The 55,464-nt window shown below is 57.4% G+C and carries 59 protein-coding genes and 5 pseudogenes (2 of these 64 running past the window's edge); 23 read left to right on the top strand and 41 right to left on the bottom strand.

Annotated features, from left to right (window positions below):
* Positions 1–145, bottom strand: the 5' portion of a protein-coding gene (locus CU100_RS18015) for a MarR family winged helix-turn-helix transcriptional regulator (RefSeq protein ID WP_106717916.1). It extends 317 nt beyond the left edge of the window; the window shows 145 of its 462 coding nt (coding positions 1–145); it begins with the start codon at positions 143–145; the stop codon falls past the left edge of the window.
* Positions 146–557: 412 nt separating this feature from the next.
* Between CU100_RS18015 and CU100_RS18005 the strand changes: the two genes are divergently transcribed.
* The 6 genes from CU100_RS18005 to CU100_RS27335 all read left to right on the top strand — a co-directional run bounded on the left by CU100_RS18005 (position 558) and on the right by CU100_RS27335 (position 5,217).
* Entirely contained in the window at positions 558–1,028 is a 471-nt protein-coding gene (locus tag CU100_RS18005; RefSeq protein WP_106717914.1) for a DUF2147 domain-containing protein, read from the top strand.
* The gene (locus CU100_RS18000; RefSeq protein ID WP_245419103.1) at positions 1,025–1,921 is read left to right on the top strand and encodes a DUF2306 domain-containing protein; all 897 of its coding nucleotides are present in this window, start codon (positions 1,025–1,027) and stop codon (positions 1,919–1,921) included. Before CU100_RS18005 ends, CU100_RS18000 begins: the two co-directional genes overlap by 4 nt.
* A 201-nt stretch (positions 1,922–2,122) precedes the next feature.
* Complete coding sequence (locus CU100_RS17995) at positions 2,123–3,070, top strand: SDR family oxidoreductase (RefSeq protein WP_106717913.1); 948 nt, start codon at positions 2,123–2,125, stop codon at positions 3,068–3,070.
* Between the two features lie 187 nt (positions 3,071–3,257).
* Positions 3,258–4,172 (top strand): SDR family oxidoreductase, encoded by a 915-nt coding sequence (locus CU100_RS17990; protein WP_106717912.1) that lies wholly within the window; start codon positions 3,258–3,260, stop codon positions 4,170–4,172.
* 260 nt (positions 4,173–4,432) lie between these two features.
* Complete coding sequence (locus tag CU100_RS27340; protein WP_245419102.1) at positions 4,433–4,924, top strand: alpha/beta hydrolase; 492 nt, start codon at positions 4,433–4,435, stop codon at positions 4,922–4,924.
* Entirely contained in the window at positions 4,864–5,217 is a 354-nt protein-coding gene (locus CU100_RS27335) for a hypothetical protein (protein WP_245419101.1), read from the top strand. The genes CU100_RS27340 and CU100_RS27335 overlap by 61 nt, the downstream gene beginning before the upstream one ends.
* A gap of 204 nt (positions 5,218–5,421) precedes the next feature.
* Here CU100_RS27335 and CU100_RS17980 read toward each other — a convergent pair whose 3' ends face one another.
* From CU100_RS17980 to CU100_RS17970, 3 genes are all read right to left on the bottom strand, one after another.
* Positions 5,422–5,946, bottom strand: coding sequence for a DUF1097 domain-containing protein (locus CU100_RS17980; RefSeq protein ID WP_245419100.1), 525 nt, complete (start codon positions 5,944–5,946; stop codon positions 5,422–5,424).
* 109 nt (positions 5,947–6,055) lie between these two features.
* The gene (locus tag CU100_RS17975; protein WP_106717911.1) at positions 6,056–6,811 is read right to left on the bottom strand and encodes an SDR family oxidoreductase; all 756 of its coding nucleotides are present in this window, start codon (positions 6,809–6,811) and stop codon (positions 6,056–6,058) included.
* A 39-nt stretch (positions 6,812–6,850) separates the two neighbouring features.
* On the bottom strand, positions 6,851–7,735 hold the full coding sequence (locus CU100_RS17970) for an NmrA family NAD(P)-binding protein (RefSeq protein WP_106717910.1): 885 nt from the start codon (positions 7,733–7,735) through the stop codon (positions 6,851–6,853).
* Between the two features lie 174 nt (positions 7,736–7,909).
* Here CU100_RS17970 and CU100_RS17965 point away from each other — a divergent pair, with 174 nt between their 5' ends.
* Positions 7,910–8,965, top strand: a complete 1,056-nt coding sequence (locus CU100_RS17965; RefSeq protein WP_106717909.1) for an AraC family transcriptional regulator — start codon at positions 7,910–7,912, stop codon at positions 8,963–8,965.
* A 4-nt stretch (positions 8,966–8,969) separates the two neighbouring features.
* On the opposite strand, the gene CU100_RS17960 is transcribed toward CU100_RS17965, so the two are convergent.
* The 6 genes from CU100_RS17960 to CU100_RS17935 form a co-directional block, all read right to left on the bottom strand.
* Positions 8,970–11,177 (bottom strand): xanthine dehydrogenase family protein molybdopterin-binding subunit, encoded by a 2,208-nt coding sequence (locus CU100_RS17960; RefSeq protein WP_106717908.1) that lies wholly within the window; start codon positions 11,175–11,177, stop codon positions 8,970–8,972.
* Between the two features lie 33 nt (positions 11,178–11,210).
* A complete protein-coding gene (locus CU100_RS17955) occupies positions 11,211–11,903 on the bottom strand; it encodes an Isoquinoline 1-oxidoreductase subunit (RefSeq protein WP_106717907.1) in 693 nt (230 codons plus the stop codon).
* Entirely contained in the window at positions 11,900–12,367 is a 468-nt protein-coding gene (locus tag CU100_RS17950; RefSeq protein ID WP_106717906.1) for a (2Fe-2S)-binding protein, read from the bottom strand. Before CU100_RS17950 ends, CU100_RS17955 begins: the two co-directional genes overlap by 4 nt.
* 424 nt (positions 12,368–12,791) lie before the next feature.
* Positions 12,792–15,011, bottom strand: a complete 2,220-nt coding sequence (locus tag CU100_RS17945) for a xanthine dehydrogenase family protein molybdopterin-binding subunit (RefSeq protein ID WP_106717905.1) — start codon at positions 15,009–15,011, stop codon at positions 12,792–12,794.
* A gap of 3 nt (positions 15,012–15,014) precedes the next feature.
* Entirely contained in the window at positions 15,015–15,467 is a 453-nt protein-coding gene (locus tag CU100_RS17940) for a (2Fe-2S)-binding protein (RefSeq protein ID WP_106717904.1), read from the bottom strand.
* A gap of 12 nt (positions 15,468–15,479) precedes the next feature.
* The gene (locus CU100_RS17935) at positions 15,480–15,911 is read right to left on the bottom strand and encodes a c-type cytochrome (RefSeq protein ID WP_245419098.1); all 432 of its coding nucleotides are present in this window, start codon (positions 15,909–15,911) and stop codon (positions 15,480–15,482) included.
* Positions 15,912–16,699: 788 nt separating this feature from the next.
* On the opposite strand from CU100_RS17935, the pseudogene CU100_RS17930 reads away from it, so the two are divergent.
* Positions 16,700–17,444, top strand: a pseudogene (locus CU100_RS17930) (transposase); the annotation flags it as partial.
* A gap of 543 nt (positions 17,445–17,987) precedes the next feature.
* Positions 17,988–18,389: an EF-hand domain-containing protein gene (locus CU100_RS17925; RefSeq protein ID WP_106717902.1), complete on the top strand. Its 402-nt coding sequence runs from the start codon at positions 17,988–17,990 to the stop codon at positions 18,387–18,389.
* 45 nt (positions 18,390–18,434) lie between these two features.
* Here the strand turns inward: CU100_RS17925 and CU100_RS17920 are convergent, their stop codons facing one another.
* A complete protein-coding gene (locus tag CU100_RS17920) occupies positions 18,435–18,617 on the bottom strand; it encodes a hypothetical protein (protein WP_106717901.1) in 183 nt (60 codons plus the stop codon).
* Between the two features lie 429 nt (positions 18,618–19,046).
* On the opposite strand from CU100_RS17920, the gene CU100_RS17915 reads away from it, so the two are divergent.
* Positions 19,047–19,697, top strand: a complete 651-nt coding sequence (locus tag CU100_RS17915) for a BON domain-containing protein (protein ID WP_106717900.1) — start codon at positions 19,047–19,049, stop codon at positions 19,695–19,697.
* 53 nt (positions 19,698–19,750) lie between these two features.
* Here the strand turns inward: CU100_RS17915 and CU100_RS17910 are convergent, their stop codons facing one another.
* The 16 genes and pseudogenes from CU100_RS17910 to CU100_RS17835 all read right to left on the bottom strand — a co-directional run bounded on the left by CU100_RS17910 (position 19,751) and on the right by CU100_RS17835 (position 34,064).
* A complete protein-coding gene (locus CU100_RS17910; protein ID WP_106717899.1) occupies positions 19,751–21,337 on the bottom strand; it encodes an MBL fold metallo-hydrolase in 1,587 nt (528 codons plus the stop codon).
* A 141-nt stretch (positions 21,338–21,478) separates the two neighbouring features.
* A pseudogene (locus CU100_RS17905) lies at positions 21,479–22,213 on the bottom strand (YoaK family protein); the annotation flags it as partial.
* Positions 22,214–22,247: 34 nt separating this feature from the next.
* Positions 22,248–22,898, bottom strand: a complete 651-nt coding sequence (locus CU100_RS17900; protein WP_106717898.1) for a helix-turn-helix domain-containing protein — start codon at positions 22,896–22,898, stop codon at positions 22,248–22,250.
* 81 nt (positions 22,899–22,979) lie between these two features.
* The gene (locus CU100_RS17895) at positions 22,980–23,345 is read right to left on the bottom strand and encodes a response regulator transcription factor (protein WP_106717897.1); all 366 of its coding nucleotides are present in this window, start codon (positions 23,343–23,345) and stop codon (positions 22,980–22,982) included.
* A 122-nt stretch (positions 23,346–23,467) separates the two neighbouring features.
* Complete coding sequence (gene fixJ, locus CU100_RS17890; protein WP_106718050.1) at positions 23,468–24,082, bottom strand: response regulator FixJ; 615 nt, start codon at positions 24,080–24,082, stop codon at positions 23,468–23,470.
* Positions 24,078–25,595 carry a PAS domain-containing sensor histidine kinase gene (locus CU100_RS17885; protein ID WP_106717896.1) on the bottom strand — a complete coding sequence of 506 codons (1,518 nt, stop codon included), beginning with the start codon at positions 25,593–25,595 and terminating at the stop codon, positions 24,078–24,080. The genes fixJ and CU100_RS17885 overlap by 5 nt, the downstream gene beginning before the upstream one ends.
* 232 nt (positions 25,596–25,827) lie before the next feature.
* On the bottom strand, positions 25,828–26,211 hold the full coding sequence (locus CU100_RS17880; protein WP_106717895.1) for an SPW repeat domain-containing protein: 384 nt from the start codon (positions 26,209–26,211) through the stop codon (positions 25,828–25,830).
* 232 nt (positions 26,212–26,443) lie between these two features.
* Positions 26,444–26,596, bottom strand: a complete 153-nt coding sequence (ccoS, locus tag CU100_RS17875; protein ID WP_106717894.1) for a cbb3-type cytochrome oxidase assembly protein CcoS — start codon at positions 26,594–26,596, stop codon at positions 26,444–26,446.
* Positions 26,593–28,866, bottom strand: coding sequence for a cation-translocating P-type ATPase (locus CU100_RS17870; RefSeq protein WP_106717893.1), 2,274 nt, complete (start codon positions 28,864–28,866; stop codon positions 26,593–26,595). Before CU100_RS17870 ends, ccoS begins: the two co-directional genes overlap by 4 nt.
* Before the next feature lie 4 nt (positions 28,867–28,870).
* Complete coding sequence (locus CU100_RS17865; protein WP_106717892.1) at positions 28,871–29,659, bottom strand: DUF2189 domain-containing protein; 789 nt, start codon at positions 29,657–29,659, stop codon at positions 28,871–28,873.
* Positions 29,660–29,700: 41 nt separating this feature from the next.
* A complete protein-coding gene (locus tag CU100_RS17860; RefSeq protein ID WP_106717891.1) occupies positions 29,701–29,889 on the bottom strand; it encodes a hypothetical protein in 189 nt (62 codons plus the stop codon).
* On the bottom strand, positions 29,886–30,791 hold the full coding sequence (gene ccoP, locus CU100_RS17855; protein WP_106717890.1) for a cytochrome-c oxidase, cbb3-type subunit III: 906 nt from the start codon (positions 30,789–30,791) through the stop codon (positions 29,886–29,888). The genes CU100_RS17860 and ccoP overlap by 4 nt, the downstream gene beginning before the upstream one ends.
* Complete coding sequence (locus CU100_RS17850) at positions 30,782–30,955, bottom strand: cbb3-type cytochrome c oxidase subunit 3 (protein WP_106717889.1); 174 nt, start codon at positions 30,953–30,955, stop codon at positions 30,782–30,784. Before CU100_RS17850 ends, ccoP begins: the two co-directional genes overlap by 10 nt.
* Before the next feature lies 1 nt (position 30,956).
* Positions 30,957–31,688 carry a cytochrome-c oxidase, cbb3-type subunit II gene (gene ccoO, locus CU100_RS17845; protein WP_106717888.1) on the bottom strand — a complete coding sequence of 244 codons (732 nt, stop codon included), beginning with the start codon at positions 31,686–31,688 and terminating at the stop codon, positions 30,957–30,959.
* Between the two features lie 3 nt (positions 31,689–31,691).
* Positions 31,692–33,347 carry a cytochrome-c oxidase, cbb3-type subunit I gene (gene ccoN / locus CU100_RS17840; protein ID WP_210204108.1) on the bottom strand — a complete coding sequence of 552 codons (1,656 nt, stop codon included), beginning with the start codon at positions 33,345–33,347 and terminating at the stop codon, positions 31,692–31,694.
* Between the two features lie 135 nt (positions 33,348–33,482).
* Positions 33,483–34,064, bottom strand: coding sequence for a cation transporting ATPase C-terminal domain-containing protein (locus CU100_RS17835; RefSeq protein ID WP_245419096.1), 582 nt, complete (start codon positions 34,062–34,064; stop codon positions 33,483–33,485).
* A gap of 50 nt (positions 34,065–34,114) precedes the next feature.
* Between CU100_RS17835 and CU100_RS17830 the strand changes: the two are divergent.
* A pseudogene (locus CU100_RS17830) lies at positions 34,115–34,402 on the top strand (N-acetyltransferase family protein); the annotation flags it as partial.
* Positions 34,403–34,417: 15 nt separating this feature from the next.
* Here CU100_RS17830 and CU100_RS17825 read toward each other — a convergent pair.
* Positions 34,418–35,236, bottom strand: coding sequence for a universal stress protein (locus CU100_RS17825; protein WP_106717885.1), 819 nt, complete (start codon positions 35,234–35,236; stop codon positions 34,418–34,420).
* Positions 35,237–35,281: 45 nt separating this feature from the next.
* Positions 35,282–35,668, bottom strand: a complete 387-nt coding sequence (locus CU100_RS17820; RefSeq protein WP_106717884.1) for a hypothetical protein — start codon at positions 35,666–35,668, stop codon at positions 35,282–35,284.
* A gap of 134 nt (positions 35,669–35,802) precedes the next feature.
* Between CU100_RS17820 and CU100_RS17815 the strand changes: the two genes are divergently transcribed.
* Together CU100_RS17815 and CU100_RS17810 are read left to right on the top strand one after the other, a co-directional pair.
* Positions 35,803–36,633, top strand: a complete 831-nt coding sequence (locus CU100_RS17815; RefSeq protein ID WP_106717883.1) for a universal stress protein — start codon at positions 35,803–35,805, stop codon at positions 36,631–36,633.
* A 23-nt stretch (positions 36,634–36,656) separates the two neighbouring features.
* On the top strand, positions 36,657–39,218 hold the full coding sequence (locus tag CU100_RS17810; RefSeq protein WP_245419094.1) for a cation-translocating P-type ATPase: 2,562 nt from the start codon (positions 36,657–36,659) through the stop codon (positions 39,216–39,218).
* 54 nt (positions 39,219–39,272) lie between these two features.
* Here the strand turns inward: CU100_RS17810 and CU100_RS17805 are convergent, their stop codons facing one another.
* Both CU100_RS17805 and CU100_RS17800 read right to left on the bottom strand, forming a co-directional pair.
* Positions 39,273–39,458 carry a hypothetical protein gene (locus tag CU100_RS17805; protein WP_106717882.1) on the bottom strand — a complete coding sequence of 62 codons (186 nt, stop codon included), beginning with the start codon at positions 39,456–39,458 and terminating at the stop codon, positions 39,273–39,275.
* A gap of 5 nt (positions 39,459–39,463) precedes the next feature.
* Positions 39,464–40,021 (bottom strand): flavodoxin domain-containing protein, encoded by a 558-nt coding sequence (locus CU100_RS17800; protein ID WP_183635532.1) that lies wholly within the window; start codon positions 40,019–40,021, stop codon positions 39,464–39,466.
* 139 nt (positions 40,022–40,160) lie between these two features.
* Between CU100_RS17800 and CU100_RS27740 the strand changes: the two genes are divergently transcribed.
* Complete coding sequence (locus tag CU100_RS27740; protein ID WP_106718047.1) at positions 40,161–40,454, top strand: BON domain-containing protein; 294 nt, start codon at positions 40,161–40,163, stop codon at positions 40,452–40,454.
* Positions 40,455–40,694: 240 nt separating this feature from the next.
* Here the strand turns inward: CU100_RS27740 and CU100_RS17790 are convergent, their stop codons facing one another.
* Positions 40,695–40,913 (bottom strand): hypothetical protein, encoded by a 219-nt coding sequence (locus tag CU100_RS17790; RefSeq protein WP_106717880.1) that lies wholly within the window; start codon positions 40,911–40,913, stop codon positions 40,695–40,697.
* Between the two features lie 169 nt (positions 40,914–41,082).
* Between CU100_RS17790 and CU100_RS17785 the strand changes: the two genes are divergently transcribed.
* Both CU100_RS17785 and CU100_RS17780 read left to right on the top strand, forming a co-directional pair.
* Positions 41,083–41,919, top strand: a complete 837-nt coding sequence (locus tag CU100_RS17785; protein ID WP_106717879.1) for a universal stress protein — start codon at positions 41,083–41,085, stop codon at positions 41,917–41,919.
* Positions 41,920–41,959: 40 nt separating this feature from the next.
* Positions 41,960–42,406 carry a pyridoxamine 5'-phosphate oxidase family protein gene (locus CU100_RS17780; protein WP_106717878.1) on the top strand — a complete coding sequence of 149 codons (447 nt, stop codon included), beginning with the start codon at positions 41,960–41,962 and terminating at the stop codon, positions 42,404–42,406.
* Positions 42,407–42,431: 25 nt separating this feature from the next.
* Here the strand turns inward: CU100_RS17780 and CU100_RS17775 are convergent, their stop codons facing one another.
* The 3 genes from CU100_RS17775 to CU100_RS17765 form a co-directional block, all read right to left on the bottom strand.
* The gene (locus CU100_RS17775; protein ID WP_106717877.1) at positions 42,432–42,899 is read right to left on the bottom strand and encodes a YeeE/YedE family protein; all 468 of its coding nucleotides are present in this window, start codon (positions 42,897–42,899) and stop codon (positions 42,432–42,434) included.
* Positions 42,896–43,306, bottom strand: a complete 411-nt coding sequence (locus tag CU100_RS17770; protein WP_106718046.1) for a YeeE/YedE family protein — start codon at positions 43,304–43,306, stop codon at positions 42,896–42,898. The genes CU100_RS17775 and CU100_RS17770 overlap by 4 nt, the downstream gene beginning before the upstream one ends.
* A 90-nt stretch (positions 43,307–43,396) precedes the next feature.
* A complete protein-coding gene (locus tag CU100_RS17765; protein ID WP_106717876.1) occupies positions 43,397–43,630 on the bottom strand; it encodes a hypothetical protein in 234 nt (77 codons plus the stop codon).
* A 207-nt stretch (positions 43,631–43,837) separates the two neighbouring features.
* On the opposite strand from CU100_RS17765, the gene CU100_RS17760 reads away from it, so the two are divergent.
* From CU100_RS17760 to CU100_RS17750, 3 genes are all read left to right on the top strand, one after another.
* Positions 43,838–44,308 (top strand): hypothetical protein, encoded by a 471-nt coding sequence (locus CU100_RS17760; protein WP_106717875.1) that lies wholly within the window; start codon positions 43,838–43,840, stop codon positions 44,306–44,308.
* A 68-nt stretch (positions 44,309–44,376) separates the two neighbouring features.
* Complete coding sequence (locus tag CU100_RS17755) at positions 44,377–46,809, top strand: phosphoketolase family protein (RefSeq protein WP_106718045.1); 2,433 nt, start codon at positions 44,377–44,379, stop codon at positions 46,807–46,809.
* On the top strand, positions 46,752–48,068 hold the full coding sequence (locus CU100_RS17750; RefSeq protein ID WP_245419093.1) for an acetate/propionate family kinase: 1,317 nt from the start codon (positions 46,752–46,754) through the stop codon (positions 48,066–48,068). The genes CU100_RS17755 and CU100_RS17750 overlap by 58 nt, the downstream gene beginning before the upstream one ends.
* A 141-nt stretch (positions 48,069–48,209) precedes the next feature.
* Here CU100_RS17750 and CU100_RS17745 read toward each other — a convergent pair whose 3' ends face one another.
* Together CU100_RS17745 and CU100_RS26980 are read right to left on the bottom strand one after the other, a co-directional pair.
* Entirely contained in the window at positions 48,210–49,043 is an 834-nt protein-coding gene (locus CU100_RS17745) for a universal stress protein (RefSeq protein ID WP_106717874.1), read from the bottom strand.
* Between the two features lie 250 nt (positions 49,044–49,293).
* Entirely contained in the window at positions 49,294–49,437 is a 144-nt protein-coding gene (locus tag CU100_RS26980) for a hypothetical protein (RefSeq protein ID WP_170113880.1), read from the bottom strand.
* On the opposite strand from CU100_RS26980, the gene CU100_RS26975 reads away from it, so the two are divergent.
* On the top strand, positions 49,376–49,828 hold the full coding sequence (locus CU100_RS26975; RefSeq protein ID WP_170113839.1) for a hypothetical protein: 453 nt from the start codon (positions 49,376–49,378) through the stop codon (positions 49,826–49,828). The two genes, CU100_RS26980 and CU100_RS26975, sit on opposite strands and share 62 nt — an antisense overlap.
* Here the strand turns inward: CU100_RS26975 and CU100_RS17735 are convergent.
* A complete protein-coding gene (locus tag CU100_RS17735) occupies positions 49,765–50,157 on the bottom strand; it encodes a c-type cytochrome (RefSeq protein ID WP_146141867.1) in 393 nt (130 codons plus the stop codon). The two genes, CU100_RS26975 and CU100_RS17735, sit on opposite strands and share 64 nt — an antisense overlap.
* 3 nt (positions 50,158–50,160) lie before the next feature.
* Positions 50,161–51,727 (bottom strand): annotated as a pseudogene (locus CU100_RS17730) (bifunctional aminoglycoside phosphotransferase/ATP-binding protein).
* Positions 51,728–51,923: 196 nt separating this feature from the next.
* On the opposite strand from CU100_RS17730, the gene CU100_RS17725 reads away from it, so the two are divergent.
* The 3 genes and pseudogenes from CU100_RS17725 to CU100_RS17715 form a co-directional block, all read left to right on the top strand.
* The gene (locus CU100_RS17725; protein WP_106717872.1) at positions 51,924–52,772 is read left to right on the top strand and encodes a universal stress protein; all 849 of its coding nucleotides are present in this window, start codon (positions 51,924–51,926) and stop codon (positions 52,770–52,772) included.
* A gap of 93 nt (positions 52,773–52,865) precedes the next feature.
* Positions 52,866–53,516: a BON domain-containing protein gene (locus CU100_RS17720; RefSeq protein ID WP_106718042.1), complete on the top strand. Its 651-nt coding sequence runs from the start codon at positions 52,866–52,868 to the stop codon at positions 53,514–53,516.
* Positions 53,517–53,581: 65 nt separating this feature from the next.
* A pseudogene (locus CU100_RS17715) lies at positions 53,582–54,560 on the top strand (zinc-dependent alcohol dehydrogenase family protein); the annotation flags it as partial.
* Positions 54,561–54,678: 118 nt separating this feature from the next.
* Here CU100_RS17715 and CU100_RS17710 read toward each other — a convergent pair.
* On the bottom strand, positions 54,679–54,969 hold the full coding sequence (locus CU100_RS17710) for a DUF1330 domain-containing protein (protein ID WP_106718041.1): 291 nt from the start codon (positions 54,967–54,969) through the stop codon (positions 54,679–54,681).
* Between the two features lie 54 nt (positions 54,970–55,023).
* Positions 55,024–55,464, bottom strand: partial view of a zinc-dependent alcohol dehydrogenase family protein gene (locus tag CU100_RS17705; RefSeq protein ID WP_245419092.1) — the final stretch only. Its footprint extends 570 nt past the window's final position; 441 of the gene's 1,011 nt are visible here — the last part of the coding sequence; the start codon falls outside the window, past its right edge; the stop codon is at positions 55,024–55,026.

The raw sequence follows: 55,464 nt of genomic DNA, 5'->3' as shown, positions 1-55,464 counted from the left end.
CGAGTTGATAGAGCACGTACCACTGCACGGACCCGAGATCGTAAGGACGCAGGGCAGAGTCCATGACCGCCCGGCCGGCGAAGTAACACCGCTTTGTCCAGGCTCCGATAAGGTCGCGATCCGTATCTTTCTGCTCCCGACCCATCAATACACGCTCCAATCTCGCTAGCTACCTAGCAAAATATGTGAGGTACCAAACGAATGTCAAGGGGATCTGCTTTGCTCTGATCACTTGCAGGAGGGAGAGGAGGCAGCATCGGCGGATCGAACGAAGGCCGGTTTCCTCGCCTCTTCACGAACTGCTGCGCGAACTGGGATGAGCCATCCTCCCTTTGCTCAACTGCAGGATCAGGCAGGAAATTTGAGCTTCTGGGCATTCGGCGCCGCGCCGCGAGCGTGTAGCTTCACTGGCGCAATGTCCCGGCAGCTGTCCGGCCGGTTCCAAGACCGGGCTCCTTTTGAGGAGAGCCGCAGGATCATTGGCATCCACGGAAGTCTGGGGCGACACGACTCTCATGTCGACGTCCGCTCCAAATCGGCAAAAAAGGAAGTATAGAATGGTGAAATCGCTAATGGGGCCCTTGCTGGCCGCGGCGCTCTCGGCAGGAATGACAGGTCTCCCCGTTGGAGATGCTTTCGCACAAGCCTCTTCGCCGGACCAGATTGTCGGCGTATGGCAATCCGAGGACGGCAACATCAAACTCGAGATGTTCGACGCCGGAGAAACCTATGCGGCCCGCGTCCTCTACGGAAAGCTTCTGATGGAGGCCGACGGCAAGACCTTCAAGAAGGACACCCTCAATCCGGATCCGAACCTTAGGAGCCGCTCACTAGAGCGCGCTGTTCTCGTGACCAACCTCAAGTGGGATGCCGCTGACCGTCGGTGGGAAGGCGGAAATTTTTACAGTGGGGCAACCGGTCAGACCCACTCCGCTCGAGCAACGCTGGTGAGCGGAAAGCTGGAGCTTCGCGCGTATATGGGCACCGCCATACTCGGTCGGACCATGGTGCTTCGCCGCGCGCAATGAAACGCGAAGGAAGGCCCGCCGAGCCAAGCGGCGGCTCGCATGGCGCTGCACTGCGCTGGAGCGCTCGGCTTCTCGTCGCCGCAAGCTGGATCAGCGGCGCCATCTTCGCCATCTACATCATCGCGTTCTTCGGCGGCGTGATCGTGGCCGGCGCCGGTGAGCGATGGAACGAGTTGTTTCCCGATTTGTACGATGGCGAGGCATTGCTTTCGACGGCAGCCATCGGCTCGCATTTCATGGCTGGGGGCGTGCTCCTGCTGCTTGGGCCTGTTCAGTTGATCGGAAGCGTGCGCCGCAGCGTTCCCGCCCTCCATCGTTGGCTCGGCCGAATCTACGTCCTTTCGGCCGGCTTGGCCGGGCTGGCTGGTCTTGGCTTCATATGGGGAAGAGGTACGATCGGCGGCCCGCTAATGGATACCGGCATTGGCATCTACGGCGCGCTGATGGTGCTATGCGCAGCCATGGCCTATGCCCGAGCCCGCGCCGACAAATACGATCAGCATCGCGCCTGGGCGATCAGGTTGTTCGCGCTGACGGTCGGCTCCTGGCTCTACCGGATGGAATATGGCGCCTGGGTTCCTGCTATCAGGTGGCATTGGGACGGGCAGCGGTTTTACCGGCTGGTTCGACGCGATCATGATGTTCTTTTTCTATGTCCCCAATATCGTCGTCGCCGAACTCTTAATCCGGGCGCGCCGCCGGGATTTCGGCGAGGTTGCCAGCTTTGGAGCAGCAACGGTGCTTCTGGCTGCAAGCGCCATCATCATCTTCGCGACCTGGAGCTTCACTGCTCGCAGTTGGGGGCCGGGATTGATCAGCGGTATCACGGAGATGTCGCTATAGGCCGTCCACCAACCGATACTGGGGTGGCAGACGAGCCCCGCTTTGCGTGAACCTGAGCGCCACCAGAACCCGGGGCGTACTTGGCCTTCAATAGCCTGCCGTAGGGATGCAGGATCAGGCATGATTTTTGCGGGTTCCGGCATGGAGGGTCTGCCGTGCCCCGGGCATGCTGGCAATGAAGAAGAAAGGCAGGCTTGGAGACCATCATTAGTCAAAGGCTCCGCCCAGCGTTAGACAAGGCAGAACGATTGATGTCAAAGTGGACATTCGGGAACATTCCAACACAGCGCGGCCGCTCAGCGATCGTCACCGGCACCGGCGGGCTGGGTTTCGAGACCGCGCTGGCACTGGTGCGAGCCGGCGCTGATGTTGTGATCGCCGGGCGCAATCCCGACAAGGGCGCTAAAGCGGTCGATGCGATCAGAGAGACTGTCCCTGGCGCGCAGGTGCGGTTCGGCAAGCTGGATCTCGCAAATCTCGCTTCGATCGCGGAATTTGCCGCGCAGCTCGTACAGGAGCAAGACAGCGTCGAGCTCCTGGTGAATAACGCGGGCGTCATGAGAACGCCGGAGCGTCGCGAGACCAGCGACGGTTTCGAGCTACAATTGGGCACGAACTATCTAGGTCATTTCGCTCTCACTGCGCATCTGCTGCCGCTCCTGATGAGGGGGCAGAAGCCTCGCGTCGTGACCCTGGGTAGCATTGCGGCACGGTGGGGAGCGATTGACTTCGACGATCTTCAAGCCGCGCGCGGCTACAGGCCGATAAAGGTTTACTGCCAGTCGAAGCTGGCCTGCGTCATGTTCGCCTTCGAACTGAACCGGCGCAGCCAGGCAGCCGGATGGGGCATCGAGAGCCTCGCGGCTCACCCCGGCATCTCACGCACCGACCTGATTGCGAACGGACCGGGCTGGTCGAGCGTACCGGGGTTCGCGCGCCGCTATCTATGGTTTCTTTACCAGCCCGTGTGGAAGGGCGCCTTGCCCACGCTGTTTGCGGCGACAGACCCGGCCGCGCGCGACGGCGCTTACTACGGACCGGACAGGCTCGGCGGGACGCGCGGCTATCCGACCGAGGAGACGCCTCCGGGCCAAGCGCTGGACGCAGCGGTGGCAGCTCGCCTCTGGCAGACCTCGCTGGAACTGACCAACGTGGACTTCCAGATAGGAGGCTCGCGGACCTTGATGTCGTCACCATAGGCGCGGCAGGATCGGCATTCGCCCTCCTTCGCTCATCGATTTAATGTAGGAATAGGCAGGTTTCTTACCGGTTCAGGCATGGCGTTTCGTAGCCCACGTCCTTCTATGGGGGAGGGTTAACAGCGGGCGCACTGCGACAAGCGTCACAAGAGATCTCGCAGAACTTTCGAGAAGGCATGGATCCCATATGACCAAGTGGACGAGCAAGAACATTCCATCGCAACATGGCCGTACAGCGGTTGTCACCGGAACCGGAGGATTGGGCTACGAGGACGCGCTGGCCTTGGCCCGAGCAGGTGCAAGTGTCGTGATCGCCGGGCGCAATCCCCAGAAGGGGGCTGAAGCCGTGGCGGCGATCAGACAAGCCGTGCCGGGCGGGCAAGTGCGGTTTGGTAAGGTGGATCTCGCCAGCCTCGCATCGATCGCCGATTTTGCCACACAGCTTGCACGGGAGCTAGACGGCCTCGATCTCCTGATCAACAATGCCGGCGTCATGACGCCGCCGGAGCGTCGCCAGACTAGCGACGGATTCGAATTGCAGTTCGGCACCAACTATCTCAGCCATTTCGCCCTGACCGGACATTTGCTGCCATTGCTGAAGAAGGGACGAAATGCGCGTGTCGTCACCCTCGGCAGCGTGGCGGCGCGGAGTGGAGCGATCAATTTCGATGACCTTCAAGCTCAGCGCGGATACAAGCCGGGGCCGGTCTACAGCCAGTCGAAACTCGCCTGCGTGATGTTCGCCTTCGAGCTGAGTCGGCGCAGCAAGGCGGCCGGCTGGGGCGTGGAAAGCCTGGCGGCGCACCCCGGCGTCTCACGCACCGACCTGCTTCCGAATGGAGCGGGCGAGTGGAGCGCGGCTGGGATGGCGCGCCGTTTCCTGCCGTTTCTGTTTCAACCCGTGTGGCAGGGGGCATTACCCACGCTGTATGCCGCGACCGATCCGGCAGCGCGCGACGGCGCTTATTACGGGCCTGACAGGCTGGGCGGGACGCGTGGTTATCCGACCGAGGAGAAGCCTCCTCGCCAAGCTCTGGATACCGCTGTTGCGGCTCGTCTTTGGGATATTTCCGGGGAATTGACCAACGTGAAGTTCGCGTGAAACGTCATGAGGTAAGGTTCCTTATGTGACGGAGGCAAGTGACATGGTCGATCCAAATCCGCGTTTTTCAAGGCGAGATGTCCTGGTCGCCGCCGGCGCAACCGCCTCACAGCGGTGCCGAAACGTGCTGCAAGCGCCCTTGATGAAATGATGAGGACAGGTAACTTGAAACGCATCTCGTTCAAAAACAAAAATATCGACATCGCAGGGAATCTGCATCTGCCGGACGGCTTTGATGAAACCAAGTCATATCCGCGATCGTGCTGACGACGCCAGGCAGCGGCGTCAAGGAGCAGATCGGCGCCGTCTACGCCGAGAAGATGGCCGACCGCGGTTTCGTCGCTTTGACCTTCGATCCATCCTACCAAGGCGAGAGCGGCGGAGAACCTCGTCATCTGGACGACCCGGCTGCGCGCGTCGAGGATATTCATTGCGCCGTTGACTATCTGATGACGCTTCCGTTCATCGATGAGGCCCGCGTTGGTCTATTGTCGATCTGCGCTGGTGGCGGCTATGGAATAACCGCCGCTCTAACTGAACGCCGTTTCAGGGCGATCGGGACCGTGGTCGCCAGCAACATCGGCGCGGCCTTCCGCGCGATGCAGCCGGGCGGCGATGTTCTTGGGACGTTGGAGGCAGTGGGGAAGCAGCGGACCGCCGAAGCACGCGGCGCCGATTTGAGGCTTGATCCGTGGATCCTGACAGTCTTGCGGAGGCAAAAGAGCAGGGCGCTACCGACCCGGACCTTCTGAAAGCGGTCTATTGCTATCGGGAGTCGCCCTATCGCCATCCCAATTCATCAATCCGACTGCTCTTCAGGAGCAATGCCTACCTCATCGGCTTCGACGCTTTCAACCTCGTACCCGAGCTGCTGACGCAACCGCTTCAGGTGATCGTGGCCGGCGGTCGCGGCGCGACAGGTCAGTATGAGGACGGCGAGCGCCTGTTCATCCTTTCACCGGCCACTGAGAAGTATTCTTCGTCGTTGAAGTGCAGGCCATTACGATATGCACTATGTCCCCGACTATGTGGATCAGGCCATTGAACGGCTGGCGCCCTTCTATTCGAAGCATCTCGGCGCGTAGGATGGAGTGTCCCGTTGTCCGGTAACGCAACAGCATCAATCCAACATCCTCACGAGATAGGGGCTGAGGCGCTTCAACGTCATGCACATGATTGCGGCTGAGCACAAGAGTATCGTCCTCAGCCGCATCTTGCCACGGCTTTTGCAAACCGATGCAACTGGACGCTACTCGGCGAAGCGCCTGTTGAGAGCTTGGCAAGTGTAGCCGGCAAGTCCACCGATTCCGGTCGCGATGGCCAGATGCATGAACGACGCGACGGCAAAATCGAGTTCGGCCGCGAAGTACGTTACCATTCCGAGGAACCACGAAAGCATGTTGCCGAGAACGCTGTGTGTTCGCAGGCCGACGATGACGATCGCAACGAGGAACACGACAGCCGGAAGAGCCAGCTGGTCGAGCGAAGGGATCAGGGCACCGGTCAGGATGTGGGACAAGGCACCTATCGCGATGCCGAGCCAGAGGCACAGCATCGCCGCCGAGCTGTTCTTCGGTGATGTCGGCCGTGTGAACCACGCGATGAATCCCGCGAACATCACCCAGACCTCCAGGCTGAGCGCTGCGCTGAGCCAGGCGGCAAAGGCCGCGACGACGGAAGCGATGACTGTCCACAGGATGAATTTGCCGCGGTGCAGGCGGTGATCGGCCTGCGGCCGCCTTTGGGGCGCTTTTTGAACGTGTACACTGCTCATCTCGAAGTCTCCTTTCGTTGGCCTCCAGAGGAGGTTTTAGGTAAGGACCGGGCACACCGAGCTACGCTCCCGGCGTTTCGCTCCGACCGTGCGACGATAAACGGGACGCCTAAGCCTGGTTCAGATTGGCGTATATGTCCGGATAGATGCCGCGCCGTTCCGCCATGCGCAGACCCTTGACCCGCTCGACCAGGATTTCGCCATCGGCCGGTGTGGGCTCTCCGAGAAGCCTGACAACTTCGGCTATGTAGTCGGCCAGCGGCATGGCAACGGGATCGTTCGCCTGCTGAGGCCCCGCGAGTTCGGTCTGCACATAGGGCGGTGGAAGCTCGATGACTTCGATCGGTTTATGCCGCAACTGATGACGCAGGAACTGCAGCCAGGAATGGAGAAACGCCTTGCTCGCGCAATAGGTGGGGTAGTTGAAGCGCGGTACGAAGGCGAGACCCGATGTTGTGGTGATGATGGTCGAGTTTGGCTGCCTCGCGAGTGTCGGCAGCAGGGCCGCCGTCAGCCGTAGGACGCCCAGAATATTGGTCTCGATGATGGAGAGCGATGTGTCGATGTCGATCGCGTCGCGATCCCACGCCTCGAGACGGGAAATGCCGGCATTGTTCACAAGAACGTCGAGGTCGGGAAAAAGGGATTGAACGTCTTCGGCCAGACGAGTGATCGCCTCGGGGGCCTGCATATCCACCTGCAGCCCATGCATCCCCGGATGCGCTTCGGTGATCTCGTCAAGAAGCGCTTGGCGCCGTCCCGCGATGATGACGTGGTTGCCGCCCCGATGGAACGCTTCGGCGAGCCCGCGCCCAATGCCGCTCGACCCGCCGGTGATGAGAATGGTGCGACCAGTCAGATGCATGCTTTGATACTCCTGTTGTTGAGGTATTTGAGTTCGGGCTCAAGTGTTGATGGCGGGCTTGAGCGTATCCTCGCACCACTGCCGGAAGCCGGTCGGCGTTGCATTTTCCGGCATCCTCGACACTGCCAAATCGAGGCCGTTAGCCTTTGCCCAGGCCATGTCCGACATGCCCTGGGCCATGGCATCGGAGAAGCCGAACTGTATGAAGCGAGCCTTGTAGGCGTCGAAGCTGATCTGCTGGTAGGTGACCACCTTGCCGAGCACATCGGATATAATCGCGGCCATGTCGTTGAACGAAATGTCCTCGGGCCCGAGAACCGGCACCTCGCCCTGGTCAGTCCAATTGTCGTCGAGCAGCCAGCGTGCCGCGACCGCTGCGATGTCGCGCGTTGCAACGCACGGTAGCTTGAGGTCGCCCGAGATGGGCATGAAGAACTTGTCCAGATCCCTGATCGCGCTCGCTTGCCGGGCGATGTTGTCCATGAAGGACGGGTTAGCCAAACCACGGAATGCGACGCCCGTGCCGGCAATCAAGTCGTCCGTAGCCAGCGATCCGGAGACGAAACCCGCCTTGTCGGCGAGCGGCGAGCCGCGCCCGAGTGCCGTGATCGCAACGACGCGCTTGACGCTTTGCTCCATCAAAGCCGCTGCTGCGGGACGGGTGAAATCGACGTAGGCCGCCTTGACGGAAACGGCCTTCGGGTCGGGAGGCACCAGCCAGAATACGGCGTCGGCGCCGCTGAACGCTTCATTGACGATGCCAGGATCCCCGTGCGAACCTTGGACGACCTCGACGCTATCTCGCACCTCTTCGGTAAGATGGGATGGATCGCGTGCGATCACCCGAATTGGTGCGCCTGATTGGAGAAGTTTCTGCACGACTTGACGGCCAGTATCGCCAGTGGGGGCGGTTACAACGATCATGTTTTACTCCGGTGTTCAAAGGCCAAAGCGCGGTCGGCGGCCGCGCCCACCGAGTTGGCAAGGCAGACATGGCGCCGCCAGCATTTATGTCTGGGCTTAAGACGTAGGCGGTTGCTTTAGGACGTTCTATGCTGCATAATCCGCTTTACCTTCGCAATCGTCCGAGATGAGTCCATGGATCCCCTATCTGACGTCCTTTCGCTTCTAAAACCTCATGCCTATGTGTCTTCCGGCTTCGACGCTGGCGGTGACTGGGCTGTCCAGTTCGGCGATCAGCACAAGCTCATCAAATGTTATGCGGTCGTGTCGGGTGGCTGCTGGCTCACCGTCGAGGGTGTCAGCGATGCGGTGCGCCTGGAGGCTGGCGATTGCTTCGTGCTGCCGACGGGTCGCCCCTTCCGGCTTGGCAGCGACATCGATGGGCCTGCGGTCGGGGCCGGGGAGATATTCCCGGCGGCGCGAAGGGGTGGTGTGGTCACGCTCAACGGCGGCGGCGGATTGTTTCTTGTCGGAAGCCGCTTTGGCGTGAAGGGCAATCACGCCGATATGCTGCTGGGCCTGCTTCCGCCGATCGTCCACATTCACGAGCAACCCGAGCGGGCAGCCCTGCGCTGGTCGGTCGAGCAAATGATGAAGGAGCTGCGAGAAGAGCAGCCCGGCAACGCCCTCGTGGCGCAGCACTTGGCCCATCTGATGCTGGTGCAGGCTCTGCGTGTGCATCTGGACACGGGTGGCGGCGACCGTGTCGGCTGGTTCTTCTCTCTGGCGGATAAACAACTTGGCGCCGCGATCAAGGCTATCCATGCCGAACCCGCATATCCATGGGCCCTACAAGAGCTTGGTGAGATTGCCGGCATGTCACGTTCAACATTTGCGCTCAGGTTCAAGGAGCGCGTGGGCGAGCCTCCGATGCAGTACGTGGCAAGGTGGCGAATGCTGCTTGCCTGCGACAGGCTGGAGAATTCAAGCGATCCCGTCTCGACGGTTGCCGCTTCGCTCGGCTATGAATCGGAAAGTGCGTTTAGCACGGCCTTCAAACGCGTCATGGGATGCTCGCCTCGCCAATACGGGCGCTTTCGGAAGGCGGAGCCGGAGGCGATTTCCGTTGCCGCAAGCTCGCTGTCCCATGAGCGGCGCCCAGATTCCGAGAATGGTAGCCGTCGCGTTCAGCACAATGTTGTTGCGGTGGCAATGGGCGGGCGACCTGCGCCGGACCCAGGACCTGCATGACTCGCTAACCGTTAAATTGCGCGGACACGTCCGTATTGCTGCGCGCGTTTCCGTCGAGGAACGGCAGGCGTGATGTTGGCTGCCCAGTCAATGCCAGAATTGCGTTTGCGACCGCCGGTGCAATTGGTGCTACCCCCGGCTCGCCCATTCCGGTTGGCCTGCTCGTGGAGGCGATAATGTGGGTTTCGACGACGGGCATCTCGTTCATACGCAAAACGAGGTACCGATCGAAATTGGTTTCCTGAACGATACCGTCCTTTAGCGTGATCGCGCCATAAAGAGCAGCAGACAGACCGAAGCCGATGCTCCCCTCCATTTGCGCTGCGATCTGGTCGTGCGCGATGGCGATACCGCAATCGACGACGGCCACGACGCGGCGCACGAGGGGCCGGCCGTCGACCAAACGCACCTCGGCGACCTGGCCAACGATCGTGCCGAAGGCTTCGTGAATAGCGAGGCCCCGCGCCCAGCCGGTTTCGAGCGGCGTGCCCCATCCTGCCTTCAGGCAAAGCTCGTCAAGTACTGCCAGCCGTCGCTTATCCTCCACTTTTTCGTAGAACACACGTCGGTACGCTGCCGGGTCGAGGCCGGCCCGCCGGGCAAGTTGATCGATGATATGCTCCATCACCAGGGCGGTATAGGAATGACCGACCGAGCGCCATAAGCCGACCACGACCGGAAAGGTCGGTGTGAAGATCTTGCCATCGACGGTCGAAGCGGTCGAGAAATAGGGCGAGTGGGTGATCCCTTCGGTCGCCAGAGAGTTCGGCCCAACGGGAAGAAGCGATTGGCAGACGCTGTGGATGCGCCAGCGCGTCGGAAATCCGTCCCGACCCAATTGAACCCACACACGGTGATGCGACATCGGCCGGAAATAGCCGGATGCTATCTCGTCCTCGCGGCTCCACATCAGCTTGACAGGGCGGCCATCGGTCCGCTTGGCGATCCGCACACATTCGACGAGATAGTCAGAGCTCAGAACGCCGCGGCGGCCGAACGACCCGCCGGCAGGCACCACTTCGATGTCGACCTTGCCGGGAATGGTGCGGGCGGCAAACGCCGCATAGACCTGATCAACCGTCGCCAGATGCGCGCCCGATGTGATCGACACGTCCCAGCCGTTCACCTGGGCAACACAGTCGAGTGTCTCCATGGGCGCATGCGCGAGATAGGGAAAGTCGAAGGCGAAATCCGCTACATCATCATCGAACGGGACCTCAGAGTCGTCGCCCTTGGAATCGAACTCGGCCGGTTCCACATCGCTGCGTCCTGCCGCGATATCGTGATAGTAGCGGACGAGTTCGTGCGTGGAGCGCGTTTCGGCTTCGCTGTCGTCCCATTCGATGCGAAGCGCATCGCGCCCCTTCCATGCGGCAAAAGTCGTTTCGGCGACCACGGCAACGCCGGTTTCGGTCGCGAAGACATCGACGACGCCCTTCACCTTGCGCGCGTCGGATGCATCGAACCGCGCCAGCGTGCCGCCGAAGCGGGGGCTATGCGCGACCATCGCGACCAGCATGTCCGGGCGCTGGATGTCCTGCGTGTAGACCTGGGCGCCCGTGCTCTTCGAAAGGCTATCCTTGCGCCGCACCTTGTCGGTCCCGATCAGCCGATAGTCCGCCGGCTGTTTAAGCATGGGCGAGTCCGGCGGCGGCTGGCGCGAAGCGTCGGCGAGGAGTTCCGGGAAGGTGGCAGTGCGACGTGAGTCGAGGTGTGACACAATGCCGTTGCGGATATCGATCGAGCCGCTCGGAACGCCCCACCGGAGAGCGGCCGCGGCCACGAACATGGCACGTGCCGCGGCACCGGCATTGCGCATCAGGTCCCAATTGGATGCAATGCCGTTCGACGCTCCTGTCATCTGCGGGCCGTAGGCGCGAAAATTGCTGCGCGAATCGACGACGCGCACTCTGTCCCAATCCGCGTCGAGCTCCTCGGCGACGATCGCGGCGAGACCGGCATGGATGCCCTGACCCAGTTCCTGCTGCTTGTTAACGACTGTTATCCAGCCGTCATCGGTAATACGGATGAAGGGTCCGAAAGCGCTGGGCCGCGGATCATCACCGCCGCCTTGCAGGATCGCGCCGGCGACCTGCATCGGGTTGGTTGCGATGTAGCCGACGACCAGTGCGCCGCCGATCAGCGATCCACCCAGGATCAACCGGCGGCGCGTCATCCGGAAGCGCGATTTCTTTTCGGGCAAATCGATCATGGGTATCCTCTTATCAGGGTTGGCGGGGCTTGCTCATGGCGGGCAGGCTGCACCGGTTTCCAGCCAGGCTTTGATCAGCGCTCCGAACTCCGCCTGAGCGCCGGGCACAGGCCGCCGGTTTGCGCCCGGATGCCATGCCCAGCCGACCAGTTCGTCCTCTGTCATGTGACGGAGCAGTTCTTCTCGTGTCATGTGCGAGCGTGTGGGATCCAGAAGTTGCCTGCAGATATCGCCGAGCGTCTTGCCCTGCCAGGCCATTTCGATCGGCGCGAGCATCCACGTTGGATTGCCGGGCACGCCGGATGGCTCGAAATTCGTGTCCCCGTGGCAGGTTGAGCAGCGCAGTGTCGAAGCACCGCCGCCGTCCAGGCCGCGCGTGACCCATGGCACGTGGGCGCGCATGGCATCAGTCTGTGTCGGCCGATCCGTTTGCGGATGACAATTCATACAGCGTGGATGCTGGATCACGCGACCCGCTTCCTCGAACAGCGCGACCGAACGTTCGTTCAGATCGGCTATCGCAGCGAAATCAGACGCCAGGCGCAGGCGTTCGACCTCGGCAGGTTGCAGCTTAATTTCGATAGACTGTGTCTGCGGCATGGTTCTAGGGTACAGCGCGTAGGCAAGGCCGCCCGCACCCACCACCACGATCAGTCCAAGTACAGACAAGACGCCAACCTTAAGTCGGCGACGCCAGTTTCCGAAGGCGGATGCACGCCAGCTCATGTCGGTGTACCCAACTTCGATGCGGCATCGTGGATGGCGGCGCGGATGCGATTGTAAGTGGCGCATCGACAGAGGTTGCCGCTCATGGCCAGATCGATATCGCGGTCGGTAGGTTTCTCGACGGTGCGAAGCAACGCGATCGCGCTCATGACCTGCCCCGATTGACAGAAGCCACATTGCGGGACGTCGTGCGCGACCCAGGCGTCCTGGATCGCCCTCACGTCGGCGCCTTCTACAGCCTCTATCGTGGTGATCCGGGCGGACGAAGCCCTCTCGAGCGAGAGTGTACATGAACGCATCGGCTTGCCATCGACATGCACCGTGCATGCGCCACATTGCGCTGCACCGCAGCCATACTTCGTGCCGGACAGCTTCAACGTATCGCGAAGCACCCAGAGGAGGGGAGTTTGTCCGTCATCTTCGACGTGGTGAACTTGGCCATTAACGGAGATCGCATACGACATGAACAACTCTCGGGATTTCAGCTATTTCACCTGAGAGGCTATTCTTTTCCGGCTCAGACGAACACACGCGATCCTTTAAATAAATTGCCCATTCCTACAAATGGATGATTGGCCGTCTTGATGGGACGAAGGAATCGCCGCACCTTCAATTCGATAAAGTGGGAGAGTCGCTTTCACCGGAAGCCTTCTGCCGTAGTGTGGACAAGGGGCGGGTGGTCGGCGCATGGCCCACGATGCCGTAATCGAGCAGCAAGGTAATGCGCATTATAGGTCAAAGCAGCTTCAAGCGGTGGGAATGCCACCGACACAAGGTGATCATGGCCTGCAGGTAAGGCGGCGCAGAGATTAAAAAAGGGCCTCCACATGGCTGCGATGTCGCGCGGCTATGTGGGATGGGCTAATCCACCGCGTGGCCCGAAGAAGGTCAGGCTTCGAGCGCTGCCTTAACTCGGTCTGGAGTGAACGGATAGTGCCGAAGTCGCACACCCCCTGTGAGGTGCGCGACGGCGTTGGCGATTGCCGGACCCGTGGGAGGGAGGCCAGCCTGACCAATGCCGCCAAACGGACTCCCGGGCGTCGGCACCACGGCGACCTCGATCTCAGGCGCCTCGGACATGCGGATCACCCGATACGTGTCGAAATTTGACTCCTGAACCTCGCCATTGACGACGTTGATTTGCTCGAAGAGGGCATGGCCGGTACCGTTGGTGATTCCAGTCATCATCATGGCCTCGATATGGAGGGGCTGGATCGCCACGCCGGGATCGATCGCGCACCAGACCTTGTGCACTCGGATTTCGCCAGTGTCGCGGTTGAGCGAAACCTCGGCGACCTGGGCGCAATGCGAGCCGAAGGCATCGGAGTAAGCCAAGCCGAGCCCCCTACCGTCCCGGGCGCGATCCCACTCAGCCATCCGGGCAACGGTCTCGATCACTTTGCGCGCGCGCGGCTGGTCCTTGAGAAGTTCCAGCCGCAACGCGGCGGGATCGATGCCTCTGGCGGCTGCAATCTCGTCGATGACACATTCGATCGCAAACCGCGTATAGCCGACCCCCACCGCGAACCAGAATCCGATGGCGAGACCCTTGTCCTGCCGCAGGTATTCGATCTGGTGGGCCGGCACGGCGTAATTGAATTTTGCGCCTTCGGTCACGACGTCGTCGTGACCGCCTGCCTCCGCGAAGACGGGCGGCAATGTGCGTGCAAAGATCGAGTCCGCCACGATGCGATGCCGCCAGCCGACGATGTTCCCCTCGGCATCGAGTCCGACCTTAACGTGCTGTGCCTCGAGTGGCCGGAACGTGTCGTGCCGGACGTCATCTTCCCGGCTCCAGATGACCTTAACCGGCCGGCCCTCCACGGCCTTGGCCAGCGACACCGCATCGACGATGAAATCTGCCTCCGCCTTGCGCCCGAAGCCGCCGCCGAGCAGGGTTGTGTTGACCTTGACCTTGTCGGGCGCAGTGCGCACCACCTCTGCCGCGAAACCCTGTGTGCCCGTCGGACCCTGGGTCGGCGCCCAGATCTCCACCCTGTCGCCGGTGACAAGCGCCGTGGCGTTCATCGGCTCCATGGTCGCGTGGGCGACATGGTCGCTCATGTAGTCGACCTCGATTACCCTCGCGGCCCCGGCGATCGCAGCCTCAGCGTCACCATTGGTGTGCGCAGGAACACCTTGCTGGCCAAGGTCGCGGCCGACGGCGCGATACTCGTCGAGCAGTCGCTGGCTTGTATAATTTCTGACCCGTGATGTGGTGCTCCAGGTCACCTTGAGCAGATCTTTAGCACGCTTCGTAGCTTCGACCGTTTCGCCGATAATGCCGACGCCGTAGGGCAGCGGGACGATATGGGTGATGCCGGGCACGTTTCGCGCTTCGGCGTCGTCGATGATCTCAGGCCGTTCGTCCTGAACCGGCGCCCGCAGAACCGCTCCAAAGAGCATGTTCGGAAGCTGGACGTCGATACCGAAGACTGCGGTTCCATTGACCTTGGAGGGCACGTCGATGCGCCGGATTGTCCTGCTTCCGATATAGCGCCACCTGTCGCTTGGCTTTAGATCAGCCTCAGTCGCCTGCGGCATTGGATCCGGAAGCACTGCCCTGACAGCGATCTCACCGTAGTCGAGCGAGCGGCCCGAGGGTGGATGCACGACCTTATGGGGCTCCGTCTCGAGCTCCTTCACTGGCACGTTCAGCATGCCGGCCGCGCCGGCCAGAAGGACCAGGCGGGTCTGGGCGCCGGTCAGGCGGAGCAGTGCATTGTAGCCGCGCGTAGACTCGCTGCCGCCAGTGAGTTGTATGCCATAGAAACCGGGATTACCGTAGGTCTCGGCATCGGAGGGCGCCTGCACGACCCGCACACGGTTCCAATCGGCATCTAGCTCCTCGGCGACGAGGAGCGGCAGTGTCGTTGTGATGCCCTGGCCCATCTCGACCGCAGGCGCGATGATGCTGACGGTGCCGTCCGCCGCGATCGTGACCCAGGCGTTCGGACGGAAGTCACCTTGGGCGGAGGGGGCCATGTCTGCACCGTATGCAAGGCCGGGCGATCTCCCGAACGCGACTGCTATGCCTAAGCCGCCGACAGTGACGAGGAAGCTGCGGCGCGACAGTGCGCGGCTCTGAGGCTGCAAGATGTGGGTCATGGCTCAGCCCTCCTGTGCGGCGCGTTGGATCGCGCTGATGATGCGGACATAGGTCCCGCAACGACAAATGTTGCCGTCCATGTGAGCGATGATCTGCTCGCGGGTGGGGGCGGGAGTGTGTTCGAGGAGTGCTGCCGCCTGCATGATCTGGCCGGACTGACAGTAGCCGCATTGCGGCACCTGCTCGACAATCCAGGCCTTCTGCAGTGGATGGCTGGCGTCCGGCGACAGACCTTCAATGGTGGTCACTTCTCGGCCCGCAACGTCTTCCAGGAAGGTCTGGCAGGAGCGTGTCGGCTCGCCGTCGATATGGACGGTGCAGGCGCCGCATTGCGCGATACCGCAACCGAATTTAGTGCCGGTGAGCTTCAGATGCTCGCGGATAACCCAAAGGAGTGGCGTGTCGGCTTCGGCGGCGACATCAACCGCATGCCCGTTGATCGTAAAGGCTGTCATGAAAGCTTCTCCTCAGTCTGGCGATTGGCGTTCGAGGTATTCGATGATTGCGATCCGTTGTGTTGCGTCTGGGATGCTGACGGTCATCCGTGTCCCGCGTATCATTTGGCGCGGCGCGGCAAGGAACGTGTTGAGTGACTGGCGATCCCAGGTGATGCCGGAAGATCGCATCGCGTCGGAATAGTTCGCGCCCTCGACGCTTCCGGCCACCCGGCCGACGACGCCAAGGAGACGGGGGCCCATTTTGTTTTGTCCCTGCTCGATGTTGTGACAGGCGGCGCAACGTTGCAGGAACAAGCGCTGTCCATCTGCCTCCTGAGCGACGGCCGAAAACGAAAAGAACAGCCCAGCAATGACCATAAGGATAGTAAACCTAGCTTCCGCCTGTCCTTTGATGCGATCGCCTGCAGGCGCGGCTGTGGCATGGATCGTGGTGCAAATCACTTGTATCGCCTCCATTGTCAGGTGAACGATAGAGACGCCGGTGGAAACGATCTATGCTTGGAAATCCGCGATAGCCTTTCGATCGTCCGGAATTGATGCTGGAGATCACCGATAGATGCGCTTGTTGCTATAGCCGTGCTGGCGCAATTATTCCGCCTGGTGTGCGGAATGACGTCTCCCGAAATTTCTCGCCTGAGCCTTGGCCGGCTTGCCGCGATGAACGTCTTATACTGCTCCCCTCAGCGCGCCCGCTAAGCGGGTTTAGGCAGCGCAGGCGTCGTCGTCAGCCAGTAGCTGCCCTCGCGGTGATTGCTAAAGAGATAATGTCGGCATACCGCCTCAGCCTGCCGCTACACAGGAAAACTGCGACCGGGCACCTGTCGGCAGATGAGGAAAAGTTTAGAGTTATGTAAAGCCAGATAGAGGATACGTTCCGCACGATGTGTGCTGCAAGACAGCACGATGCGGTTGGCCGTTCTCGACAATGGCAGCTTTTAGGTAATCGCCAAACAGACCCTAATGACCGAAATGGGGCGCGAAGCCGTCGTCGTTTGGCATGCCCCTCCATTACCGTTTTGCCGAAAGGACCGCATAGCGGAAAGTGCAACCTTGGGAAGTGAGCGACTCCGTAGCCCATATCTTGTCGAGGCGTTATCATAGGCGAATTGGTGTAAGGTGGGCTTGGACATGCATTGTAGACAATAAAGCCACAATCCAAATTGCTCGAAATTCGCGTGCTATCGGCATTTTCAAAGGAAGGTTTATCGGTGGGAATCGATTTTGTACAAAAGCGAGCTTTCGTAGACCGGTTGCTCAAGTTTGCTTTACCCTACACGCGCCGAACAGCACGGATGGATGAGATTGTCGGCTTGATTGGCCACAGCATAGGCGGTCGCCCGGGTGAGTGCTTGATGCATCGGCTCGGTATGCCGGTCAGCGACGACACGATCTTGCGACAATTGAAGCGCGAGGCTCTGGCCTGCAGACAAGCCGACAATATCCGAGTTGTGGGCATTGATGATTGGAGCTGGCGGCACGCCACGCGTTACGGCACTATCATGGTCGATCTCGAGCGACGATCGGTTGTCGATGTTCTGGACGACCGCAGCGTTGAGAGCGCAAAAGCATGGTTGCAAGAACGCCCTGCTATCGAGGTCATCAGCCGATGATCGCTGCGGCCTGTATGCTCAGGCCGCCAGAGAGGGTGCTCCGCAGGCTCGGCAGGTGGCTGATCGGTTTCATCTGGTCCAAAATCTTAGCGCAGCGATCAAAGAACAAATGAGCTTTTACGGCCACGCTCATGTTAGGCCGATTTTGTCAGAAGATGCTATTGTTAGCACCACGGCACAGCGCCGCCGCGCCCGCATGGCGGACAGGCAGTCCCGTCAAGACATCATCGAGATGCTTCACGCACTGCGCCAGCAGGGTCTCTCTTATAGTGAGATTTCGAGGCGAACCGGATATCAACGCCGCAGTATCGCGAATTGGCTTACTTCCAATGCACCCCGGGACAGGCACACTCCCACTTTGGACGGAAGACTTGAGGCTGGTCCTGGCGTTTCGGCCCGTCTCCGTATTGACCTGGACACTGCAATTGCCTTGAAAAACTTTCTTCATACCCAGATCGAAATGCAAAAAGCTCCAAAAGAAATGCCAAGCTAGAATCTTATCTGCGGACTCCAACGTCGCACCAGACCCGGCATCTCTTGTTTGTTCATAATCTGAGTTGATGGATGATCGCACGGTTCGCGGAGCAGTTTTGGTGTGGAAGCAAGGGCTCTGGCGGGCTGGCGACTCCTATCCTCAGCCGCATCGGTTTGCGCCAGATCAATGATCATCGATCCTAGATATGGCTTGTTGAGTTAGTTTAGATGGCACAGCCTTGCCTCCGCGGCTGCTCGCTTCTTCAATCAATTCACCGCCATTGATCTAAAGCAAATCGACACATGGTTTTTAGCCTATGGTGGTATGAAACCTATGGCGGCACTGCCGCCGCCGTGAGATCGCGATATACAAGGGCAATGAGAGCCAGTGACGTCGAACGGATCTCAGGAAGCTGGAGCAAGGAGAGGAATTATGACGTTCAATACGTTGCCACGCACGGTCTTGCTAGCCGCCGTCGTTGCGGCCGGCGTATTAAATGCGGCCACTGCGCAAACGGCTGATCCACATCATACCGATACGACCTCACAGGCGGCCCCCTCGCCCGGGTCCGATGATATGGGCAGTCAAGGCCAGAACGAACAGCCAGCTCAGCCCGGAATGATGGGCCGCAATATGATGCAGTCCGGCATGCCGATGATGGGTAAGCGCGGCCATATGATGAAGATCATGTTCGCTGTCGCTGACGTTGATGGCGACGGTGCACTTTCCTTTGAAGAAGTGACGACCATCCATAAGCGAATCTTCGACAAAGTGGACGCCGATAAGGATGGCAAAGTGACGCCCGAGGAAGTCCAGGCGTTCATGCGGCCGTAGGCATTGAGTGGTTCGGCCGATTGACAATTAAAGGCCTGGTCTCGCCTACGGCGCGTCGACGCTGTGGAGCACCTCTATCAACCTGTCAGCGAAATTCTCGCGCAGGTCGAGGTTACCGACGATCGGTGCTGACATTGCGGGAGTTATCAGGGAGATCACCGCGAAAAGGCCGTTAGTCTCGGCCGGAAAGACTGCGCGGTGAGCTTGCGCCAGAAATTCTGTCCCCATGTTTTTTTGAGGGAAGTCAGAACGCAGCAACCAACTCCAGCGCGCGCTGGGCGAACGTGGGCGTTCGAGCCGCGATAAGGAAGTTGTGCACGCTCTTGCGTCGGCGCGCTCGCGTTGACAACCGCCTATTCTGTTGCAGCAGATCAGAGAGAAGACACCACCCCCCACGCAAGTGCAGACTGCTGCAGGCAAAATCCATGTATGGGCTTGGCATTGTCTGGATATGCAAAATATCGGCGGGTTCTCCGACATCCATTGAAGCAAACAATCTGCCGCTTTGAAATGAGGATGCCATGGCCATCACACTCGATTTTGTTCAAGCGCGAATGCCCTGCGAGTACATGCTTTGACCTCGGTCAATGCACCTAGGTGCGAAGCGATACATGTTCTTGAACAATTGGCTTCGGTCGCAGGAAAAGGAAAGCATTCATGAACGACATGGTTTTGCGACAAAACATTCTCGACGAACTCGAATTCGAACCGAGCCTCAACGCTGTAAACATCGGCGTCTCTGTCGAAAATGGAGTCGTCACATTGACCGGCCATGTGCCGACCTACATGGAAAAGAACACCGCCGCCGACGTCGTGTGCCGCGTCAAGGGGGTTCGTGGGATTGCGCAGGATATGGAGGTGCGTCCTGTCGGTAGTCATCGTACAGCTGATGATGAGATCGCCAAGCGTGCCTTGAATATTCTCAGCTGGAGCGCCGCTATTCCCGATGGTGCCGTTCAGGTTCAGGTCGATAAGGGATGGGTGGTACTCACTGGCACGGTCGAATGGAACTATCAGAAGATCGCCGCCACGGACGCCGTGCGAGCGCTGGCGGGTGTGTTCGACGTTGCCAACAATATTCAGGTCAAACCGCATGTGTCGTCATTCGACGTGAAGAAGCGGATTGAGGATGCGTTGAAGAGAAGTTCCCGGATTGAGCCATCCGACATTCGAGTAACGGTCGACGATTCTGGCAAGGTAGTTCTCGAAGGGCACGTGAAGGTTTGGGCGGAGCGAAGCACCGCGGCGGGGGCAGCATGGTCGGCACCGGGCGTGAAAGCGGTTGAGAATTTGCTCACCATTGCCTGATTATCCGAGGTCCGGCAGCCACAAGGGCCGCCGGCTACAATTCTTCACTTTCCTCAAACGGGTTCCAGCGCCTTCCTAAGGCGACGAATTACACTTGCTCTTCCCCGCTCGTCCGCCTGGTTGCCAACCGCCTGGTTGATGTCCAGCAACAAGCGCGAAAGTTCGTTGTGCCAGTCGAGATGCGCTACGTCCGTCGACGGCAAACGGCGTGGACGGCCGGTTTCGACACGACGGGCTCCGTCCTTGGTCAATTCAAATGCTTCATCCAGAATGGGAGCTGTAATTCCTGTCGGTGAGAGCGTCGAAAGACGCGTTTTCATGGCGTTGAGCCCGCTTTCTTCACCATGCGTGAGAAAAATCGCATGCGTTATTGGAAAGCGTTTGTGCACCCAGCTTTGGAGTTCCGGCGCGTCCGCATGGCCCGAATAGAGGTCGAGCTGACGAATTTGTGCCTTGACCTCTATCTCCTCGCCTTGAATTCTTACACGACTGGCTCGGTCAAGCAGTATCCGTCCTAACGTGCCCTGGGCCTGGAAGCCGACAAGCAGCAACGTAGCTTCCCTACGCCACAGGTTGGCCTTGAGGTGATGGCGGATGCGCCCCGCATCACACATGCCACTTGCCGCTATGACGACGAAATTGCCGCTTATCTTATTGATTGCCCTGCTCTGTTCCACTGTCTGCGTGAAATGAACATTGGCAGCAGAAAGGGCCTCAAGGAGAACTTCGCCGTTGTCGATCTCCGCCGCATGGCGCCCAAAAATTTCGGACGCCCGCGTCGCCAAGGGCGAGTCGACGAAAATCGACGTCGTCGGAACGCTTCCGTCTTTCATCAACAAGAACAAGTCCACAAGCAATTCCTGGGTGCGTTCCACCGCGAAGGAAGGGATGATGAGCGGCCCCCCGGCCTCGGCTGCACGCCGCACCTCGTCGTGCAAACATTGTCGGCGTTGCTTCTCTGAAACATCACCGCGATCCCGATCGCCATAGGTGGATTCGCATATAAGGTAATCCAGCTCGACGGGCCCCTCTGGTTCGAAATGCAGGAGCTTGTGGTGCGGCCCGATGTCTCCGGAAAAAAGAAGACGGAGTGAACGGCTTTCACCTCTTTCGATTTCGATCTCGACAGAAGCGGATCCCAAAAGATGGCCGGCGTTCCAGAAGCGAGCTTTGATGCCATCGGCCACCAGAACCCATTGCAAATATTGTTCAGGTCGAAACAACAGCATGCAGGCTGCCGCATCTTCCCGCGTGTAGATTGGAGCAACCATTTCCCTACCGCGCCTTGCGTTGCGGCGGTTAAGCTGCTCGACTTCCATTTCCTGAATATGCGCAGAATCCGGCAACATCACTGAACATAGATCGACCGTCGCCACCGTTGCCAAAAAATGTCTTGCGAAGCCCTGCTTGACGAGCTTCGGCAACAGGCCGCTGTGGTCTATGTGAGCATGTGTAAGAACGACGGCGTCTATTGCCGTAGGGTCAAAAGGGAATGGCTCATAGTTGAGCGCGCGCTCAGATTTCGAACCTTGAAACATCCCGCAGTCGATCAGAATGCGCGTCCCTTCTGTTTTAATTTCAAAACAGGAGCCTGTCACTCCGTGCGCCGCTCCATGGAAGTGCAGTCTGGGATCTAGCATTGCGTTAGCTTCCATCTGGGTTGGGCGAGCAATCGAGGCCTGAATTGGTCAGACTTTCTATCCAATAATCCTGAAGCGTATTGATCCGGGTCAAACCGATGGACACGACATTCACCGCGCCAAGGTCTTACTCAGCGTTGTTTTCACATCGTCGAAGAACGGCACGGCCGCAGCGACTAGGAGGACGAGGGCTAGAAATATCGTTGCACCAAAGCCGGCAAATCTGAACCCCACTGCGCCAACGATGCCCCCGGCAAAGAACAGGAACACCAGCGATGAATGAACCTTCAGTTTCGCGCGGTCCGCGCGAACCATGGGTCCGGCAGTGTCGGAGCGCGCTATATTCCAATAAAAAAGCTTCCCCAGTTCAATTCCCATATCTGTCGTCATCCCCGTAACGTGGGTCGTCCGAATTCGAGCGTTGGAAAGCTTGGTGATCACGGCGTTTTGCAGGCCCATTATAAAGCATAGGAGCATCACGGTCGCGGGAACAAACAGCCATTCGTGCTGGGACAGGTTGCTGCCCATTAGGCCAAAGCAAAGCAGCAGGGCAGCCTCGATCATGATCGGAAAGGCGTATTCGCTTTGCAGCGACTGTCGCCGGCCCCAATTGACGAGGATAGCCGAAACGGCCGCGCCTGTGACAAACGAGGCAAACGCGGCCAATCCGGAAAGTGCAAATTTGACATCGCCCAAAGCGAAGCTGTCGGCCATTGCCGACACGATGCCCGACATGTGCGAGGTGTACTGTTGTACTGCCAGAAAACCTCCGGCATTCGCCGCACCCGCGACAAAAGTCAAAATGTAGGCCAAGTGGCGGTCGGCAGGGTCGCTTCTCACCCGTCCCGTCAGCCGCCGTAGATAATTTCTCATGATTTGGCCGCGAGCTTTAAGGATGAATGATTTGGGGTTACTCACTCATTGCCTGTAAGGCGTTCCACTTTTTGATCTCGGCACTTCGCAGCGTTGGAAGGGCGATGATCCCATTGTCTTTCAACTTTGAAAATGCCCGGGAAACAGTTTCGATGGTGAGACCAAGATAGTCGCCTATGTCCATGCGTGACATAGGAAGCTCGACCTGTTCCAATCCACCCTGACGTTCCGCCAGATCGAGGAGGAAAGCAGCCACGCGCTCGACGGCCGTCTGACGGCCGAGAACGAGCAAATGCTCCTGTGCACGCGTAAGACTTCGCAATGTCAATGAGAACAGTTCCTGGGAGATGTCGCCGAACTTCGAGCGCGGAAATAACCGGAGGCTTGTGCCCGTTATCGCTTCCGCAAAGAAATGGTGATTTGCATCGTCTTCAAGACCGAAGACTTCGCCGGATAGACAAAATGCGCTGATCTGTCTGCGACCGTCGGCGAGTAACCGATAGACACGCACAGCACCAAATTCGACCTGGTAGATGTTGCCCGCTTTTTCGCCTTGGGCGTAAATCTCGCAGCCTGGATCAAAGAACGAAATTTGTTGCAGATGAGCGGGGCCGAACGGCAATGGAACGATAGGGTGATCAATGCCATTTGATCTGAGCTGCGTTGGCATTGTGGTGTAGGCTAGCATGACGATCTCCCATTCAAGCTTATGGGACAACACTGGCTGATATCATCATGCTCCGAAATTCGTTTATGTACCTACGCGTTTCTACGTAGGTTGACCTGTGCCGGCAGATTGGTCGGTCAATCTAATGGCTGTGATTAACGCGTTGCCCAAGATGGGCTTTCGAAGCACCCTGACGCCAAGTATATCAGGCATGGATCGAGAGCGGTCCACGAGCAGCAATACGGCCTTGTGGAATCGGCGGACCGCCGCCATCGCTAACGGGTCGTTCAAAAGTGCTTCTTCGTCTACGACGACGCAACTGCCCGCGGCTGTGCCCGGTGATGCAAGGGCGGCGTTCACGTCGTCGAACGAGAGAACCGCAAAGCCTTCAACCTCGAGCGCAAACTCAAGCGACCGTCGCAACCCATAGTCCGGAGCAATAACGAGCACTTGGAATGGATTCGACAACGGGCATTCCCTCTTAACATGACCCAACGATCGTGGGCGGCAAATGGCCCTAATACCTTGACTGTGTTTTCGACAGTGCGCATTGCGCTAGGTCAAATCAGCGGATTGACCGCATTGAATAGTCAGTCGATGTCGAGCTTCGCATTGAGCGCCATTCGCACAAGTTCCGGCAAGCTCCTCGCTTTCATTTTTGCCATTACGTTGGCCCGATGGACTTCAACCGTACGTGGACTGATATTCAGATCATAGGCGATGGTTTTGTTGGCAAAACCTGCCACCACGCCTGAAAGGACTTGCTTTTCGCGGTCGGTCAACTCCTCCAACCGCGCCTGAATGGCCGAAGAGTCATCCAGTTCATAGGCGGTGTCCGTTAATTGTGCCGCCGCCCGCTTTACCGCTTCAATCAAGACTTCGTCTTCAAATGGCTTTTCTATGAAGTCCAAAGCCCCGGCCTTCATGGCTTCCACAGCCATCGGCACGTCTCCATGCCCCGTTATAACGATAGAGGGAATATGAAGGTCGGCAGATTTCAAGTTGCGCAACAATTCCACGCCGCTCATGTCTGGCATTCGCAAATCTGTAACCAGGCAGCCATTGCGGATTGTCGGTGCGCTCGCAAGGAATCCTGTTGCCGACTCGTGCACGCGAACGGTGAAGCCGGACATGGTCAGCAAGAACGCGAGAGACTTTCTGACGGCCTCTTCATCGTCCACAACGTGGACAGTGTAGTCGTCAATCGCCATTCGGGTGCCTATCCTCAATTGCCGGAAGCGTGAAGCGGAATGTGGTACCCCCGCTCTCGTTCTTCTTTACCGTTATGCTGCCACCATGTGACTCGACAATTCGCTTGGAAATCGACAAACCGACCCCCATGCCACCAGGTTTGGTGGTCATGAAGGGCTTGAACAGCTGGGCAGCGATTTCATCGGGAATGCCGGGTCCAGTATCGGCAACCTCGACCACGACCCACCCATTCTCGTCCAAACTCGTTTGCACAAGCAGGTCACGTTTTTCACTGTCCCGCATCGCTTCCATCGCATTGCGCATCAGGTTGATCAAGACCTGTTGGATTTGCACGCCGTCGACCATGACGAACTTGGCGTCGGGGCCAAACTCGAACACGGACCTGACACCGCGTTCACGCGACCCCACGAGTGCCAGAGCACCAGCTTCCTCGACCAGTTTGCGAATGTCTTCCTGCGCCTTGTCGGTTTCGCCGCGTGTCACGAATTCCCTTAGATGCCTGATAATTTGGCCCGCACGCAGGGCTTGCCTCGATGTTTCTTCCAAAGCCTCGCGCATTTTCGACGCGAGGGCATCATCCATGTCGCGCAACAGTCGTGTGCACCCTTGGGCATAGTTGGCTATGGCAGACAGCGGCTGGTTGAGTTCATGGGCCAGCGTCGAAGCCATTTCCCCCAGTTCGTTAAGTCGCGCCAGCCGCGCCAGCTCGCCCTGAATTTCATGCAGCCGCGCGGCGGATTCTTCGCGCTCCGTTAGGTCCCGAACAAATCCGGTGAAGAAGACCTTGTCTCCGGTCTTTATCTCTCCAACTGCAAGTTTCATCGGAAAGGTCGAACCATCCTTGCGTTTGCCGACGACGACGCGATCAATGCCTATGATGCGCTTTTCGCCAGTTTTCAAATACCTGCTTATGTAACCGTCGTGCTCCCGCTGGTAGGGCTCCGGCATCAAGATGCGGACATTCCGGCCGACAACCTCGGCTTCGGTGTAACCGAACTGCCGAACGGCGGCCGCGTTGAATGACGTGATTGTGCCATCCTTTTCAATGACAACCGTCGCATCGAACACTGTGTCCAGGATCGACCGGAGATGCGCTTCCCGGGCGTCAAGGTCGCTCACCGTCTTGTCGGTGACCCGCCGCGCATGGTGAAGCAGTCCCCCCATCCAGGCAATCACCAAACCAATGACAATCAGAATGGCAAACTCGACCACGTTTTCCGGGTGGTCGAATTGCGTGCCGCCCAGAAAAAGTGAGAAGATCAACGAAAGGCACACCGCTGCCAGCCCCGGTCCAATTCCTCCTGCGATCGATGCCACAAGGATCGAAGGGATGAACAGAATGAATATAGCGCGGTCTTCGAGCAGATCCTGCAGCGCCAATCGGAGTAGCAAAGCGGCTAGGACTGCTGCAGCGGCCAGGACATAACCTTTCACCCCCTCAAAACGGGAGGAGAGGGCGGCTTGGAGGAACCGTCCCCGAAAGCCTGGTATGTCACGTGCGGGCATGGCTGTTTCGCGGTTCCAGATGGAGTTCGTGTTCAAAATTGCCTGCCAACACACAGCAATAAAAATTTAAAGGTTTCAATCACAAACATTGCCTGTCAGTTGGGCAGTGCCCGTTTATCGAGAATACTTCGTGTGCAATTTGCGCGGACCTTTTTGTGACGTCGCGACTTCTGTTTCAGTCCGGGTGCTGCAAAGGCTTCGCCGAGGAAGAGGCTTTCTTGGCAGAACCGAGTTACCGCCGATATCGAGCCCGCCTTCGAGTTGTACCAAACGGTTCGTGTTCATCGGAAATCACCGAAAGAGCCAGCGCGGCAATGGCGATGCCGGCTGTGCAAGCGTTAACTCGGGCGGAGAACACTCCTGCGAATTCGAGAAGCCACGGAGAGGCCGAGAGCCAGATTCCGACCATGATCTGAGCCCACTTTTGCCACAAGCGATCATTGATCACCGTGAGGACGCTGACCGCGAAGACGGCGGTACCACTTGATATGAAATTCCACGAGATCCAGGAAACTTTGCCGGGGGAGGGCAAGTCGTAACCAAGGCCAAAAGGCGAGATAATCAGCCACAAACCAATGATGGCTAAGCAGCAATCTTGCCAGCGGAATCTGCTCATTTGATATTCTCCTACGCCAATGTTTTGCGATTGCACTAGCGCGGTTGAAATCCATCACATTGCGGTAGATCAAATTCGAACCGGGTTCCCACTCATAGGAAATATCGGCGGATCAGTTTCGCCACTGCCTGGCTTCCTTACCACTCAAGTCATATGAGCCTTGACCGCCGGATTTGGACTGCTAGGCCCACAGGCAGGTTTGCCACAATGTACTTACCGCGATCTCAGGTCGCTATTGGGAAGGCATATCGTCGTCATATAAAATACGCTCCGATGCACCGTCCATGTCTTCGTACTGACCATTCTTCAGGGACCAAAGAAACAGAACCAGTCCTGCCAGACCGAGCGCGAGAGAAATGGGGATCAAGTAAAAGAAGTCGCTCATTTCGCCAGACGCCCCAACCGTAACTTGAAGCTCGGTTGCTTTGTCTTTCCCTGCATCGGCTCACCTTTGAGCCTGAGCGCGTTGGCCACAACCACGATCGATGACAGGGACATAGCGATTGCCGCGACAAAGGGGGTTGCGTGACCGAGGATTGCGACAGGAAGCGCCACGACATTGTAGCCGATGGCAATAATGAAATTCTGTCCGATCAGTTTCCCGGCATCCCGTGATACCCGGTAGGCAAGGAACACCGTCTCGAGGCTCTCCTGAAGAAAGACGAAGTCGGCATTGTTACGACCAACGTCGGCGGCGGTTGCCGGGGCCATGGACACGTGCGCTGCCACTAACGCGGGGGCGTCGTTCAGGCCGTCACCGACCATCAGGACCTTCCGGCCCTGCCTTGTGAGCATTCTTATGCGCTCAAGCTTCCCGCCCGGCAGGATGCCTGGCGTGTAATTCGGAATGCCGAGCTGATCGGCAATTTCACGCACCGCGGGTTCGCTGTCGCCGGATACTATCTCCATAGCAATTCCGGCCTTGCGCAATTTCTTGATTAGGCAATGCGCGCCCGGCCGGATCCTGTCGGAGAAAATGAACGACGCGAGCTTCCGCCCATCGCAAGAAAATACCGTCTCGGCCGGAATTTGCCCCCCATCGTCCCTAAGGGCGAATGACGCTCGCCCGAGCCGATAGACCTTGCCTTGGGAAATGCCTTCCAATCCGAGGCCGGGAAATTCCTGTACTTGGTCAAAGTGCAACGCGGAATGTCCCGCTGCGTGTGGTGCGGCCAAGTGAATTGCCTGTGCGCTTGGATGGCGTGAATGGGAAGCAAGCTCGACAGCCATGGAGAGGGCCCTGGGATCAATCTCGTCGATATTCGTGACCTGCATTTGCCCCAGCGTCAGCGTTCCCGTCTTGTCGAAGACGACGGTGTCGATCTCATTGAGGCGTTCCAGAGCCGATCCGTCTTTGACCATGACCCTGCTTTCGAAGAGCCGGCGTGCGGCCATCACCTGGACCATCGGCACCGCAAGACCGAGCGCGCAAGGGCAGGTGATGATCAAGACAGCAATGGCGACTGTCGCGGCCTGATGCATATCGCCTTGGAAAATCATCCAACCCGCGAAGCTGAGGAGCGACGTCAAATGAACCGCCGGCGCGTAAAGACGAGAGGCGCGGTCGGCAAGACGCCGGTAAACCGACTTGCCGGATTCGGCGGCTTCCATCAGGCGTATCATGTCGGCGAGAAACGAATCATCGGCAACAGCTGTGGCGACAACCACCAGCGACCCGGTGATGTTCAATGTTCCGGCCTGCAGGGCTGCACCCGATTCGACCTGGCGTGGGGTGCTTTCGCCAGTTACGAGCGAGAAGTCTATGTCTGAGATACCGCGCTCAACCTCGCAATCGACAGGAACGCGTTCGCCGGCTGTAATCAACAGACGCGTCCCCTGTCTGATCTCTTTCAACGGAAGATACGCATATTCGCCGTCCGTGTTGATCGTCATCGCACCCCGGGGCGATAGTTGTGCGAGTCCTTTCACCGCGGTCCGTGTCCGCTCGCGCATCACGTAATCCAGCGTACGCCCGATCAGCAGGAAGAACACCAATGACGTTGCCGCATCGAAATAGGCGTGTTCATAGCCGTGATAGGTGTCGTAGAGGCTGAGCGCGAATGCCGCGGCAATCCCGATGGAGATCGGAACGTCCATATTCGTTTGTCCGTGCCGGAGCGCGCGCCAGGCCGATTGATAAAACACTCGTCCGGAATAGAGAAGCGCTGGCAGGGCTATGCTGGCACATATCCAATGAAGGATGTTTCGGGTGGACCCTTCCGCACCAGCCCAGACGGAGACCGACAAGGACATGATGTTCATGGAGGCAAATGCAGCAACCGCCAGGGCCCTGAGCATCCTTGGAAGTTCGCCGTCAGGCTTGGCGGCTTCGGTGGGATCGAACAGATGTCCATCATAGCCAAGCTGCTTGAGCGCGCCGATCGCATCGGGAGGAGTCCCCCGGTCCGACCAGCGTATCGTCAAACGTTTGTTCGACAGATTGACCCGCACGTTCTGCACGCCGTCCAGCTTTGCCAGTCCCCGCTCGATTTTGTTAATGCAGCCGCCGCAGTGGATCGACGGGACGGAGATCTCAGTCTGCAGGATGCCTTCGCCGATACTTCGGCTTACCAGTCTGAATTCTTCCACAAACGGGTCTGACGGGCGGAAGGCATCGGCCGAGATAGTTGTGGATGCGGGCGTACAGCAGGTCATATCGTTAATCCAGATCCCGCATCGTCATGTAGGCATGCCAGGTGGCATGACCGAGCAATGGGAAAATAACGACGAAGCCGATCATTCCCGAAAGCAAGGCGATCACGGTAAGACTGAGCACGATTGCTCCCCACAACAACATCACCGGAAGATTGTTCCAGACGATCGACATGCTCGTTCCCATGGCAGTAAACGCGTCGAATTTCTTGTCCAGCACCATTGGGATGGAGAAAACGCTGATGGCGAAGGCGAATGCCGCGAAAATACCGCCGATGACCATGCCGACCGTCAGCATCGCCACACCAACCGGCGTACCGAAAAGCATGGGTAGGATTTGATCCATGCCCGGGAACGGTTTCCAACCAAAGAACAGAGCATACAGAAGCACAGCAGCACGCATCCACAGCAGCATCAAACCCACCAGGACGGCCCCGACGAACAGAACGTGCTGACTGGTGCCGTGCTCAGGAACAAGCATTGAGGCCAGTGTGACGGACGACCCCTTGGACAGGCGCTGGCTCTTGACATAAAGGCCTGTCGCAAGTGCAGGACCAACCACCAGGAAGCCCGCAAGCGCCGGAAAGAGCGCAAAGTCCAGTCTGTAGACGAGAATTCCGGCGGCGATTGCAAGCGAGATCAAGGCTACGCCAGCGCCATAAACAAGGCTGGGAAACGGGACCGTCCACAGGTCGTGCCAGCCTTGACCAAACCAGGTGAAAGCCACGCTCGGTGAAAGATGTCTGTTGCGATCCACGGCCTTTGGAAGAGGCGGAACAGTTTCGGGAATTTTCATAAGAAGCCTCTCCCTGTGGCGCTTGACTGTGCGGATTTTACTCAACATGCTGAATTCGCCGCGCGGTACGTGCCGTTTTGCCGGCTCTTGACCTTCAGGTGGTCGACGCAGTCGGGGCGCGACTGAAACGCAACGTAAACCAGATGAATGTTCGCCAGGATGACCACACTCAATCCCAAAGCAACGACGAGAAATATCCAGCGCTTTGGCCGTGCGATGATGATGTTCATGTCGCGCCTCCCGTCGTGGTCTCGGCTCGTTTCTTCCTTAGATCGAGCAGATAAAGCGTGATGATCTTGATCTGCGCCGGCGTCAGGCGTGCACCCCAGCTCGGCATGTGGCCCTGACGACCGGAAAAGATGGTCTGATAGATATCGCCGCGGTTTCCGCCGTAAATCCAGTATTGGTCGGTAAGATTGGGAGCACCACTCTCGACCAGGCCTTTGGCGTCTTTGCCATGACAGGCGACGCAATTGGTGACGAAGAGGTCTTTTCCCTTCGCAATATCTTCCTTGTTTTTGTCGGTGACCATGGCGGGGTCGGACAGCGACGTCACAAAGCCAGCCAGCAGCGAAACCTGTTCCTGCGTCAACATCCCGTCGCGGCCAAAGGCAAGCATTTGCGAAACCCGTGTGTTGGGATCGGCACCATTGATGCCGGCTGTCACAGTCTGCAACACTGTTTGGGGATCGTCGCCCCACAGCATTGGCGAGTCTGCTATGTTCGGGAAACCCTTGTTGCCCCTTGCGTTCGCCCCATGGCAGGCTGCGCAGTTGTCGCCGAACAGCGTGCGCCCGTCCTCGCGGACAGTGCGCATCAAATCAGTGTCGGACTGGATCTGTGCGAGATCTTCCTTTTCGATCCGGGTCATCCAGTTCGCGCGTTCTGCGGTGGCCTCTTTGATCGATCTGGCAACAGCCTGCTTCTGATCCACTCCGAGCAGCCCTTTGAAATACCCGGTCCCATAGGGCCAACTCGGCATCAGAAGGGTCCAGCCCAAAGCGAAGACGCCCATGGTGATGAGAAAAAAGTACACAGGTCTCGGAACTGGTGTGTTCAGTTCCTTGATGCCATTCCATTCATGCCCGGTCGTTTGATGGCCAGTGAATGGATCACGTTCGCCTACAGACATGGCCTATCCTCTTCGTCGGATACCACCGCTTTCGCGGCATGTTCAAAAGGCTTCCTATTTGACGGCCAGTAGGTGTAGACCAACACACCGATCGACATGGCGATCAGATAGAACAGTCCGAATGATTTGGAAAAACCCGTCAGCATTTCATGATCGATCGTCATGTCACTCCACCTCGTTTTGCGGCGTGGTATGGGCCGCGTCTGTCAGGTGTCCGAGCACCTGAAGATAGGCCACCAGCGCATCCATTTCGGTGACGGAGCCCTGATTGCCGTCAAACAGGCTCACATCCGTCTTCTCGCCATATCGCTCGAGAACGCCAGTGGCCAAATCCGTGTCCGGATTGGCCTGGCCGACCGCGTCCTTCGGCGCATTGGCGATCATGTCATCGGTGTAAGGCACGCCCACCGCCCGCAATGCTGCCAGATGCTCGCCAAGGTCACCCGTCTCCAACTGGTTGCGCAGCAGCCAGCGATAGGCAGGCATGTTGGACTCCGGAACCACGTCACGCGGGTTGTTGAGGTGAGCAGTCATCCAGTCGTCGGAATATTTCCCCCCGACGCGGGCCAGATCCGGTCCCGTTCGCTTCGAGCCCCACAGCATGGGATGATCATATTTCGACTCAACCGCCAGTGAATACGGCCCGTATCTCTCCACCTCGTCGCGCAACGTGCGGATCATCTGGGAGTGGCATGCATAACAACCCTCCCGGATATAGATGTTGCGGCCGGCGACCTCGAGCGGCGTGTAGACGCGCATGTCAGGCGCTTTTTCGACGGTCTCGTCGATCGTGAACAGCGGGGCGATTTCGATGAAGCCGCCAATGCTGGCGACAACAATGATGGCAAGGACAAAGCCGATCGCATTGCGCTCAAGCCGATAATGAAAATTGAACATGTCTTATTCTCCGGCCAGGGCGACTGGTGCCGCGGGCTGCAGGCCCAAAGGAATGTCGGAAGCAGAATCGGACGAGACAGGTACGGGCAACCGGATCGTCATGACAATGTTGTAGAGAGCGATCACCGCACCTGACAGGAACAGCAGGCCACCGAATGCGCGCGCGATGTAGTAGGGCTGCATGGCGACCAGTGAGTCGACAAAGGAATAGCTCAACGTGCCGCTGTCGTTGTAGGTCCGCCACATGAGACCCTGGATCACGCCGGAGTTCCACATTGCGAAGACGTAGACAATCGTCCCGGACAGTGCGAGCCAGAAGTGCCATTCTACCAGCTTGGCGGAATAGAGTGCCGGGCGCTTCCATAACCAAGGCGTCAGTGCGTAGAGCGAGCCGTATGTGATCATGGCGACCCAACCGAGCGCGCCGGCATGAACGTGGCCGATCGTCCAATCTGTATAGTGGGATAGTGAATTGACAGCGCGAATTGCCATGAAAGAGCCTTCGAAGGTGGCAAGGCCGTAGAAGATTGCTGCCAGCATCATGAAACGAAGGACGGCATCGTCACGCACCTTGTGCCAGGCTCCGTTGAGCGTCAGCAGCGCATTTCCGGCGGAGGCCCAGGACGGTACGAGCAGGACCACTGAGAACGCCATGCCAAGGCTCTGAACCCAGTGGGGCAGGGCCGTGTAATGGAGGTGGTGCGAACCCGCCCACATATACATGAAGGTGATGCCCCAGAAGCTGATGATCGACGTTCTGTAGGAATAGATCGGACGGCCCGCACGCTTGGGTAGGTAGTAGTACATCATCCCGAGAAAACCCGCCGTCAGGAAAAAGGCGACGGCGTTGTGGCCGTACCACCACTGCGTCATCGCATCCTGCACGCCGGAGAACAGTGAATAGCTTTTGGCGTGTCCGAAGGAGATGGGGACGGCGAGGTTGTTGATGATGTGCAGAAGAGCGACGACCAGGATGAAGGCCATGTAATACCAATTGGCCACGTAGATATGCGGTTCCTTGCGGCGCAGAAGGGTTCGAAGGTAGATTGAGAAATACACGACCCAGACCACGACCAGCCAGATGTCCGCATACCATTCCGGCTCGGCATACTCCTTCGACTGGGTTATGCCCATGAGATAGCCGCTCGCAGCCAGCACGCAGAACAGGTTATAGCCCAATAGCACGAACCATGGACTGAACTGATCCGGCAGGCGCGCGCGGGTTGTCCTTTGAAGAACATGAAATGACGTAGCGATGAGGGCGTTGCCGCCGAAACCGAAAATCACGCCACTGGTGTGGATCGGGCGCAGACGGCCGAAGCTTGCCCACGCGGCGTCGATGGTAAGTTCCGGCCAGGCCAGAAGGGCCGCGACCCATACGCCGACGAGCATGCCGATGACCCCCCAGATCAAGGTCAGGATGATACCGACCTTGCTGGGGTCGTCGTAATATTCGGAGAGCCGCGTTGCCGAAGGCTCGGGCGCGTCGTAGGAACGCAGCAGCGCCACGGCACCAGCTATTGCGCTGACTGCGATGACCCAACCGTGCGTCCCGATAAGATCATCGCGGCCAGCAGCGGCCATCGCCACGCCAACACAAACAAGGATGAGGAACGTAAACGCTGCAAGAACACGCTCATTGCCAGTCAATTGTGAAATCACTTCGATCGCCCCGCGTTAATGAAAGCCGTCGCATCGATTGGTTTGGCTGTGATCAGTCCAATCCGCGTCCGTTTTGTGTAGAATCCGTTGAGAGCAACCTAACGTGCCGCCACATCTCTTCTTTGATCCATGTCAAAGATGCCCGGACTTATTGTTGTCGGCCACCGGGGCCTTACGCGCAGGAAACGGGTGCGACAGTCTGTTTCGGGGGTCTGTGCTCAAATGATGTGTACTCTTGCCGTGTCTCGTGCCGGCGTGGGTGCCAGAGAAGAACCAATGCTTGGTGGCTTCGGATGCGATGAGATACATGATGGTAATGGCAAAGAGGCCGGCCATTATCGGCAGCGGCAATGGCACAAATCCGAACCAAGCTGCGTACGGTAATATAGGCGTCGCGACAGCCACCAGGAAAGTTCCGGCCGTCAGCCAGACGAGGAGGGCACTCGGCCGACTTTGCCAAAAGGCCTTTCTGGTGCGAACGACGAGAACGATCGCCAGCTCTGTGATAAGGGACTCGATTAACCAGGCAGTCTGGAACGTCTCGGCCGTTGCATGGGCAACAAAAATTAGAAAGCCAAATGTCATAAAATCAAAGAAGCTGCTGACGATGCCAAAGGTCAGCATGAAGCGCCGGACAAAGGCAATGTCCCAATGTCTTGGCATCCTGGTCTGATCCTCATCGACATTGTCAGTCGAGATCGCTAGGGACGGCAAGTCCGATAGGAAATTGTTTAGGAGTATTTGTTTGGCAAGCAAACAAACCAAGTGGGGAACTGGCCGGGATAGCTCGACTCAACTCCGATCCGGATCACGAAATCGCAGAATACGCAGTCCTTGTCAGAACCGACTTGCAGGGGCAGGGCCTTGGTTGGGAATTGCTCCGTCAATTGATCAATTTTGCAAGAGCGGACGGGGTGAAACAGATTGAAGGGCTCATACTCAGCGAGAACAAGAAGATGCTGACATTGTGCCGAGAATTTGGATTTTCAATTTCACACCATCCATCAGATCAAAGTCTCATGCTGGCAACGCTCAATCTGCAGCGAGCCTGATGACACGGTCGACGTTCAGCTCGACAGGAATCGACTGAAACTCTCTTCTGCGAGGAGGGAACGCGTGACGCCGCCAAAAACCAATTCCCGTACCCTGCTGTGGCCGTACGCGCCTGAGACGACCAGTTCCGCGCCCATCTGCCTGGCGAAACGAAGAAGGCTTTCACTCTCGTGTCTGTCCTTGATGATCTCGCTTCGCGCGGTCACGCCATGACGGCGAAGGAATTGGCAAACGTCGTCGATGCTCTCCTGAGTGAGAATGTCCGCGCCCCGGTCGACCGTCACGACCACCACCTCGCTGGCTTGGCACAACAACGGAAGGGCATCGACCACAGCGCGGCGCGCTTCGCGGGTGTCCTTCCATGCAATCAGGGCGGTATTGGTAAAAATGCGCCTCGCGCCCTTTGCCGCAACGAGGACGGGCCGACCAGCTTGCAGCACGAGATTGCCCAAATTGATGAAGCGCTCGGGATGACCGAGGGTAAAATCGTCTTCACACCCCGTGACAATCAGATCGGTCACCCTCGACATTTCAATAATGAGCCGAGTTGGATTGGCGACACCATCGCGCCATTCGCGCGAGACGTTGGTTCCTGCATGACTCTCAAATTCACGACGCAAATTTTTCATCCGTAGCTCGATTTCTTCGCGTTCGTGAGCCATGTCGCCGTCGGTCACCACACCTTCGGGCCATGCCATCGGAGCTGATGGAACCGCAGCTGCAAAGCCAATCAGGTGGGAGTTGAATCGAGCAGCGAGATTGATCGCGTAGTCCATGAGCGGCGCAACCGGACCGTCGATGTTGAGATTGGCGAGTATGGTTCTGTAGGACATCGCTGTCACCTTTCAAAAATACTGGTTCTTGCAGCGCCGGATGACCTATGGCTTTTCCACCAAGGTGATCCGGTAGGGACGCATGGCCTCGCCGTTGCCGATGGAGATGTATTCGCCCTGGGCGAAGCGTTCGTCGCTCAGATAAAAGGCAAGTTCGTCGTCGGACCAGCCTTGCGCGTAGTCGAAATACCATTGACCGCCTGGTTTCCTTCGCAGCCTGCCAATCAAGTCCTCGCCCTTGCGGCGAAAGCGGCGAACGCGGCACAGGCTCTGGTTTTCTTTCCATTCTACGGCGTCAAGCTGTCCGTACCCGTCAAGAGGCACCAGCAAATCATAGCCTTCGTGGGAATCGCCCTCGGGATGACCTTTCCCGCGTGCCAACACCAGCCGCACATGGCGGAATTTGGAAGTCAGATCTGTCAATTTGATCATCGTAAATCTCCTTGTTGGTGTGGAATCTATCGAACAAATTTTCGGCGCGCTTTGATCCAGCGCAAGGAGCCCTGCAATGCTCCGGCCTACGCTCAAGGCTTGGACATATGGTTCATCAAACAAGGATAGCTGCCATGTCGTGCAGGAGCGTGTTTAGTGTCATCGGGATCGATCAGTGTGACCGCGACATTTTGAATGCCATCCACCTCTGCAAGGAGCAGGACGCGCATCTGAGTGTCCTCATCGTGTCGCTTGCACCTACTCCGATCGGTGGTTATGGGGTTGTGGTTTCCGGAGCATGGTTGCTGGAGCGCGAGGCAGATATCGCCGCGATGAAGAAGCGCGAAAAGCAAATCATATCGCTTGTCCAGCATGCTGGACTCAGGGCTGACGTCGACAGTTACTATTGCGAAGGGGAATGGGCGGAGGAGATCATCGGGCAGCGTGCGCGATTTTCGGACGTCACCATTGTCGGTCCAGATCTTCTGCACCAGCCCGCGCTAAAATCGCCTGCATTAAGCGGAGCTCTGTTCCATTCCGGAAGGCCGATCTTGGTAGTGCCGACAGGCGCGCGTGCCACCTTGCATCCGCACAACGTCATGCTCGCCTGGGACGGGCGGATCGAGGCTGTGCGTGCGGCGCGTGAAGCCGTCAATGTCATGGCAGCGTCCGTCGATGTCCACGTCGCGATAGTCGATGGCGATTCAGACGGCGTGTCCGATGGCAGTCCACGAGCAAACATTGCCGCCTACCTGGCCAGACATGGCATAAAGGTGAAGATTGATCGGTTGCGCACATGCGGCATGTCAGTCGCAGACCTTTTGAAACAGCATGCGAGCGAAATCTCCGCCGACATGATCGTCATGGGGGCATACGGACACTCGCGCCTGCGCGAGCGGCTCTTTGGCGGCGTAACCAGGACCATGATCGAAACATCGCCAATCCCCGTTTTCATGATGCGCTGACAGTTTCTTACCAAGGTGACGAGATGAATATGCCGCAACCCATTGCCCGCTCAGCCATATCTTCGAGCCTAATGCATGCGGGGCTGACCAGTGCCGAGGCGAAGCATCAACTTGAAAAATATGGCCCCAACACCATCCGGGAAGACGCCAGCAGGTCGGTATTCGCTATCGCGAGAGAAATTTTGACCGAACCGATGTTGTTGCTCCTCGTTGTGGCGGCAGCGCTTTATCTCTTGATTGGCGATCTTGCGGAAGGTCTCCTACTGGCTGGTTTTGCTATTCTCACCATCGGGCTCATCTTGTATCAGCAGCAGCGAAGCGAAAACGCGCTTGCCGCGCTGCGGATGCTGGGCGCACCCACGGCGCGGGTCTTGCGCGACGGCAAGGAGTGCACCATTGGAGCGAACGAAGTCGTGGCAGGAGACCTGATGCTGCTCGATGAAGGGGAACGCGTTCCAGCCGACGGGATGTTGATAAGCAACTCAGGGTTGGTTGTCGATGAATCACTCTTGACGGGAGAGAGTGTTCCCGTCCGCAAGCGTGCAGGCGATGGCGGTCAGTTGGCCGTGCCTGGAGGCGACGACCAGCCATTCGTCTATTCCGGAACCCTTGTCGTCAAGGGCCATGGAGCGGCGATTGTGTTGGATACCGGACCCCGAACCCGTGCGGGAAGGATCGGCGTCTCGTTGGCTTCAATCGTCGTGGAAAGGACCCGACTCCAGATCTCGGTGAACCGTATCGTTCGGCTTTTCGCAGGACTGGCCGCGATCGTGTGCTGCGCCTTGGTCGTCTTCTACGGTGTCTATCGCGAGGACTGGCTGCAGGGCGTACTCTCAGGCATCGCGCTTGCCATGGGCATGCTGCCGGAAGAATTCCCGGTCGTTTTGACAATTTTCCTGGCCATCGGCGCATGGCGGCTGGCACGTATCAAGGTATTGGCCCGCCGGCCGGCTGTCATCGAAACTCTTGGAGCCGCCACCGTTCTTTGCGTGGACAAGACCGGGACGCTCACTGAAAACCGCATGCGTGTCCGGCACCTCGACACCTTGACCGACCAACTCGAAGTTGAGCCAGACTTACGTGACGTACCGTACGCCTTCCGACCGCTCGTAAATGCCGCATGGCTCGCGACTCGGCACGCATCCATCGATCCGATGGATCGGGCGGTAGCGGGACTGGCGTCTCGGGCCGGAGAGTACCGATCGACGGAATGGCCGATGGTTCGCGAATACGGCCTGAGGCCGGAACTCCTGGCAATGTCTGTCGTCTGGAAGGATGACATGGGCAACTTTGCCATTGCTTGTAAGGGTGCACCGGAGGCCATCGTCGACCTGTGCCACCTTACCGGTGAAAAGGCAGCTGCGATTATGGAACATGTTCAGGCCATGGCCGAAAAAGGCTTGCGTGTCCTCGGCGTTGGCATCGGGACGGCCGCGCGCGGTGAACTGCCTGAATCACAGCACGATTTCGATTTCACCTTTGCCGGGCTGGTCGGCTTCGAGGATCCTTTGCGGACAACTGTGCCAGCCGCGGTGAGTGAAGCATTCCGCGCGGGAATCTCGGTCAAAATGATCACAGGTGATTATCCAGCGACGGCATTGGCGATCGCTTTTGCTGCCGGCATAGACACTAAAGATGGCGCTGTCACTGGCGACGAACTCGAACATGCGGACGATGCAGAGATGAAGCGGCTGGTTTCCTGCGCGAATGTCTTTGCCCGCATCATGCCCGAACAAAAGCTACGAATTGTCGAAGCTCTCAAACGCCAGGGTGAGATCGTTGCCATGACTGGCGATGGCGTTAACGATGCGCCAGCGCTCAAGGCGGCACATATCGGCATTGCAATGGGAAAACGTGGCACAGACGTCGCCCGCGAAGCGGCAGGGATAGTGCTGCTCGACGAAGATTTTGGAAGCATCGTCAGCGCAGTCAAGATGGGAAGGCGCATCTTCGACAATCTGCGGAAGGTGATGATCTATATTTCCGCGATCCATGTCCCGATCGCTGGGTTGGCGCTTGTACCGCTGCTTGCAGGCATGCCGCCGCTTTTCTTTCCGGCGCATGTTGTGGTGATCGAGATGATCATCGACCCGATGTGCTCGATTGTTTTTGAACGCACGCCGGCCGAGCGAGATATTATGATGCGCCCGCCGCGGTCGGTTGAAGATCCGCTTGCAGGCATTCCTCAGGTTATCTTTGGCCTTCTGCAAGGCAGCGTGCTCCTCATCGTGAGCCTTGCGCTTTATCATGGACTGTTGTTGCAGGAAGCATCGGTCGAAACGGCCCGAACTGCCGCTTTCATTGCCGTAACGGCCGGGAACTTGTCGCTAGCCTTGGTAAACAGCAGCCGCGAGGCGGTCATTGTGCACATGTTTGAACGCGGTCGAATGACATTCTGGATCGCCGCGGCGATCGCAGCGTCGGTTGTTTCAATTTGCATTGTCCAACCCAATCTGGCCGAACTATTCGGATTTACCCGGCCCGAAATCGGACAGGCCGCGCTCGCTGCAGGTGCCGGAGTGGTTGCGGTGTTGCCGTTCGACATGGTGAAGTTTCTATCTGGTGTCCGACGAATTATCGGCTAGGCGGAAGATTGGCTGCTGCAGCGTTGCAGCCGATGATCGGAAACTTTCGAAGCTTTACCGTTGGCCTCTGAACCACGACAAGAGCGTTGGCCAGAAGGCCAATGCTGCGACGCAGATCGTGATCAGGGCCAGCATCACAAACATCTGCAGAACCCCAAAGTTTGTAGCATCGCGCGCCACAAACCATCCGGTGATCACCCCGGCGACAATCAACAGCACGCGAACGAACCAGCCAAACATCGCCGTTACTCGCCCGCCAAATCGCGTACTTTGACGAGGGCCTGCGAGAAGTCGTCGACAAAGCGCTTGATCTCAGTCCAATTGGTCAGCTCGTAATCGTGTTTTGTGTCAATCGGTCCGCCCTCGGCCGATGCGATGCGCTTGAGCATCCAGCGCTTGAAAAAGTCGTACTCCGTATACTTGAGTGCGCCGGCACAGTGTAGGACAAATCGAGGCTTCCATCCCGTCTCATCCATAAGCCTGACCGGATAATTTCTCGCCTCGGTCTTTTCCTCCTCATCGGCACTTGCAATGGAGAGCGACACGGAAATGAAGGCTGAGGGCATGTCGTTGAGAACCGTACCCCAATCATGGACATAGTGGACAAATGGAGACGGATAGCGACCAATATGAATAGGTGCGCACAGGATCGCGCCATCGCTTGTGCCCGGGTCGGCAAATCCGACCTGGTTTGCATCGGTCAACATCACCATGTGGCCTTGCGTCTCCAGGTGGCTGGCAACCGCTTCGGCGATCTTTCGGGTCTGACCCTCAATCGTGGAATAAAGCACCAGGAAATTCATGACGAGTCCTCCGATTTTGATCATCCGGGATTTATTTTCCGGGTGTTGCAAGCCTCGGTGATATGCGAGCCGCCCGCATTGATGCGCATCAAACTCCAGTGAAACGTGGTCGGAACACAGTGCTGTCGCAGCGTTTGGCGTGAAAAGGTCTCGCTGTAACGCCCGAGGGAAACGGGTCGAGATTCTATTGTCGCGGTCGGAGCAGCAAAAGTGGACGGGTTTCGGAAATCGCAACGTCATTGTAACGGGCGGCAAAGTTCATCTGTGGGGACTCGTCGGCTCGGAAGAAGAACGCAAGGCGCTTAGAGCACTTGTCGAGGGCGTGCCGGGTGTAAAGAGCGTCGAGGACGAGATGATCGCAGCATACAAAAAGTCGTGTTTATTGACCGCTGTCGCTCAAACGCGAGCAAATTCCTTCATTGTGAGAATATAGGCAATTGAAGACGTGAGAAATAGGACTGTGGGTCATTTGTGACTTTAGCATTGGGTGTTGCCCCAGGCAGTTCATTTGGTTGATCGGCGCTAACCCGTCCAATCAATAACGGCTCGCGCTTGGTGAAATCTTCGAAGACCAGCTCAAGGTATAATCTCCCTGAGGTCACAGAACCCGACATAGCTGTCGTTCCAATGCTGCTGTAAACACCTTAGAGTAACGGCCCGTCGGCCGGGCGAGTCAGTCTCCTGCCGATAAATGATGATCAATCCTGGATATGACTTCTTCGTTGGCCTCGATGGTATTCTGATAGCGCACCACCATCCCGTTGCACATCGCCGTCCATGCTCGGCTACCCGGCATTTTACCCAAAGCAAGCATTTCTTGAATATCTCTAATAAGCGCTTCGGCGTCTTCATTTACCTTGGCGAGTCGACCCCTCAAATCGTGCAAGTCCATTTTCTCCTCCTGTCAGAAATGCGTTGAATTCCCGGATAATGTCTCGGTCAATCGCAGCCCAGAATATAGCGCCAAACGTGTCTCGCACATTGATCTAGCGCAATGCAGACTTGCGGGCTCACCTCTAGTGCTTGGTCACGACATCGCTGTTTCATCCGGAGGGATTAAAATGCGCTTCAAGAGCTTGCTGAGCATCGTGGAGGTGAATCAAACCGACAACGACTTAAAGATTGCAATTGACCTCTGTTCGGAAATCAACGCCCATCTATCGATGATGGTTTTCGCTGTCGCGTCTTTGCCGCCAATCGGGGACTACCCTATTGGCACTGCCGATGTATGGGTGAAGGAGCGTCAGAGCGATCTTGCTGCTCTCAAAGAGAGGGTCAACACCGTGGAGATGCTGGTTAGGGATGCCGGCATTTCGGCTAGTATAACAGACGAATATCCCGAACCGGCGCAAATTGGACACATCGTCGGCAGATATGCGCGCTATGCAGACGCGACGATTGTTGGTCCCGATCTTCTCGCCAATGAAACATTGAAGTCCAAGGTAATCGACGGAGCCTTGTTTGAGTCCGGCCGACCGATCTTTCTGATTCCGCATGGCACCAAGCCGACGCTGCGTCCGAAACGTGTCTTACTTGCCTGGGATTTTGCCATAGAATGCGCGAGGGCAGCTCGCGAGGCCCTTGACATCATGGCATCTGCTGAAGCGGTGCACGTGACCATAGTTGATCCCGACACCAGTTCGATCGCCAATGGTCCAGAACCGGGAGCTGACATTGCCGGCTATCTCGCCCATCACGGAATCAAGGTTGACGTGGATCGTCTTCCGAGCGGAGGCGAACCGATTGCCGATGTTCTCAAACAACATGCAACGGACATCTCTGCAGATCTCGTCGTCATGGGCGGGTACGGACATTCGCGCACACGGGAGTGGATTTTTGGTGGCGTGACCAGATCCATGATCGAGGATCCGAGCGTGCCCATCCTCATGGCACGTTGAGGAAGGAAATCGGAACAGCGCGAACAGGGAGTAGTCCACCATGCAAATTATCGAGATGAACCAATTCGAAATCATGCAAGTGATTGAGAACGCGACCGTGGGACGGCTGGCCTGTGTACATGACGGCCAGCCCTACATTGTCCCGCTGAATTTTGCCCATCATTTTGGCGCGCTCTATGCCTTCACAACATTCGGGCGCAAGGTCGAATGGATGCGGAGCAATCCGAAGGTTTGCGTGGAATTCGACAACGTCTCTGCAACCAACGATTGGCAGAGCGTCATCGTCATGGGGCAATACGAAGAACTCACGCACGGTCAGGACACCAACGAAGCACGGAACGAGGCCTATGGACTTCTGAGCAAGCGAGCTGAATGGTGGGAACCAGCCTATGTGAAAACAGTGATCCGCGATCATGTGCGCCGGCTCGAGCCCGTCTATTTTCGCATCCTGATCACCGACAAGACGGGACATAAGGCGATGAAGTGACCGTTCGTAACGGTGACGTCTTCTCTTAGCGAAGCGGGTGAAGGTCAATCGGCGGGTCACTGGTCCCGCTCGCTCCAAGCAAACGGTCGTGCACCTGCATACCGACAACCATGCAGACGACGAAAACCGTCGGCTTAACCAACCCCATGGACAACAACGCAACTGCTGGGCCCGGGCACAACCCTCCAAGGCCCCACCCGATCCCAAAGATGGCCGAGCCAAGGATGAGCGTCGGATCGACCCCGGTCTGCGTCGATATATGGTATCTCGGTTCCAGGATGGGGTGAGTGGATATCCGTATGATCTGCATTCCGAGCATTGCCACGGCGACCGCTCCGCCGAGGACGAAAGCGAGGCTGGGGTCCCATGCGCCAAAGACATCCAAGAAACCTTGCACACGTTGCGGATTCAGCATTCCGGCAAGGGATAGTCCAAAGCCGAACAACGATCCAGAAACCAAGGCTATGGCTAGTTGTGCGTATGAATGTTTCATAGCCCGGCAATCCTCAGGATCGTCACAGCGGCGATGCCTGTGGCCAGAAAAGTGACCACTGCTGCCACCGAGCGGCGCGAAAATCGGGCGAGGCCGAGCACACCATGGCCACTGGTGCAGCCGGATCCCATCCGTGTCCCGAGTCCAACCAGAAATCCCGCGCAAATGATAAGCGGCCAAGATGAAGTGACCGCAACGACCGGCCAACGACCGAACAATCCATGAAACAGGATAGGGCCCAACATCAGTCCCGCGACAAACGCAGCGTTGAGACCTGTGTTGACGCCCTGCGCCAACCGCCCGACAATTCCGCTGATGCCGGCAACCCGGCCGTTGAACAGGAGGAACATCGTTGCGGACAATCCAATCAGCATACCGCCTATCAGGGCAGGCAAATAACGGTACATTTCCATTCTCGATCCTTGGCCGAGGCCCTTGCGTTCCGGCATGCCACGTGGCTTGCATAGCGAAAGATTGGACGGCAATTACGAACAATATCAACTCTTCCTGCTGAACTTTCCCAGGTAACTCGCGACGTCGACCCGAATTTTGGCGTCTAGTTTGAGAGCGGCCTGGTCAGCAATTCTGTTCATGGCGGCTAGCACTTCGAGCTTTCCCCATCCCGCGGCGAAGGCGTCGCTGAGCAGCTCCATCAACCGCAATTGGATGGCCAGTTCGCAATCCTCCGCGCGCTTGGGATCGTTCAGGCAGCGTTGCGGTCTCGCGATCATCAGATTTCCTTTCACGCCGAAGGTCCTTGCGGCTTCTCATGTTGCCGGATCAAGGAGAAGGTGATGGTCTATAGTAGTCTGGTCGAAAACTTGCACTTTGATCTCGGTCAAAGACGCTGGAGGTCGGCTTCGAAGCAAATTCAGGTTTGCCCGACCCGGGCCTCTGCAGGTCGAAATATTTGTGTGCGTTCCGTTTGACCTATGTCAATGAAGCGCCGCGACCTGCGTGGGATGGTCGGTGACCTGATTGCATTCTGCTTTCAGGCTTCGATCGAAGAATCCCATATGTCCTACGCCTTTGCATCTCAGCCCTCGGTATCCCTGTTTAACTCGGTTCCCTTTGCCCAGACCAGCCGGACATTGGCGATGGCAGCTGTGCATATACAGGCTCATTGGATAAAAGCCTTGACCTGCCTGCAAATCGAGTCTCTGGCGTTCGTCCAAAGCCGTTGCGAGCAGGACGTGAAGCTGATCGACGATCTCGTCACTTCAGAGAAGTATCACAACACGTTTGGGGTTTATGGAGAATTTTGCCGCGACGCAGCTTCGGCCTACGCCAACGAAACCCGCAAGCTGATGTCCATCGGACGTCGGATCGTCGCCGATTCGGCTAAATTTGCCAACGGCGAAGTCGACAGCGTTTTCGAAGACGTGACCGCGCGAACCATCGGACCTTGAGCCAATTCGGACTGCTGATTGTACCGTTTCTTCGCGCTGGCATTATTCTAATACCCAAGGAGGCCGAAATGTCCGACGATGCAGCAAGCACCGCAAAGCATCTCTCCCGTCAAGAGGTGGAACAGATCGATGTGTACTGGCGGGCCGCCAACTATCTGACGGTGGGGCAAATCTATCTCCTCGACAATCCTTTGCTCCGGAAGCCGCTGAAACTTGAGCATGTAAAGCCGCGGCTGCTCGGTCATTGGGGAACGTCGCCGGGCTTGAGTTTCATATACGCTCACCTGAACCGGATCATCCGAAAACAGGACGCGAACATGATTTACATATGCGGGCCGGGTCACGGTGGCCCCGCAATGGTTGCGAACGCCTATCTGGAAGGGAGCTACACCGCCCGTTATCCGGACGTCACCCGCAACGAAAAAGGCATGGGCAAGCTGTTCCGGCAGTTTTCATTTCCGGGAGGCATTCCAAGCCACGCCGCACCGGACGTTCCGGGATCCATTAATGAAGGCGGCGAGCTGGGATACTCGCTGTCGCACGCCTTCGGCGCGGCTTTCGATAATCCAGACCTTGTTGTCGCGTGCGTCGTCGGAGACGGCGAAGCTGAAACCGGGGCGCTCGCCACAGCGTGGCACTCCAACAAATTTCTGAATCCGCAGCGGGACGGGGCCGTTCTGCCTATTTTGCATCTCAATGGCTACAAAATCGCCAACCCGACGTTACTGGCCAGAATTCCGCACGAAGAACTATGCTCGCTTTTTGTCGGATATGGCTATGATCCGATTTTCGTCGAGGGAGACGATCCCGCGTCGATGCACCAAATGATGGCGGCGGCATTAGACGAGGCGATGACGAGAATTCAGTCCATCCAGACGGCTTCCAGGGAGGACTACGATGCACATGCGAACCGCCCGCGTTGGCCGATGATCATCCTGCGCAGCCCGAAGGGGTGGACGGGACCAAAGGAGGTCGACGGCTTGAAAACCGAAGGATTCTGGCGTTCCCACCAGGTCCCGCTTTCCGGACTTGCCGACAATCCAAAACACCTCAAGCTTCTTGAGGAATGGTTGCTCAGCTATGGGCCGGAAGAACTCTTTGATGCCAAGGGAGCGCCGATCGCCGAAATTGTTGAAACCACGCCTCAAGGCAGCCGTAGAATGGGCAGCAACCCGCATGCCAACGGCGGAATGTTGCGCAAGTCGCTTGAAATGCCAGACCTTGAGGCCTACGCGGTGTCCTTGTCGGAGCCAGGCGCTGTGAAGGCGGAAGGCACCAAAGTGATGGGCGCGTTTTTGCGCGATGTGATGCAGGCGAACGTCACATCAAGAAACTTTCGTATTGTGGGCCCCGACGAAACCGCGTCGAACCGCCTTCAGAACGTGTTCGAAGTCACAGACCGCACCTGGATGGCTAGCGTATTGCCGGAGGACACCAACCTTGGTCCCAATGGGAGGGTGATGGAAATCCTGTCTGAGCATACCTGCCAGGGATGGCTTGAGGGTTATCTTCTCACGGGCAGGCACGGTTTCTTCTCGTGTTACGAAGCCTTCATCCACATCGTCGACTCAATGTTCAACCAGCACGCCAAATGGTTGGACGCGGCCCGAGACATTCCATGGCGTCAACCGATCTCCTCGCTCAACTATCTCATAACAAGCCATGTCTGGCATCAGGAACACAACGGATTCAGTCACCAGGATCCTGGTTTCATTGACGTCGCCCTCAACAAGAAAGCCGATGTTGTACGTGTTTATCTCCCCCCGGATGCCAACACATTGCTTTGCATAACTGACCATGTGTTGCGCACCTGGGATCGGATCAATATCGTCGTGGCGGGAAAGCCGCCGCTATGGCAGTGGCTATCGCTGGAAGAGGCGCGGGTCCACTGCAAGGCAGGGCTAGGGATCTGGCATTGGGCCTCGACCGAGGGTGGCCTTGAGCCGGACGTTGTCTTGGCATGCGCTGGCGATGTGCCCACCCTCGAAACACTGGCGGCCGTCGGCATCTTGCGTGAATTCATGCCAGAGCTTCGCGTTCGGGTGGTCAATGTTGTTGACCTTATGGCGCTGCAACCGAAGGAACGCCATCCGCATGGGCTCGCCGATACCGAGTTCGATGCGATGTTCACAAAGGACAGGCCCGTCATTTTCTCCTATCACGGCTATCCGTGGACGATCCATCGTCTGACTTATCGCAGGACCAATCACCATAATTTCCATGTGCGCGGCTACAACGAGGAGGGCACGACAACGACGCCTTTCGACATGACGGTACTGAACGGTCTCGACCGGTTCAGCCTCGTTTTGAGCGTGATCGAACAAGTTGCTCCAACGGATCCGCAGGCAGCGCAACTGAAACAACTCATGCAGGCAAAATTGCTGGCCCATCATGACTACATCCGCCAGCATGGCCAGGACATGCCGGAGATCCTGAACTGGCAATGGAAAGCGAACGCCGGGCAAGCGCCTCCTGCATCACCGTCCACCAGCCCGCATTGAAGTCGTCCCGTGCTATCGTGAGGACAACGCGCAACAACTCCGGTGCTGCTGACATCATGGCCAACGCGATACTTGTTCTCAATGCCGGGTCTTCAAGCCTGAAGTTCGCAGTGTTCCAAAATAGGAAGGGGTTGCCGCCCCTTCTGCGCGGCAACATTTCGTCTTTGGACAAGAACCCGCAGATGAAGCTTGTGGTTGATGACAGCACACAAGCGGAACATGTTCGCCTGGATATGGAATCGAGCGACATCAAGGGTGCGATGCAGCTTGCTGTTGATGAAATTTGCAACCGTGGCCTTACTCCTCTTATCACGGCCGTCGGACACCGGATTGTCCACGGAGGTTCGGAATTTACGCGGCCCACGGTGCTGGATGCTTCGGTGATTGATAAATTGCGTGGCTTTGTGCCACTGGCACCTATGCACCAGCCGCGAAACCTCGAGATTATCGATGGCGCAGCAAGAGTTTTCCCGAAAGCCATTCAATTCGGATGCTTTGATACGTCGTTTCACTTCGGCCGTCCAAGGCTGGCCACACTCTACGGGCTTCCACGCGCGCTGGAACAGCAGGGTTTGCGGGCCTACGGGTTTCACGGGATTTCCTACGCCTACATTGCATCGCGGCTGAAATCGCGACACGGTGCGCGTGCTGGAGGAAGGGTTATTGTTGCCCATCTCGGCAGTGGTTCGAGCTTGTGCGCCATGAAGGGCGGCAAGAGCGTTGCAACGACAATGGGTTTTTCGACCTTGGATGGTCTTGTAATGAGTACGCGCTGCGGGTCGATTGATCCTGGCGTTGTCTTGCATTTGTTGCAGCAGCGCGGCATGTCGATCGAACAGGTCGTTCAGATGCTCCACAATGAATCCGGCATGCTAGGCGTCTCCGGCATCTCGGGAGACATGCAGTCGCTCATTGAATCCGATGAACCGTCTGCCAAAGAAGCAGTCGATCTTTTTGTCTATCGAGCTGGCAGGGAGATTGGATCCATGGCCGCGGCTCTGTCTGGGTTAGACACATTGGTTTTCTGCGCGGGCATAGGCGAGAACTCACCGCTTATCCGCCAAAGGATCGGAGAGGCTGCTCGATGGCTTGGCGTGGAGATCGATGCGCAGCGCAACGGGCGGGGTGATGAATTGATCAGCGGCCCACACTCCGCAGTCGAGGTGTTCGTCATCCCAACCGATGAAGAAAAGGCGATTGCCGTTGAATTGATGAAATTGCCATCAGAAAAACGCAGTGTTTCCCGCGCGAATGTCTGACGAAGGCCATACTGCGGCCGACCATCCGCATACAACATTATTATCGACGAGCACACGCGGTGATGAACACAACGCCGATCGCTACTTGCGGCGCGGGTAAGCCGCTATTAGGCGCAGTGCGCCTGATCTCGCTGCCGCCTTTCAGTGCGAAAACAGGATTGGCAGGCGAACATCGTTCAAAACGTCTGCCGTCGCGCCACCCAGGACGAAATCTCTGATACGCGAATGACCAAATCCGCCCATGACCAGAAGCTGCACTCCAAATTCCAGCGCATGTGCCTGAATGGCCTCTCCAATCGCGCGGTCCCCCACGCGGAGAGTGAGAACCTCAGCGTCGAGACCGCGCCGCTGTAATGCAAGCGCTAGTTGTTCGCCGCTGTTCTTGTCGATGGGCTTTTCATCCAGCACCGTGGCAACCGAGATTCGCTTCGCGCGCAGCAAGAATGGCGTTGCGTCGGCGAGGGCCCGCGCGGCAACCCGGCTCCCGTCCCATGCGATCATCACATGGTCGATAACGCCAACAGTCATGGCAGAAGGAAGGAGAATGACAGGACGGCCGGAGTTGAAGAGGACCTCCTCGGCTACTACTCGAATTGAAGAGTTAGCGGAATCCCATTCCATCAGCGAGAGATCGCCGTATCTTGCTTGTGTGGCAGCAATTTCGCCGATGCCAGAAGGAGGCGCATTTGTTTCATCTGTCGTTACGGCTACACCTGCTTCGACGGCCGCGGTCCTCAAAGCGTCCAACAATGTTTTCCCCGCCGCGCGGCTCTTGTTTTCGGCTTCCCGGATCATCTGCGGAACATCCAGTAAAATTCCGGAGAAAGCGTTGGAAACGTCAGGGATGTCCACGTAAATACACTGTGCGCGCACATCCAGATCGAGGTGTTTTGCCACGGCGATGGCGTTCATGACGAACTTCTCCGAACTCGCGTCGGGGTAAGTCAACAACGGTAAAAATCCCAATGTGCGCATCTGCTTTCTCCTGTTCTTTCGGGCGACTGAAGGCCGCAATGCACCTGCACAGTATCAGTCGTTACTTATGGGTGTGAGCTTATGACATGCCGTTGGACTGTGCTTTGATCCATCGCAAGCCGAGAGCTAACAAGCTCATTTTGGATAAGCGATGAGAGCTCTCTTTAGTCTATGCTCCATAGCCAAACAGCAAAACAGAATCTCAGGCAAATCAGTGCAAGGGAAATTCTGTTGAGGCCGACTGCTCATCTCAAGGTGTGCTGTCTGCTCCAACGCCGATGCGCGTGCCTTCCATACCTTGCAGGATGGCGGCAGCGTCTCCAAGAGAACCAATGTATGCGGATTTTCCGGTGGTCTGGGCGAATTCGGCGGCGGCGGCGATTTTGGGATCCATTGATCCGGACGCGAAACTCGCGCCTCTCATTGACACGGGATCAATGGTTTCAAGCTTGACAGGTAATGCCGATGTGGACATCGCGGTCCTGAGCGCGCTGCGACTAAATATAGATCCGAGTAATCAAAGGGTCATTGGCAATGCTATTTTGATTGCACTGGCCACCAACGGCGGGGCGCGCGATCTTGGCGGCAGCTACAGGTGGTCCGAAATATGCATTGCCGCTGATGGGGATCACCGTGCTGGCACTTGGACTCGGCGCGGCATCGCTATTGATCTATTATTGACGAGCCCGGGTATCATGGACGCCTTTGGGTTCCCTCTCGTTCATTTTTCTTGGATCGTATCGAGGTATCTGATGATGCTTGAGATTTCTCTCGGTCCAACCTGAAACTCCGGCATATCAGGATGGCCAGTGGATATGCCTTCGGCCAATGATTCCTCAAGATTGATCAGCGGATAGCGTTTTGAAAGGGTGCGAAATGCAGGAGCGTCGGGACGCCTGCTTTTACCGCTCCGCCCGACTGCATGGCATCCGGAACAGTATCTCTCCACCAAAGATCTGCCACCAGCCACTGCCGATCGTTGGTTGTTCGCGTTTGCCGGCGTTAGGCTCGACACCAGGAAAACCAGGAACGAGATCAGTACGACACAGGTACCATTCGAGGCAACCCGCCTCCCACCATGCCGTGTTAGCAGCAGCCGCCTGATAGCGCACATGGCCTAACACCCCACGCATGTTCGTGCAGGCAAAGTAACATGACTGCATGCCGTCTCAATCTCCTCGAGGACCAGTTGGACAACGGTATCAACCGATTGGTCGGCGTCAATGTGCCGCCAACGGACGGTACCGGCATCATTGGCCTCCTGCATCTCCAGTACCTCTACGGTTGCATCTGACGCACTGTTCGTCCGCGCTTCTATCCGTGAGGTTAATGTTGAATGATCCGCCTTGAGCCAAATTCCCACGAACGGGGCTCCAAGTGCCTTCCCAACACGTTCGATCAAAATGCGATTGCAGGGCTTGTCAAAAACGGCGTCGACAATGACAGAACCCCGGCAGGTCAGTGCGGCTCCCTGCTTTATCGTACAGGCTCTTGTAAACGACTTCTGAAATTTCCGGTCAATAAGCCTCAGTGGGAAGTCTTTCGGTTGCTCTGACACCGAACATAGCCTTGCGTATGCGGTCGCTTTCAAAAATTCGCGCGCCCGGCGCGCATCCGATATATGGGGCCAGTGCCTCTGCGGTGGTTGACTTGCCGGATCCGCTTAACCCGCCGATCGCGATCAAAAGCGGCAAGGGCGGACCCAGCAGAGCAATCGCAAGATTGAAGTACGATCGAGCCTCCTGTCGCAGCCTGGTGGACTTTTCCGCGCCCAATTCCACCTGGGTTGCGGTGACGTGGGCGCGAACCGCAGCACGCAGCGCCATGAAGAAAGGAAGGACTGCAACTCCCTCGTCGTCATCCGCTAGGTCGAGATAATGGTTCATGATCAGATTTGCGTGGTCGCGCAGGTCACGATGCCAAAGGTCCATCAACAGAAATGCCAGATCATAGAGGACATCGACAGTCGCAATCTGGTCGTTGAATTCGATGCAATCGAAAAGCCTGGGTCCATCCTCGGACAGATAGATGTTTCGCAGATGAAGATCTCCGTGGCAGCGCCTGATCATTCCCGCAATTTCGCGGCGGTCCAGCTGTCTGCGATGCGCTTCCAGTGCTGTCCGGAATGCATCGCTGAACGCCTCAGCTTCGGACTCGGAAAACACGTGGCTTGTTGCAAAACCACGCTCGTTGACGTCAAGCACCGCTTCGATATTGGACGAACCGCTAGTGGCGTGGACAGCAGCAATTGTCCGATGGAATTTCGCGATCTCCAGCGCGGTGGTGTCCATCAGCCTCGGCGTAAGTTGGCCCGCTCCAGCCATTGTGTCGAACAAATGTTCTTGGGAGAACCGCTGCATTTCAACGACAGCATCGATCGTTTCATTTGTGTCATCAAAACACAGCTTTCCATTAGCACCCCGCGTAACCCGACGAACGCCGAGATAGAGTTCTGGTGCCGTCTTGCTGTTGAGCTCGACCTCCTTCAGGCAACAGGCAAGCCGCAATGCTGGCGTTGAGAAATCGGCATATGGAAATTTGACAGCGCGCTTAAGTTTGAATGCTCTGTTTGCTATGAGGAAAACCAGCGATATGTGCGTTTCAATCAGCTCGACCGTGCCATCCAGGCCGTAGCTTTCGGGACGTTTTAGGAACTCAATCGTCTCGCTTTGATCATGACACATTGTGTCGGCTTTCCAGCAGTTGCCCTCGCGCACTCACGCATCACGCGAACGCATTCAATGTTCCGAATCTGTGCGCAATCCTATCATGCCGACGCTCGTGTGAGTTGATTTGGATCAAGGCATTCGTACGCAGGACTACATATCCTGTGACTTCAAACGTCCAAACTTGGGCGCAGCAGCATTCAAGGGAAATCCAATGTCCATCAAAACGATAATGTGCGTTGTGGGCATGAAGGTGGGAGATGAGGATCTCAAGTCGGCGGTTGATCTGTGTACTGAGAACAATGCCCACCTTTCGGTCCTTGTCATCTCATTGGCTTCGCCACCTCCCATCGGTGACTACGCAGCCACACTATCGGATGCCTGGCTGAAGGAGCGGCAACACGACCTTCAGGGATTGGAAAAACGTGCCAGCAAAATCGCGCAACTGCTTGGGCAATCGGGAATTTCGGCCAGCGTCCAAAGCGAATATGCTGAATTCGTCGGGGCAGCCGAAGAGATCGGCCGCCATGCCCGTTATTCGGATCTGATTGTTGTCGGCCCCGAAGTTTTGAAATCCGAGGTACTAAACTCCAAGGTCGTGGAGGGTGCTTTGTTCGAATCCGGCAGGCCCGTCCTGATTGCGCCTTCCGGAACGACACCGACATTAACTCCAAAACATGTGCTCCTGGCATGGGATTCGCGTGTGGAAGCTGCCCGCGCGGCCCGAGAGGCGATCGACATGCTCATCAAGGCCGAAGATGTTCACGTGACACTTGTCGATCCAGACACGAGCTCGGCAATGAATGGACCGGAGCCCGGAGCCGATGTCGGCACGTACTTGGCCCGCCATGGGGTGAAGGTGATTGTGGATAGGCTGCCGAGTGGCGGCGATCCGATTGCAACTGTCCTCAATCAGCACGCCGTGGACGTCTCTGCCGATCTAATTGTGATGGGAGGATATGGTCACTCTCGTCTGCGTGAACGCGTGTTCGGCGGTGTGACCAAATCGATGATCGATGATCGACGCTCCGAAGCTTCCCATCCTCATGGCGCGCTGAGTTGATCCGAGTCAATGCCGATACACCGCCATAAAACCATAATCGATCGTTGGAAGGAGCGGCGATTCCGCCTGCTTCGAATAGAAGGAATCCCTACCGTGAACGATATTATTTTAAGACAGAACGTCATTGATGAACTTGAGTTCGAACCAAGCATAGATGGTGCCCACATCGGCGTGACGGCCGAAAATGGAGTGGTCACACTTTCGGGTCACGTCAAGACGTATGCTGAGAAGAACAAGATTGCCGACGTGGTATGCAGGGTAAAAGGCGTGCGCGGAATCGCCCAGGAAATTGAGGTTCGCCCTCGGGGCGAACATCGTACCGCAGACGATGAAATCGCCAAGCGGGCATTGAGCGTGATCCGGTGGAACACGGTCATTCCCGAGGGAGCCGTTTTGGTCAAAGCGCAAAATGGCGTTGTGACGCTCACGGGCAAGGTAGAGTGGAACTATCAAAAGATTGCCGCTGCCGAAGCCGTTCGTGGCCTGAGTGGTGTAATCGACGTATTCAACCACATCGAAGTTCAACCACGGGTCACCGCCTATGATGTCAAGAAACGGATCGAGGACGCGCTGAAAAGAGTAGCGGAAGTCGAAGCGAAGAGCATCGTTGTGGATGTCGACGGCTTTGGGAAGGTGAAACTCGAAGGAAACGTGAAAGCGTGGTCGGAACGCATGGCCGTAGTGCGTGCAGCTTGGTCAGCGCCCGGAGTAAAAATTGTGGACGACCGCATCGTCGTTGTATGATGGGCCGTGGGAAGCGGAATTTGAACACGCGTTGCACTCATGTTGGAGACGGCATGAGAAAGGAAATGCAAGCAATGGTTCTCCATAAAACTGGAGAACCATTGCTTTTCGAAAAACGCGAAATTCCGCAGCCGGGCCCCGGCGAGCTGCTGATCGAAGTCGAGGCCTGCGCCGTGTGCCGTACAGACCTTCACGTGGTCGACGGCGATCTCAAAAATGCACGGTTGCCGCTCATCTCGAGGACACGAAGTAGTCGGGAAGGTCGTTGAAGTTGGAGAGGGCGTTATTGCAACACGTCTTGGGCAACGTGTCGGCGTACCATGGCTGGGACACACGTGCGGGCGATGCGATTATTGCAGGAGAGGGGCCGAGAACCTCTGCGACGCCCCTATATTCACTGGATACACTCGTGACGGCGGATTCGCTACGCACGTAATTGCCGACGATAGTTTCTCCATTGACCTTGATCCAGGTGCGGATGCGGTTTCTCTAGCACCGCTTTTATGTGCCGGGTTGATCGGTTTGCGTTCTCTCAAGAAGGCTGGCGAAGCCAGGAAAATCGGACTTTATGGTTTCGGTGCCGCAGCGCACATCATCGCGCAAATATGCAAGTGGCAAGGGCGGGAAGTCTATGCGTTTACCCGTAAAGGAGACTTGCAAGCACAAAGCTTTGCCAGAAAGCTGGGTGCTGCTTGGTCAGGTAGCTCGGACGAAAAACCGCCCGAGGAACTTGATGCCGCGATCATTTTCGCGCCGGCAGGCGATTTTGTACCAAGAGCATTACGAACCGTCCGCAAGGGTGGCCGTGTTGTTTGCGGTGGTATTCATATGAGCGATATTCCGAGCATGCCATATGCGGCAATCTGGGGCGAACGCGAGCTCGTTCCAGTCGCGAACCTGACACGAGAGGACACCAGGGAATTCTTTCCAATTGCGGCCGAGGCCGGAGTCCGGCCAACTACCAGTCGCTACTCATTGTACGAAGCCAATACCGCACTGAAGGATCTGCGGTCCGGAGGTTTGAGCGGAGCGGCGGTAATTATCCTCAGGGAATCAGCCGAGACGGAAATCATCTTTATCCTGCTCACATCCTGTACATCGTTAGCTGGCGGCGACGCGATCCAATCGTTGATTAGAGGTCTAAACAACGACCCCGAGATCTTTATTCCAGACCTTCGACAGCGAAAGCCCGGTACCGCGCGCCTCTATAGCGATGGTGCGCTGCCTGTTGATAACCAGTTCCGTTGTACCAACTCCGTAGAGCTTCAAAGCTGGGAAACTTCGCGATTGCCACTCCTTCAGGTATCGGTCCTTCAAGGACCTCTTGCCGGCCAAATGCAGCCAGGAACTGAACGACAATTCCCGCAGGGGTGGGAGCTGCCTTGGCCTTGTAGATGTCGAGTTCCGCCTGATCAAGGGTCTCTGCACGGATAAAAATAACATAGACGCTCATTTGATTTTCCCTTTTTGACAGCGCGTCAGCGTGGCTGCTGACGCGCTCTTCACGTCAGTGTCGGATGACGACCTTGCCAAAGACGTTACGGGCTGCAAAATGATCCCAGGCTGATTTCAGGTCCTCAAACTCGTAGACGTTGTCAATTACAGGCTTGATGGAATGTTGATCGAATACCCTCAGCATTTCTTCGAGGTCGAGCCGGTTGCCGACCACCGTTGGCCGCAGAGTGGCCTGGCTTTGAAAAAGGGACATGAAATCAATTCCGCCAGCGACGCCGGCGAGGACCCCTACAATGGAGATGTGACCGCCGAGAGCAACAGCTTTGAGCGACTCTGTGAGCGTCTCAGGACCGCCAACCTCAACGACGTGATCTACGCCCGAGCCGCCGCAGAGTTCTTTCACGGCAGCACCCCATTCCGGGGAGGCCTTGTAATCGATGACGTGATCGGCACCCAGACTCTTGAGCCTTTCGGCCTTTTCTCGGCTCGATGT

This window comes from Phyllobacterium endophyticum, assembly GCF_003010935.1.
GTDB lineage: Bacteria > Pseudomonadota > Alphaproteobacteria > Rhizobiales > Rhizobiaceae > Phyllobacterium > Phyllobacterium endophyticum.
The sequence above is the reverse complement of the archived record's forward strand: the minus strand, read 5'-3'. Positions and strand labels throughout refer to the sequence as shown.

Excerpts from the sequence above, each read along its gene's own strand:
- CU100_RS17990 (WP_106717912.1), top strand. The coding sequence starts at position 3,258 with ATGACCAAGTGGACGAGCAAGAACATTCCATCGCAACATGGCCGTACA.
- CU100_RS17825 (WP_106717885.1), bottom strand. The coding sequence starts at position 35,236 with ATGTCCTACAGAACCATACTCGCCAATCTCAACATCGACGGTCCGGTT.
- CU100_RS17995 (WP_106717913.1), top strand. The coding sequence starts at position 2,123 with ATGTCAAAGTGGACATTCGGGAACATTCCAACACAGCGCGGCCGCTCA.
- CU100_RS17850 (WP_106717889.1), bottom strand. The coding sequence starts at position 30,955 with ATGACGATCGATCATGAAATGCTGACGGGTTTTTCCAAATCATTCGGA.
- CU100_RS17785 (WP_106717879.1), top strand. The coding sequence starts at position 41,083 with ATGCGCTTCAAGAGCTTGCTGAGCATCGTGGAGGTGAATCAAACCGAC.
- CU100_RS17790 (WP_106717880.1), bottom strand. The coding sequence starts at position 40,913 with ATGGACTTGCACGATTTGAGGGGTCGACTCGCCAAGGTAAATGAAGAC.
- CU100_RS17940 (WP_106717904.1), bottom strand. The coding sequence starts at position 15,467 with ATGACAGCCTTTACGATCAACGGGCATGCGGTTGATGTCGCCGCCGAA.
- CU100_RS17760 (WP_106717875.1), top strand. The coding sequence starts at position 43,838 with ATGAAGCGCCGCGACCTGCGTGGGATGGTCGGTGACCTGATTGCATTC.
- CU100_RS17815 (WP_106717883.1), top strand. The coding sequence starts at position 35,803 with ATGTCGTGCAGGAGCGTGTTTAGTGTCATCGGGATCGATCAGTGTGAC.
- CU100_RS17910 (WP_106717899.1), bottom strand. The coding sequence starts at position 21,337 with ATGCTAGATCCCAGACTGCACTTCCATGGAGCGGCGCACGGAGTGACA.
- CU100_RS17980 (WP_245419100.1), bottom strand. The coding sequence starts at position 5,946 with ATGAGCAGTGTACACGTTCAAAAAGCGCCCCAAAGGCGGCCGCAGGCC.
- CU100_RS17880 (WP_106717895.1), bottom strand. The coding sequence starts at position 26,211 with ATGAGCAGATTCCGCTGGCAAGATTGCTGCTTAGCCATCATTGGTTTG.
- ccoP (WP_106717890.1), bottom strand. The coding sequence starts at position 30,791 with ATGTCTGTAGGCGAACGTGATCCATTCACTGGCCATCAAACGACCGGG.
- CU100_RS17725 (WP_106717872.1), top strand. The coding sequence starts at position 51,924 with ATGTCCATCAAAACGATAATGTGCGTTGTGGGCATGAAGGTGGGAGAT.
- CU100_RS17870 (WP_106717893.1), bottom strand. The coding sequence starts at position 28,866 with ATGACCTGCTGTACGCCCGCATCCACAACTATCTCGGCCGATGCCTTC.
- CU100_RS17710 (WP_106718041.1), bottom strand. The coding sequence starts at position 54,969 with ATGAGCGTCTATGTTATTTTTATCCGTGCAGAGACCCTTGATCAGGCG.
- CU100_RS17745 (WP_106717874.1), bottom strand. The coding sequence starts at position 49,043 with ATGCGCACATTGGGATTTTTACCGTTGTTGACTTACCCCGACGCGAGT.
- ccoO (WP_106717888.1), bottom strand. The coding sequence starts at position 31,688 with ATGTTCAATTTTCATTATCGGCTTGAGCGCAATGCGATCGGCTTTGTC.
- CU100_RS17820 (WP_106717884.1), bottom strand. The coding sequence starts at position 35,668 with ATGATCAAATTGACAGATCTGACTTCCAAATTCCGCCATGTGCGGCTG.
- CU100_RS18005 (WP_106717914.1), top strand. The coding sequence starts at position 558 with ATGGTGAAATCGCTAATGGGGCCCTTGCTGGCCGCGGCGCTCTCGGCA.
- CU100_RS17915 (WP_106717900.1), top strand. The coding sequence starts at position 19,047 with ATGAACGACATGGTTTTGCGACAAAACATTCTCGACGAACTCGAATTC.
- CU100_RS17810 (WP_245419094.1), top strand. The coding sequence starts at position 36,657 with ATGAATATGCCGCAACCCATTGCCCGCTCAGCCATATCTTCGAGCCTA.
- CU100_RS17945 (WP_106717905.1), bottom strand. The coding sequence starts at position 15,011 with ATGACCCACATCTTGCAGCCTCAGAGCCGCGCACTGTCGCGCCGCAGC.
- CU100_RS17770 (WP_106718046.1), bottom strand. The coding sequence starts at position 43,306 with ATGTACCGTTATTTGCCTGCCCTGATAGGCGGTATGCTGATTGGATTG.
- CU100_RS17765 (WP_106717876.1), bottom strand. The coding sequence starts at position 43,630 with ATGATCGCGAGACCGCAACGCTGCCTGAACGATCCCAAGCGCGCGGAG.
- CU100_RS17780 (WP_106717878.1), top strand. The coding sequence starts at position 41,960 with ATGCAAATTATCGAGATGAACCAATTCGAAATCATGCAAGTGATTGAG.
- CU100_RS17750 (WP_245419093.1), top strand. The coding sequence starts at position 46,752 with ATGGAAAGCGAACGCCGGGCAAGCGCCTCCTGCATCACCGTCCACCAG.
- CU100_RS17970 (WP_106717910.1), bottom strand. The coding sequence starts at position 7,735 with ATGATCGTTGTAACCGCCCCCACTGGCGATACTGGCCGTCAAGTCGTG.
- CU100_RS17885 (WP_106717896.1), bottom strand. The coding sequence starts at position 25,595 with ATGCCCGCACGTGACATACCAGGCTTTCGGGGACGGTTCCTCCAAGCC.
- CU100_RS17950 (WP_106717906.1), bottom strand. The coding sequence starts at position 12,367 with ATGTCGTATGCGATCTCCGTTAATGGCCAAGTTCACCACGTCGAAGAT.
- CU100_RS17800 (WP_183635532.1), bottom strand. The coding sequence starts at position 40,021 with ATGAATTTCCTGGTGCTTTATTCCACGATTGAGGGTCAGACCCGAAAG.
- CU100_RS18000 (WP_245419103.1), top strand. The coding sequence starts at position 1,025 with ATGAAACGCGAAGGAAGGCCCGCCGAGCCAAGCGGCGGCTCGCATGGC.
- CU100_RS17975 (WP_106717911.1), bottom strand. The coding sequence starts at position 6,811 with ATGCATCTGACTGGTCGCACCATTCTCATCACCGGCGGGTCGAGCGGC.
- CU100_RS17965 (WP_106717909.1), top strand. The coding sequence starts at position 7,910 with ATGGATCCCCTATCTGACGTCCTTTCGCTTCTAAAACCTCATGCCTAT.
- CU100_RS26980 (WP_170113880.1), bottom strand. The coding sequence starts at position 49,437 with ATGGATCCCAAAATCGCCGCCGCCGCCGAATTCGCCCAGACCACCGGA.
- CU100_RS17860 (WP_106717891.1), bottom strand. The coding sequence starts at position 29,889 with ATGAACATCATCATCGCACGGCCAAAGCGCTGGATATTTCTCGTCGTT.
- CU100_RS17735 (WP_146141867.1), bottom strand. The coding sequence starts at position 50,157 with ATGTGCGCTATCAGGCGGCTGCTGCTAACACGGCATGGTGGGAGGCGG.
- CU100_RS17900 (WP_106717898.1), bottom strand. The coding sequence starts at position 22,898 with ATGCTAGCCTACACCACAATGCCAACGCAGCTCAGATCAAATGGCATT.
- CU100_RS17960 (WP_106717908.1), bottom strand. The coding sequence starts at position 11,177 with ATGATCGATTTGCCCGAAAAGAAATCGCGCTTCCGGATGACGCGCCGC.
- CU100_RS17775 (WP_106717877.1), bottom strand. The coding sequence starts at position 42,899 with ATGAAACATTCATACGCACAACTAGCCATAGCCTTGGTTTCTGGATCG.
- CU100_RS17805 (WP_106717882.1), bottom strand. The coding sequence starts at position 39,458 with ATGTTTGGCTGGTTCGTTCGCGTGCTGTTGATTGTCGCCGGGGTGATC.
- CU100_RS17865 (WP_106717892.1), bottom strand. The coding sequence starts at position 29,659 with ATGAAAATTCCCGAAACTGTTCCGCCTCTTCCAAAGGCCGTGGATCGC.
- CU100_RS17755 (WP_106718045.1), top strand. The coding sequence starts at position 44,377 with ATGTCCGACGATGCAGCAAGCACCGCAAAGCATCTCTCCCGTCAAGAG.
- ccoS (WP_106717894.1), bottom strand. The coding sequence starts at position 26,596 with ATGAGCGACTTCTTTTACTTGATCCCCATTTCTCTCGCGCTCGGTCTG.
- CU100_RS17920 (WP_106717901.1), bottom strand. The coding sequence starts at position 18,617 with ATGGGGACAGAATTTCTGGCGCAAGCTCACCGCGCAGTCTTTCCGGCC.
- CU100_RS17925 (WP_106717902.1), top strand. The coding sequence starts at position 17,988 with ATGACGTTCAATACGTTGCCACGCACGGTCTTGCTAGCCGCCGTCGTT.
- CU100_RS17955 (WP_106717907.1), bottom strand. The coding sequence starts at position 11,903 with ATGAGCTGGCGTGCATCCGCCTTCGGAAACTGGCGTCGCCGACTTAAG.
- CU100_RS26975 (WP_170113839.1), top strand. The coding sequence starts at position 49,376 with ATGTATGCGGATTTTCCGGTGGTCTGGGCGAATTCGGCGGCGGCGGCG.